This is a genomic window from Amedibacillus sp. YH-ame6 (genome assembly GCF_053848845.1).
Genome location: NZ_JBSPEZ010000017.1, coordinates 1 through 57,671 on the forward strand (window position 1 = coordinate 1; position 57,671 = coordinate 57,671).

Annotated in this window: 59 protein-coding genes, 1 tRNA gene, 1 other RNA gene and 1 pseudogene (1 of these 62 running past the window's edge); 51 read left to right on the plus strand and 11 right to left on the minus strand. The window is 34.9% G+C overall.

All coding sequences use genetic code 11. The features are described from left to right. The first annotated feature begins 277 nt into the window (after nucleotides 1-277). From rimO to ACWG0P_RS11140, 4 genes are all read left to right on the plus strand, one after another. Complete coding sequence (rimO, locus tag ACWG0P_RS11125) at nucleotides 278-1,579, plus strand: 30S ribosomal protein S12 methylthiotransferase RimO (protein WP_455801783.1); 1,302 nt, start codon at nucleotides 278-280, stop codon at nucleotides 1,577-1,579. Further along, complete coding sequence (locus ACWG0P_RS11130) at nucleotides 1,573-2,049, plus strand: DNA-deoxyinosine glycosylase (RefSeq protein WP_455801784.1); 477 nt, start codon at nucleotides 1,573-1,575, stop codon at nucleotides 2,047-2,049. The genes rimO and ACWG0P_RS11130 overlap by 7 nt, the downstream gene beginning before the upstream one ends. Before the next feature lie 123 nt (nucleotides 2,050-2,172). Continuing rightward, the gene (locus ACWG0P_RS11135) at nucleotides 2,173-2,664 is read left to right on the plus strand and encodes a GNAT family N-acetyltransferase (RefSeq protein WP_455801785.1); all 492 of its coding nucleotides are present in this window, start codon (nucleotides 2,173-2,175) and stop codon (nucleotides 2,662-2,664) included. 90 nt (nucleotides 2,665-2,754) lie between these two features. Next, a complete protein-coding gene (locus ACWG0P_RS11140; RefSeq protein ID WP_455801786.1) occupies nucleotides 2,755-3,783 on the plus strand; it encodes a GH25 family lysozyme in 1,029 nt (342 codons plus the stop codon). Nucleotides 3,784-4,172: 389 nt separating this feature from the next. On the opposite strand, the gene ACWG0P_RS11145 is transcribed toward ACWG0P_RS11140, so the two are convergent. Next, nucleotides 4,173-4,248: transfer RNA gene (locus ACWG0P_RS11145), tRNA-Lys, on the minus strand. An 86-nt stretch (nucleotides 4,249-4,334) separates the two neighbouring features. On the opposite strand from ACWG0P_RS11145, the gene ACWG0P_RS11150 reads away from it, so the two are divergent. The 9 genes and pseudogenes from ACWG0P_RS11150 to ACWG0P_RS11190 all read left to right on the plus strand — a co-directional run bounded on the left by ACWG0P_RS11150 (nucleotide 4,335) and on the right by ACWG0P_RS11190 (nucleotide 10,636). Then, nucleotides 4,335-5,561 carry a DUF6348 family protein gene (locus ACWG0P_RS11150; RefSeq protein WP_455801833.1) on the plus strand — a complete coding sequence of 409 codons (1,227 nt, stop codon included), beginning with the start codon at nucleotides 4,335-4,337 and terminating at the stop codon, nucleotides 5,559-5,561. A gap of 188 nt (nucleotides 5,562-5,749) precedes the next feature. Continuing rightward, the gene (gene infC / locus ACWG0P_RS11155; RefSeq protein WP_455789625.1) at nucleotides 5,750-6,301 is read left to right on the plus strand and encodes a translation initiation factor IF-3; all 552 of its coding nucleotides are present in this window, start codon (nucleotides 5,750-5,752) and stop codon (nucleotides 6,299-6,301) included. Between the two features lie 28 nt (nucleotides 6,302-6,329). Beyond that, nucleotides 6,330-6,524, plus strand: a complete 195-nt coding sequence (gene rpmI, locus ACWG0P_RS11160) for a 50S ribosomal protein L35 (RefSeq protein WP_455789490.1) — start codon at nucleotides 6,330-6,332, stop codon at nucleotides 6,522-6,524. Nucleotides 6,525-6,538: 14 nt separating this feature from the next. Then, nucleotides 6,539-6,892 (plus strand): annotated as a pseudogene (gene rplT, locus ACWG0P_RS11165) (50S ribosomal protein L20); the annotation flags it as partial. Next, nucleotides 6,887-7,090 carry a Rho termination factor N-terminal domain-containing protein gene (locus ACWG0P_RS11170; protein ID WP_455789624.1) on the plus strand — a complete coding sequence of 68 codons (204 nt, stop codon included), beginning with the start codon at nucleotides 6,887-6,889 and terminating at the stop codon, nucleotides 7,088-7,090. The pseudogene rplT and the gene ACWG0P_RS11170, both read left to right, overlap by 6 nt. 85 nt (nucleotides 7,091-7,175) lie before the next feature. Next, nucleotides 7,176-7,613 carry a MarR family winged helix-turn-helix transcriptional regulator gene (locus tag ACWG0P_RS11175; protein WP_455789489.1) on the plus strand — a complete coding sequence of 146 codons (438 nt, stop codon included), beginning with the start codon at nucleotides 7,176-7,178 and terminating at the stop codon, nucleotides 7,611-7,613. A gap of 185 nt (nucleotides 7,614-7,798) precedes the next feature. After that, the gene (locus tag ACWG0P_RS11180; protein ID WP_455801787.1) at nucleotides 7,799-9,223 is read left to right on the plus strand and encodes an FAD-dependent oxidoreductase; all 1,425 of its coding nucleotides are present in this window, start codon (nucleotides 7,799-7,801) and stop codon (nucleotides 9,221-9,223) included. Next, a complete protein-coding gene (locus ACWG0P_RS11185; protein WP_455801788.1) occupies nucleotides 9,223-10,473 on the plus strand; it encodes an NAD(P)/FAD-dependent oxidoreductase in 1,251 nt (416 codons plus the stop codon). Before ACWG0P_RS11180 ends, ACWG0P_RS11185 begins: the two co-directional genes overlap by 1 nt. Next, entirely contained in the window at nucleotides 10,463-10,636 is a 174-nt protein-coding gene (locus tag ACWG0P_RS11190; RefSeq protein ID WP_455801789.1) for a hypothetical protein, read from the plus strand. Before ACWG0P_RS11185 ends, ACWG0P_RS11190 begins: the two co-directional genes overlap by 11 nt. Before the next feature lie 63 nt (nucleotides 10,637-10,699). On the opposite strand, the gene ACWG0P_RS11195 is transcribed toward ACWG0P_RS11190, so the two are convergent. Further along, nucleotides 10,700-11,806, minus strand: a complete 1,107-nt coding sequence (locus ACWG0P_RS11195) for an IS110 family RNA-guided transposase (protein WP_455801790.1) — start codon at nucleotides 11,804-11,806, stop codon at nucleotides 10,700-10,702. A gap of 300 nt (nucleotides 11,807-12,106) precedes the next feature. Between ACWG0P_RS11195 and ACWG0P_RS11200 the strand changes: the two genes are divergently transcribed. From ACWG0P_RS11200 to sigK, 6 genes are all read left to right on the plus strand, one after another. Further along, the gene (locus tag ACWG0P_RS11200) at nucleotides 12,107-12,424 is read left to right on the plus strand and encodes an anti-sigma factor antagonist (RefSeq protein ID WP_455791072.1); all 318 of its coding nucleotides are present in this window, start codon (nucleotides 12,107-12,109) and stop codon (nucleotides 12,422-12,424) included. Continuing rightward, nucleotides 12,421-12,852: an anti-sigma F factor gene (spoIIAB, locus tag ACWG0P_RS11205; protein ID WP_455801791.1), complete on the plus strand. Its 432-nt coding sequence runs from the start codon at nucleotides 12,421-12,423 to the stop codon at nucleotides 12,850-12,852. Before ACWG0P_RS11200 ends, spoIIAB begins: the two co-directional genes overlap by 4 nt. Beyond that, nucleotides 12,833-13,558, plus strand: coding sequence for a sigma-70 family RNA polymerase sigma factor (locus ACWG0P_RS11210; protein ID WP_455791075.1), 726 nt, complete (start codon nucleotides 12,833-12,835; stop codon nucleotides 13,556-13,558). Before spoIIAB ends, ACWG0P_RS11210 begins: the two co-directional genes overlap by 20 nt. 143 nt (nucleotides 13,559-13,701) lie before the next feature. Further along, on the plus strand, nucleotides 13,702-14,343 hold the full coding sequence (locus ACWG0P_RS11215) for a GNAT family N-acetyltransferase (RefSeq protein ID WP_455801792.1): 642 nt from the start codon (nucleotides 13,702-13,704) through the stop codon (nucleotides 14,341-14,343). Beyond that, complete coding sequence (locus ACWG0P_RS11220; RefSeq protein ID WP_455801793.1) at nucleotides 14,340-15,386, plus strand: hypothetical protein; 1,047 nt, start codon at nucleotides 14,340-14,342, stop codon at nucleotides 15,384-15,386. Before ACWG0P_RS11215 ends, ACWG0P_RS11220 begins: the two co-directional genes overlap by 4 nt. 70 nt (nucleotides 15,387-15,456) lie before the next feature. Then, nucleotides 15,457-16,170: an RNA polymerase sporulation sigma factor SigK gene (gene sigK / locus ACWG0P_RS11225; RefSeq protein ID WP_455791079.1), complete on the plus strand. Its 714-nt coding sequence runs from the start codon at nucleotides 15,457-15,459 to the stop codon at nucleotides 16,168-16,170. An 11-nt stretch (nucleotides 16,171-16,181) separates the two neighbouring features. On the opposite strand, the gene ACWG0P_RS11230 is transcribed toward sigK, so the two are convergent. The 4 genes from ACWG0P_RS11230 to ACWG0P_RS11245 form a co-directional block, all read right to left on the minus strand. After that, nucleotides 16,182-16,631 (minus strand): GNAT family N-acetyltransferase, encoded by a 450-nt coding sequence (locus tag ACWG0P_RS11230; protein ID WP_455801794.1) that lies wholly within the window; start codon nucleotides 16,629-16,631, stop codon nucleotides 16,182-16,184. A 1-nt stretch (nucleotide 16,632) separates the two neighbouring features. Continuing rightward, nucleotides 16,633-17,673, minus strand: a complete 1,041-nt coding sequence (locus ACWG0P_RS11235; protein ID WP_455801795.1) for a M42 family metallopeptidase — start codon at nucleotides 17,671-17,673, stop codon at nucleotides 16,633-16,635. 46 nt (nucleotides 17,674-17,719) lie between these two features. Further along, nucleotides 17,720-18,946 carry an MFS transporter gene (locus ACWG0P_RS11240; RefSeq protein ID WP_455801796.1) on the minus strand — a complete coding sequence of 409 codons (1,227 nt, stop codon included), beginning with the start codon at nucleotides 18,944-18,946 and terminating at the stop codon, nucleotides 17,720-17,722. Nucleotides 18,947-19,018: 72 nt separating this feature from the next. Next, nucleotides 19,019-19,663, minus strand: coding sequence for a TetR/AcrR family transcriptional regulator (locus tag ACWG0P_RS11245; RefSeq protein ID WP_455801797.1), 645 nt, complete (start codon nucleotides 19,661-19,663; stop codon nucleotides 19,019-19,021). Nucleotides 19,664-19,832: 169 nt separating this feature from the next. Between ACWG0P_RS11245 and ACWG0P_RS11250 the strand changes: the two genes are divergently transcribed. Genes ACWG0P_RS11250 through ACWG0P_RS11280 form a run of 7 tightly spaced genes read left to right on the plus strand, consistent with a single transcriptional unit; the run spans nucleotide 19,833 to nucleotide 24,480 of the window. Next, a complete protein-coding gene (locus ACWG0P_RS11250; protein ID WP_455801798.1) occupies nucleotides 19,833-20,357 on the plus strand; it encodes a YqeG family HAD IIIA-type phosphatase in 525 nt (174 codons plus the stop codon). Then, nucleotides 20,350-21,429 carry a ribosome biogenesis GTPase YqeH gene (yqeH, locus tag ACWG0P_RS11255; RefSeq protein ID WP_455791089.1) on the plus strand — a complete coding sequence of 360 codons (1,080 nt, stop codon included), beginning with the start codon at nucleotides 20,350-20,352 and terminating at the stop codon, nucleotides 21,427-21,429. The genes ACWG0P_RS11250 and yqeH overlap by 8 nt, the downstream gene beginning before the upstream one ends. 1 nt (nucleotide 21,430) lies before the next feature. After that, nucleotides 21,431-21,715: a YhbY family RNA-binding protein gene (locus tag ACWG0P_RS11260; protein WP_455791091.1), complete on the plus strand. Its 285-nt coding sequence runs from the start codon at nucleotides 21,431-21,433 to the stop codon at nucleotides 21,713-21,715. Nucleotide 21,716: 1 nt separating this feature from the next. Further along, the gene (gene nadD / locus ACWG0P_RS11265; RefSeq protein ID WP_455801799.1) at nucleotides 21,717-22,748 is read left to right on the plus strand and encodes a nicotinate (nicotinamide) nucleotide adenylyltransferase; all 1,032 of its coding nucleotides are present in this window, start codon (nucleotides 21,717-21,719) and stop codon (nucleotides 22,746-22,748) included. A 6-nt stretch (nucleotides 22,749-22,754) separates the two neighbouring features. Further along, the gene (gene rsfS / locus ACWG0P_RS11270; RefSeq protein WP_455791094.1) at nucleotides 22,755-23,093 is read left to right on the plus strand and encodes a ribosome silencing factor; all 339 of its coding nucleotides are present in this window, start codon (nucleotides 22,755-22,757) and stop codon (nucleotides 23,091-23,093) included. Next, entirely contained in the window at nucleotides 23,090-23,800 is a 711-nt protein-coding gene (locus ACWG0P_RS11275; protein ID WP_455801800.1) for a class I SAM-dependent DNA methyltransferase, read from the plus strand. The genes rsfS and ACWG0P_RS11275 overlap by 4 nt, the downstream gene beginning before the upstream one ends. Continuing rightward, nucleotides 23,797-24,480, plus strand: coding sequence for a 5'-methylthioadenosine/adenosylhomocysteine nucleosidase (locus ACWG0P_RS11280; protein WP_455801801.1), 684 nt, complete (start codon nucleotides 23,797-23,799; stop codon nucleotides 24,478-24,480). Before ACWG0P_RS11275 ends, ACWG0P_RS11280 begins: the two co-directional genes overlap by 4 nt. 41 nt (nucleotides 24,481-24,521) lie before the next feature. Here the strand turns inward: ACWG0P_RS11280 and ACWG0P_RS11285 are convergent, their stop codons facing one another. Then, complete coding sequence (locus ACWG0P_RS11285; protein WP_455801802.1) at nucleotides 24,522-25,076, minus strand: TetR/AcrR family transcriptional regulator; 555 nt, start codon at nucleotides 25,074-25,076, stop codon at nucleotides 24,522-24,524. Nucleotides 25,077-25,230: 154 nt separating this feature from the next. Between ACWG0P_RS11285 and ACWG0P_RS11290 the strand changes: the two genes are divergently transcribed. The 8 genes from ACWG0P_RS11290 (at nucleotide 25,231) to nth (ending at nucleotide 30,964) form a co-directional block, all read left to right on the plus strand. Then, nucleotides 25,231-25,695 (plus strand): pyridoxamine 5'-phosphate oxidase family protein, encoded by a 465-nt coding sequence (locus ACWG0P_RS11290; RefSeq protein ID WP_455801803.1) that lies wholly within the window; start codon nucleotides 25,231-25,233, stop codon nucleotides 25,693-25,695. Next, entirely contained in the window at nucleotides 25,695-26,441 is a 747-nt protein-coding gene (locus ACWG0P_RS11295; RefSeq protein ID WP_455801804.1) for a DNA/RNA nuclease SfsA, read from the plus strand. The genes ACWG0P_RS11290 and ACWG0P_RS11295 overlap by 1 nt, the downstream gene beginning before the upstream one ends. A gap of 423 nt (nucleotides 26,442-26,864) precedes the next feature. Then, nucleotides 26,865-27,587, plus strand: a complete 723-nt coding sequence (locus ACWG0P_RS11300; protein ID WP_455801805.1) for an ABC transporter ATP-binding protein — start codon at nucleotides 26,865-26,867, stop codon at nucleotides 27,585-27,587. After that, on the plus strand, nucleotides 27,584-28,321 hold the full coding sequence (locus ACWG0P_RS11305; protein WP_455801806.1) for an ABC transporter permease: 738 nt from the start codon (nucleotides 27,584-27,586) through the stop codon (nucleotides 28,319-28,321). The genes ACWG0P_RS11300 and ACWG0P_RS11305 overlap by 4 nt, the downstream gene beginning before the upstream one ends. 10 nt (nucleotides 28,322-28,331) lie before the next feature. Beyond that, nucleotides 28,332-29,195: a MerR family transcriptional regulator gene (locus tag ACWG0P_RS11310; protein ID WP_455801807.1), complete on the plus strand. Its 864-nt coding sequence runs from the start codon at nucleotides 28,332-28,334 to the stop codon at nucleotides 29,193-29,195. A gap of 115 nt (nucleotides 29,196-29,310) precedes the next feature. Continuing rightward, nucleotides 29,311-29,769: a hypothetical protein gene (locus ACWG0P_RS11315; protein ID WP_455801808.1), complete on the plus strand. Its 459-nt coding sequence runs from the start codon at nucleotides 29,311-29,313 to the stop codon at nucleotides 29,767-29,769. After that, nucleotides 29,769-30,305, plus strand: a complete 537-nt coding sequence (locus ACWG0P_RS11320) for a DnaD domain-containing protein (RefSeq protein WP_455801809.1) — start codon at nucleotides 29,769-29,771, stop codon at nucleotides 30,303-30,305. The genes ACWG0P_RS11315 and ACWG0P_RS11320 overlap by 1 nt, the downstream gene beginning before the upstream one ends. After that, nucleotides 30,305-30,964, plus strand: coding sequence for an endonuclease III (gene nth, locus ACWG0P_RS11325; RefSeq protein WP_455801834.1), 660 nt, complete (start codon nucleotides 30,305-30,307; stop codon nucleotides 30,962-30,964). Before ACWG0P_RS11320 ends, nth begins: the two co-directional genes overlap by 1 nt. A gap of 13 nt (nucleotides 30,965-30,977) precedes the next feature. Here the strand turns inward: nth and ACWG0P_RS11330 are convergent, their stop codons facing one another. The 3 genes from ACWG0P_RS11330 to ACWG0P_RS11340 form a co-directional block, all read right to left on the minus strand. Then, a complete protein-coding gene (locus tag ACWG0P_RS11330; RefSeq protein ID WP_455801810.1) occupies nucleotides 30,978-33,740 on the minus strand; it encodes a transglycosylase domain-containing protein in 2,763 nt (920 codons plus the stop codon). Next, nucleotides 33,737-34,336, minus strand: coding sequence for a Holliday junction resolvase RecU (recU, locus tag ACWG0P_RS11335; RefSeq protein ID WP_455801811.1), 600 nt, complete (start codon nucleotides 34,334-34,336; stop codon nucleotides 33,737-33,739). The genes ACWG0P_RS11330 and recU overlap by 4 nt, the downstream gene beginning before the upstream one ends. 86 nt (nucleotides 34,337-34,422) lie before the next feature. Beyond that, nucleotides 34,423-37,038: a transglycosylase domain-containing protein gene (locus tag ACWG0P_RS11340; protein WP_455801812.1), complete on the minus strand. Its 2,616-nt coding sequence runs from the start codon at nucleotides 37,036-37,038 to the stop codon at nucleotides 34,423-34,425. 195 nt (nucleotides 37,039-37,233) lie between these two features. Here ACWG0P_RS11340 and ACWG0P_RS11345 point away from each other — a divergent pair, with 195 nt between their 5' ends. Then, a complete protein-coding gene (locus tag ACWG0P_RS11345) occupies nucleotides 37,234-37,548 on the plus strand; it encodes a DivIVA domain-containing protein (RefSeq protein ID WP_455801813.1) in 315 nt (104 codons plus the stop codon). Nucleotides 37,549-37,555: 7 nt separating this feature from the next. Further along, an RNA gene (rnpB, locus tag ACWG0P_RS11350) (RNase P RNA component class B) lies at nucleotides 37,556-37,894 on the plus strand. A gap of 66 nt (nucleotides 37,895-37,960) precedes the next feature. Here rnpB and ACWG0P_RS11355 read toward each other — a convergent pair. Beyond that, on the minus strand, nucleotides 37,961-38,629 hold the full coding sequence (locus tag ACWG0P_RS11355) for a bactofilin family protein (protein ID WP_455801814.1): 669 nt from the start codon (nucleotides 38,627-38,629) through the stop codon (nucleotides 37,961-37,963). A gap of 153 nt (nucleotides 38,630-38,782) precedes the next feature. On the opposite strand from ACWG0P_RS11355, the gene ACWG0P_RS11360 reads away from it, so the two are divergent. The 15 genes from ACWG0P_RS11360 to ACWG0P_RS11430 form a co-directional block, all read left to right on the plus strand. Beyond that, nucleotides 38,783-39,514, plus strand: coding sequence for a LytR/AlgR family response regulator transcription factor (locus ACWG0P_RS11360; RefSeq protein WP_455801815.1), 732 nt, complete (start codon nucleotides 38,783-38,785; stop codon nucleotides 39,512-39,514). Continuing rightward, a complete protein-coding gene (locus ACWG0P_RS11365; RefSeq protein WP_455801816.1) occupies nucleotides 39,511-40,788 on the plus strand; it encodes an ATP-binding protein in 1,278 nt (425 codons plus the stop codon). The genes ACWG0P_RS11360 and ACWG0P_RS11365 overlap by 4 nt, the downstream gene beginning before the upstream one ends. Nucleotides 40,789-40,919: 131 nt before the next feature. Further along, nucleotides 40,920-41,876, plus strand: coding sequence for a helix-turn-helix domain-containing protein (locus ACWG0P_RS11370; RefSeq protein ID WP_455801817.1), 957 nt, complete (start codon nucleotides 40,920-40,922; stop codon nucleotides 41,874-41,876). After that, the gene (pgsA, locus tag ACWG0P_RS11375; RefSeq protein ID WP_455801818.1) at nucleotides 41,876-42,463 is read left to right on the plus strand and encodes a CDP-diacylglycerol--glycerol-3-phosphate 3-phosphatidyltransferase; all 588 of its coding nucleotides are present in this window, start codon (nucleotides 41,876-41,878) and stop codon (nucleotides 42,461-42,463) included. The genes ACWG0P_RS11370 and pgsA overlap by 1 nt, the downstream gene beginning before the upstream one ends. Beyond that, entirely contained in the window at nucleotides 42,463-42,927 is a 465-nt protein-coding gene (locus tag ACWG0P_RS11380; protein ID WP_455801819.1) for a CinA family protein, read from the plus strand. The genes pgsA and ACWG0P_RS11380 overlap by 1 nt, the downstream gene beginning before the upstream one ends. Nucleotides 42,928-42,944: 17 nt before the next feature. Continuing rightward, on the plus strand, nucleotides 42,945-43,973 hold the full coding sequence (gene recA, locus ACWG0P_RS11385) for a recombinase RecA (protein WP_455801820.1): 1,029 nt from the start codon (nucleotides 42,945-42,947) through the stop codon (nucleotides 43,971-43,973). Nucleotides 43,974-44,127: 154 nt separating this feature from the next. Beyond that, a complete protein-coding gene (gene rny, locus ACWG0P_RS11390; RefSeq protein ID WP_455791872.1) occupies nucleotides 44,128-45,681 on the plus strand; it encodes a ribonuclease Y in 1,554 nt (517 codons plus the stop codon). Between the two features lies 1 nt (nucleotide 45,682). Beyond that, nucleotides 45,683-46,462 carry a TIGR00282 family metallophosphoesterase gene (locus tag ACWG0P_RS11395; protein WP_455801821.1) on the plus strand — a complete coding sequence of 260 codons (780 nt, stop codon included), beginning with the start codon at nucleotides 45,683-45,685 and terminating at the stop codon, nucleotides 46,460-46,462. A 179-nt stretch (nucleotides 46,463-46,641) separates the two neighbouring features. Next, nucleotides 46,642-48,684, plus strand: coding sequence for a phosphodiester glycosidase family protein (locus ACWG0P_RS11400; protein WP_455801822.1), 2,043 nt, complete (start codon nucleotides 46,642-46,644; stop codon nucleotides 48,682-48,684). Between the two features lie 12 nt (nucleotides 48,685-48,696). Next, entirely contained in the window at nucleotides 48,697-50,856 is a 2,160-nt protein-coding gene (locus ACWG0P_RS11405) for a PIG-L deacetylase family protein (RefSeq protein ID WP_455801823.1), read from the plus strand. Between the two features lie 83 nt (nucleotides 50,857-50,939). Further along, the gene (locus ACWG0P_RS11410; RefSeq protein ID WP_455791864.1) at nucleotides 50,940-51,140 is read left to right on the plus strand and encodes a 4Fe-4S binding protein; all 201 of its coding nucleotides are present in this window, start codon (nucleotides 50,940-50,942) and stop codon (nucleotides 51,138-51,140) included. Between the two features lie 74 nt (nucleotides 51,141-51,214). Then, the gene (gene miaB / locus ACWG0P_RS11415; protein WP_455801824.1) at nucleotides 51,215-52,654 is read left to right on the plus strand and encodes a tRNA (N6-isopentenyl adenosine(37)-C2)-methylthiotransferase MiaB; all 1,440 of its coding nucleotides are present in this window, start codon (nucleotides 51,215-51,217) and stop codon (nucleotides 52,652-52,654) included. A gap of 176 nt (nucleotides 52,655-52,830) precedes the next feature. After that, complete coding sequence (locus tag ACWG0P_RS11420) at nucleotides 52,831-54,489, plus strand: ribonuclease J (RefSeq protein ID WP_455791863.1); 1,659 nt, start codon at nucleotides 52,831-52,833, stop codon at nucleotides 54,487-54,489. A 26-nt stretch (nucleotides 54,490-54,515) separates the two neighbouring features. After that, on the plus strand, nucleotides 54,516-56,927 hold the full coding sequence (locus tag ACWG0P_RS11425) for a DNA translocase FtsK (RefSeq protein ID WP_455801825.1): 2,412 nt from the start codon (nucleotides 54,516-54,518) through the stop codon (nucleotides 56,925-56,927). Next, nucleotides 56,920-57,671, plus strand: partial view of a YjjI family glycine radical enzyme gene (locus ACWG0P_RS11430; protein ID WP_455801826.1) — the 5' end (the start) only. It continues 757 nt past the right edge of the window; 752 of the gene's 1,509 nt are visible here — the first part of the coding sequence; the start codon lies at nucleotides 56,920-56,922; the stop codon falls past the right edge of the window. Before ACWG0P_RS11425 ends, ACWG0P_RS11430 begins: the two co-directional genes overlap by 8 nt.

Sequence of the window (57,671 nt, forward strand, 5' to 3'; positions counted from 1 at the left end):
AGAAGAGAGGTAGCATTGACTGTCATCTAAGCTATTCGACTTAAATTGATGAATCAATTATAAGTGTACAGGCTCAAAGTCCTACTTATTTGTGCTTGAAAAGATGACGGCAACTTATAATTACTCAGGATATTCTTGAGTAAGAATTACCTACTCACCTCCACGTGCTCTGTAGTATACTACCTCTCTTATATGGTAGCATAACAGCACTTGGAATTGTAGTAGTTTCATAAAATATTTGTGCCCGCGTGCGAAGCGCGGAGGAATGGAGGAAATTATGAAAATAGGATTTATATCATTAGGATGTAGTAAAAACCTAGTGGACAGTGAAAAAATGATGGGCATGATTACGAGTGGACAACATGAATTGGTTGCCAATGCACAAGAAGCAGAGGCGATTATTATCAATACATGCGGATTTATCAATTCTGCAAAAGAAGAAGCAATTAACACAATCTTTAAAATGGCAGAATATAAACAGCAAAATTGTAAGAAGTTAATTGTGGTAGGGTGTTTAGCGCAGCGCTATAAAGATACTCTACAACAAGAGATACCTGAAATTGATGCGGTGATTAGTATTAAAGAGTACCCTCATCTTCATGAGATATTAGGGGAATTGTTAAATGGAAAAGATTTGATTAGCTATGATAAATGCGAACGCAAAGTTTCTTCAAAACCTTGGAGTGCATACTTAAAGATAGCAGAAGGATGTAGCAATCGTTGTACCTATTGTGCAATTCCTTTGATTCGTGGAGGGAATGTAAGCTTTCCTATGGAACAATTGGTCGTAGAGGCAAAAGAACTTGCGAAGCGTGGTGTAAAAGAACTTGTTTTAATTGCACAAGATACTACAAAGTATGGTGTGGATTTGTATGAGAAACGCTCCTTGTTAGATCTTTTACAGAAGGTACATGAAATCGAAGGATTTCATTGGATTCGTATATTATATATGTATCCAGATGAAATTGATGAAGAGTTGATAGAGGGAATGGCGAAATTACCAAAAGTGTTACCATATTTCGATATTCCTATGCAACATGCGAACAATCGTATGTTGGAAGCAATGAATCGTAGAGGTAGTAAGGAAGAGGTACTATCCCTTGTGAAAAAGATTCGTGCTACATTTGCACAAGCGACACTGCGTACAACGTTTATTATTGGGTTCCCAACAGAAACGAAAGAAGACTTTGATGAATTGATGGGATTTGTAGAAGATGTACATTGGGATCGTATGGGCGCATTTACGTATTCGCCAGAAGAAGATACACCTGCTTTTGAAATGAAACAAGATGTGAGTGAAGAAGAAAAAGAAACACGTCTTGCGCATTTGATGAAACGTCAAGAAGAAATATCTTATGAAAATCAAAAAGCAATGATTGGAAAAACAATCGAAGTATTGGTTGAAGATCAAGAGGGATTGACTGGAATGTATCGCGGAAGAGGTGCTAGTAGTGCACCAGATGAAGTCGATGGGATTGTTATGTTTAAAAGTGAACGCTACATACCATTTGGTAGCTTTGTAAATGTAAACATAACAAGCGCTCTTCCTCATGATCTCATAGGAGAAGAAGTTTGTTAAAAGGGTTAGATCCAATTTTGTCAAAGGAGCCGAAAGCGTTAATTCTAGGCTCTATGCCAAGTGTAACCTCACTTGATAAACAAGAATACTATGGATTTAAACATAATCGCTTTTGGAACATCATGCATGTATGTTATGATATGCCGATAGATTCCTATGAAGAAAAGAAGAACATCATCCAAACACAACATTTGATATTATGGGATGTGATTGGTAGTTGTGAGCGAGAGGGGAGTTTAGATAGCGCCATTCGAAATGTTGTTGTAAACGATATCGAAGCACTGTTAAAACAATATCCACAAATCACAACAGTTCTATGTAATGGGAAGAAGAGTTATGATTTGTATCAGAAATATTTTTCTCACTTACAAGTTTCTTGTATATATGTACCAAGTACAAGCAATGCCAATCGAAGTTTAAAAGAAGAAGCATTGATTCAAAAATGGGTAGACGCCCTACATAACCTATAAAACGATAAGGGAAGTTCTTGGAAAAGGACTTCTTTTTGCATATTTATTTTTAATTGATTCTATATTTTCGTAGACATTTTCGAAGTCTCGTCCTATAATAAAAAGAAAATATGGAGGTACTTTATGGAAATTATCATGTGTAAAACGGATGAACAATTAAAAGAACTTGCGCAAAAGGCGAATGAAATTTGGCATGAATATTTTATCAATATAATTACACTAGAACAAATTGAATATATGGTGGAGAAGTTTCAAAGCTATAAAGCAATTAAGCATGCGATAGAAGAGGAAGACTATACCTATTTTCTAGCGTATGAAGAGCAAACCTTAATTGGATATTGTGGTGTAAAGTTAGAGGAAGAGCGTTTGTTCTTGAGTAAACTATATTTACAAAAAGAAAGTCGTGGAAAAGGATTATCTTCTGCGATGTTAAAACAAGCCATTGCTTTTGCGAAAGAACATCACAAAAAAGCAATCTATTTAACTTGTAATAAATACAATACTCACAGTTTAGATGTATATAAAGCAAAGAACTTCTATGTTGTAGATTCTGTAGAAAGCGATATTGGCAATGGCTTTATCATGGATGATTATATTCTTCAATTAGATTTATAGAGCACGTAGGTGCTTTTTTTCTTTCACGTACACAAATACATATACCATATTGCGATCACCACGTAGTATGTGAGGGAAGGAGGAATATGTATGCCAATACGAGGGATTGATGTATCTGAACACAATGGTGTTATCAATTGGGAGAATATGAAAGCACAGGGTTTGTCTTTTGTGATCATTCGTTCTAGTTGGGGACACTTTGTAGAAGATAAACAATTTCGACGCAATGTGAAGGAATGTGATCGCTTAAGGATTCCTTATGGATTGTATCACTATTCTTATGTAAGTAATAAAGAGGAAATGAAAGTAGAAGCAGATGGATTTATTGGGCTGTGCAAGTCATGTAAACCATTGTATCCATGTTATATTGATATGGAAGATGCGGATGGATGGAAAGCGAGTTTGAATGTTCGTAATGAAATGAATGTAGAGACTTGTTACTACACCTGTGATGCTTTGGAACAAGCAGGATTCTATGCAGGGATTTATGCGAATCTTGATTGGTTAACCAATCGTATAAATTCAAGTAGATTGGATCGCTTTGATAAATGGGTTGCACAATGGGCAATTACTAATAGCTATTCATTACCTTATGGAATGTGGCAGTATACAAGTGATGGTTCTATACCAGGCCATAATGGACGATTGGATATGGATTACGCCTATTATGATTATCCAGTGATTATCAAGGAACAAGGATTAAATGGGTATGGAACTCCAACCGTAGATCCTACACCACCAACTCCATCCCCAACCCCTAAATATGCTGTAGGAACACCAGTTACTTACACTGGATTATGGACACAGAGCAATGGAGGGAATTGGTATCCCAAATCCGCTCTAGCAATCAAAGAAGGTGTCATTACCAAAGTAATCGTTGGGGCAGAGCATCCATATCTTATCAATCATGGAACTGGATGGGCAAATGATCAAGTCATTGATGATGAGAAGAGTGTACCAGGAGGAAGTGGCGATATAGTTTATATTGTAAAACCAGGAGATACATTGAGTGGTATTGCGGCAAATTATGGAACCACGTATCAAGCATTAGCACAATACAATGGAATCGCAAATCCAAGCCTAATCTATAGCGGGCAACAAATAAGGATTCCAAGATAAAAAAAGCGTTCCTGTTTCTGCTCATTGAAATGGGAACGTTTTACTATGTTCGCTTTTTTTGTGGTTCTGTGTTATACTATAAAAACTGAAATATTGAATTCGTAAACGTATTATCTCATATAATTATATGTATTATGAACACCGATAGGTGTATTTCATGTGTGGAAAGGAGAGTGAAATATGAAGAAAGATACACAAAAACAGAAATGTATGTGCAGTATAGAACATAAATACTGCGATAAAGCTTATTGTAAACATTGGAGAGACATCATGAAACAGATGATTTTAAATAGATAAGCAATACGAGCATCACTCTTATCCTAGAGGATGCTTTTTTAGAAGAAAAAAACCTTCGAATAAGAATTTCTATTCAAAGGTTATTTTTTTCATGGTGACCTCTCAGGGAATCGAACCCTGGACCCACTGATTAAGAGTCAGTTGCTCTGCCAGCTGAGCTAAGAAGTCATATCTTTTTACTTGCTAGGTTATTATATCAAATATATAAAAAAAAACAAGACAATTTTATAAAAAAAGCCAATCATTTGGAATATGTGATGTTGTGGTTTGCGAGTGGAAACCTAGAAAGAAAAGGAGAAATGTTGTATAATAAAACATATCGTATGGAGAGGAAGATGCTTGTGTTATTTCGAAAAAATAAACAACGTAACGATGAGGAATCGTTAGAGAATAATGATATTTTGGCATTGACTTCACTTGTACCCCTTTGCAATGGACAGGTTCGTAAGGATGCTTTTATCATAGAAGACTATGATATCTATGTATATGCAGATGTCGCTTCTTTACAAGACAATGTTGCTCAGATTGTATATCAACTTCATCATGAATGGTTACAAGAACCTATTGTAGAATCTGTTGCGGCAAGTGGAGATACGTTGGTGGATGCTATACATAATGCTGCACAAAGTTTCTATGAACATATATTAGCCCTTTATTTAGAAGCGTTAACACCAGGTACTATTATGCATAAGGAACGTGTTGTTCAAGATGAATATGCGCTTTATCGAAGCGAAATCAATGGTGTGGGACGACGTGAAGGCGTCTTAGAAGGTGACTTCTGGGATATGTTAAGAGAAGATTTGTTGGGGTATGTTCGCAATGATAAAGTGTATTGGATTCGCACTTTTGCCTCAAAGAATAAAGATAATGTTATTTGCGAAGTGAAAATCAATGGGAAAGAGATTAGTGCACTGAGTGAGAAAATGATTGCGTATGCAGAAGAGTGGAATTGTTTGGATGCATACCATACAGAAAAACAAGGGATTTTATTAATGAAAGTAGATGAACAAGCACAGCCATTTATAGAAGAAGTTGTGAATATAAAACAAGTGATACTACAAGCAATCCATAGTTTTGATAAGTGCAAATCAGTGGAAGAATATAAAGCTATTCGGAAGCAATTGTTGAAACAATGTAATGATGAATCCCTAGCGTATGAAATATTTTCTATGATTCCTGAATTCTATTGTATATATGCTTATGCAAAGGTGGAGTTTAAAGATGCAGTTTATTTGGTGCGAAAAGGGGAAGAAACAAAAGAATTTCATAAAGATCAGGTCTCTAGTTATGAATTGGTAAAAGATTGTGTGTTTGAACATTTAAACAATGAGATGTTATCACGAGATGTGATTGAAAACGTGCTTCAGTATAGTGCAAATGCAAAGGCAATTCAGCAAGCATTAGCACAAGGAAATCAAATGGAAGAATTGTTGTTGCCAGGAATTGGGATACGTATTCCTTCCAATTATAAACTTAAATAAAAAAAGATTGACGAGTGTATAAAGGTGTGTTATCATTAACAAGCAGAAAAGTTAGTGGAAAGTTAGAAGCACCCCTTCTCACCTGATGTCTTAAGGCATAGGTAAAAGCTACATCATATCGTAAAGAAATTATGAGTATGGTTATTGAGCGGGTGCATAATGTGTACCCGCTTTTCTTATGGCAGCAAATGGAGGTGTCTATTATAAATAAGAAAGTTATTCCTAACAATGTAAACGACGACTTAGTCAATGAAAAAATCAAGTTTAAAGAAGTTATGGTTATTGACGCAAACGGAGATAAGCTTGGTGTTAAGATGCGTCGTGAAGCTTTAGAAATTGCATACAATCAAGAACTTGATTTGTTATGTGTTGCGCCTAAAGCGATTCCACCTGTATGTAAGGTGCTTGATTATGGAAAGTATCGTTTTGAGCAACAGAAAAAGGCAAAAGAAGCGAAACGTAATCAGCAGGTTACGGAGGTGAAGCCAATTCGTTTATCACCAGTTATTGATAAACACGACTTTGATACAAAAATGCGTCATGCACGTAAATGGATCGAAGACGGAATGAAGGTTAAAGTAGATATGCGTTTTAGAGGACGTTTAATTACAAGACTTGAAGTTGGTAAAAAAATTATGAATAGCTTCACTGAAGAAATAGCAGATATTGCGAACGTTGAGAAGAGACCTCTTCTTGAAGGTAATACAATGTCTTGCGTATTGGCACCAAAGAAAAAATAGTTAACATTAATAAGAGGAGGTACTACTAATGCCAAAAATGAAATCACATAGTGGACTAGCAAAACGTGTTAAAAAGACTGGTTCAGGAAAATTAAAAAGAAGTCATGCTTATACTTCTCACCGTTTCCATGGGAAAACAACAAAACAGAAACGTCACTTAAGAAAGTCTAGCACTGTACATGATACAGATTTCAAACGTATCAAACAGATGTTAGTGAAATAGAGGAGGAATAAACAATGCCAAGAGTTAAAGGTGGATATACAACACGTCAGAGAAGAAAAAAAGTATTAAAATTAGCAAAAGGTTATTTTGGAGCTAAACATATTTTATATAAAACTGCTCATGAGCAAGTTATGCATTCATTCAAATATGCATACAATGACCGTAAAGATTTAAAACGTAATATGCGTAAATTGTGGATTGCACGTATCAACGCTGCAGCTAGAATGAACGATATTTCATATTCTAAATTAATGCATGGTTTAAAATTAGCGAACGTTACAATCAACCGTAAAATGTTAGCTGAAATTGCAATTCATGATGCTGCAGGATTCACTGCAATCGTTGAAACTGCAAAAAAAGCAATCGCTAATCCTAAAGCTGTAGCTGCAGTAGAAGCTCCAGTTGCTAAGGAAGAAGTAAAAGCTGAAAAAGCAGTAGCAAAAACTGAAACAACAGATTTAGCTTCTTTAAAAGTTGCTGAATTACGCGATCTTGCAAAAGAAAAAAATGTAGAAGGTTTTTCTACAATGAAAAAAGCTGAATTAATTGAAGCATTAAGCAAATAATTCAAACATATGAAAAGCACCTTACAGGTGCTTTTTCTTGAAGATAAGACAATATAGAAATATCCTTAGTAAAGGAGGAGAAAACATGTTGAATACACGTCATACATTAAATGAGCTTTTAGTAGATTTATTTAACCATATCTTATTGATAGAAGAAAAAAATCTACGTGATCATGGTGTAACATTATCTATGACAGAAGTACATATTCTAGAAAATATAGAAAAAAGCGAATCAAAAATGATGTCAGCAATTGCGAAACGTTTGATGGTAACACAAGGAACGTTGACAGTTTCTACTTCAAAGCTAGTAAAAAAAGGATATGTAGAACGCTTAAAGGATGAAAAAGATAAACGTATCGTACGTTTACAACTTACGGATAAAGCAAATCATGTACTTGAAGAACATAGTCGTTTTCATGATGAGATGATTGAGAAGTTGTTAAATGAACTTGAACTTGATAAAGAACAAGAACTTATACAATCCCTCCGTAATATAATGGAATTCTTTAAATCAAAATATTAGATCCTGACTTTGGTTTGGATCTTTTTTATGTTGAATTTTGTAAAATGCGAAAGTTTGACTGTTCAATTCATGGAGTAGATGCTATAATAAATTCATAAAAGTTAATAGTTGATAGAGAAAACGAGTATCAGATGAGGAAATCATTTTTTGGTATCTCGTTTTTTTGTGTTGTTAGGAGGATAAATATGAAAGAGATTATGGTTATTGGATCGGGCATTATAGGAAGTTTTATAGCCCATGAGTTGTCGCAGTTTGATGTGCACGTTACGATTGTTGAAAAACATCACGATATTTGTGAAGAAGTGAGTGCCGCAAATAGTGCTATTGTACATGCAGGATATGATCCAGAAGAAGGAACACTAAAGGGAAAATTGAACAAAAGAGGAGCGGATATGTATCCATCCATTTGTAAACAGCTTCATGTAGATTATGTAAAATGTGGTGCGATTGTTGCGGCTTGTGGAGAAGAGGAAGAAAAAGAATTGGAAACGTTGTATCAAAGAGCAGTACGAAGAAATATCGATGTAACCTATTTGACTCGTCAAGAGATTTTACAACGTGAGCCTAATATTTCAGAAGCGGTGACAAAAGCAATGGATGTTCCAAGTACAGCAGTGATTACACCATGGGAAGTGTGCAATGCTTTGTTGGATGAATGCTTGTTAAATGCTTGTGATATCAAACTAGGTGAAGAAGTCATAGATGTAAAGAAAGAAGACAATGTGATATGTGTTACGACTACAAAAGGAACCTATCAAGTGGATATGTTGATCAATGCTGCGGGTATTGGTGCACAAAGAGTGATGGAGATGATCGAAGAAAATCCATTGTTTCATATTACACCAAAGAGAGGGCAATATTTCATATTATCCAAACGAGCAAAGGGATTTGTAAATGAAATTATATATCCAGTACCTACAAAAGTAGGAAAAGGGGTTTTGGCAATTCCTACTGTTCATGGAAATACTTTATTAGGTCCTAATAGTGAATTAGAAATGGATGAAGATACTTCTACAACAAGTGAAGGACTAGCAAGTGTAAAAGAAAAACTATCAAAGACATTAACGAATGTTCCTTATCAAGAAGTAATTCATACGTATAGTGGACTTCGTCCAACAGGAAATGATAATGATTTCTTTTGTGAGTATTCAAAAGCTAGCAAACAGATTATTCATTGTGCATGCATTGATTCACCAGGCCTTGCGAGTGCACCAGCCATTGGAGAATATGTGGTGAATGAATTCGTTCTTCCTGCCATGAATTTAAAACGTAAAGCAAAGTATCAGCATCGTATGGTACAAGAACGCATGCAGGATAAATCTCTTACTGAGAAACAAGTACTTATTAAACATAATAAAGCATTTGGACATATCATTTGTCGTTGTGAAGAAATTAGTGAACAGGAAGTTGTGGATTGTATACATCGTCCTTGTGGCGCACGTAGCATCAAAGGAGTTAAGAAACGTGTGCGCCCAGGCATGGGGAAATGTCAGGGTGGATTTTGTGAAATAGAAGTCGCAAGAATATTAGCTAGAGAATTAAATATTCCATTAGAGGAAGTCCCATATGATGGTGAAACTTACTTTGAAGTAAGCAAGGGGGTAAGATAATGAAACGATACGATATGGTAGTCATTGGTGGGGGTAGTGCAGGTATGAGCGCTGCATTAAAGGCAAGAGAAATGGGGATTGAAGATATTTTAATTTTAGAACGCAGTGAAGAATTGGGTGGTATCTTACAACAATGTATTCATAATGGATTTGGTTTGCAAGTATTTAAAGAAGAATTAAGTGGACCGATGTATGCGCAACGTTATATGGAACAAGTAGAAAAAGAAGGTATTGCCTATAAAATTAATACGACTGTTTTAGAAGTACACGAAGATCGAGAAGTATTATATGTAAATGATGAAGAAGGATATGTGTGGGTACAAGCAAAGAGTATTGTATTTGCGAGTGGATGTTATGAAAGAAATCGTGGAGCAATACAAATTCCAGGAAAGCGTCTTCCAGGAGTATATACAGCAGGAAGTGCGCAACGTTATTTAAACCTTGAAAATATTCGTGTAGGAAAGAAAGTGTTTATACTTGGAAGTGGTGATATTGGTTTGATCATGGCAAGAAGAATGACACTAGAGGGAGCAAATGTAGTTGGTGTTGCGGAAATCATGCCTTATAGCAATGGTTTAACAAGGAATATCGTACAGTGTTTAAAGGATTACGATATACCTTTATATCTATCTCATACAGTGGTGGATATTCAAGGGAAAGATCATGTGGAACGTATTGTAATTGCAGAAGTTGATGAACAAAAACGTCCTATGAAAGGAACAGAGAAAACCTTTGAAGTAGATACCTTATTATTATCCATTGGATTGATTCCAGAGAATGAACTTGGAGTAAGTGCAGGAATTACATTAGACGCAAGAACCAAAGGTGCGGTTGTAAATGAATACTTTGAAACCAATATTCCTCATGTTTATGCATGTGGAAATGCTTTGCATGTGCATGATATCGTGGATTATGTAAGTATGGAGGCAAGTGAAGCAGGAGAGAGTGCCGCCAATGATATCCTTCATCAAGTACGAGGAAGTCGTGATATTCGTTGTATCGCAAAACAAGGTGTATCTTATGTAATGCCTCAATATGTATCATCCACGCCTCAAAAAGATATCACAATTTGTTTTCGACCAACACTTCCTTGTAAGCATGTAGAGGTAGTTATAAAAGATGGAGAACGCATTATTAAAACGATTAAGAAAAGATACTTATTGCCAGCAGAAATGGAACGTATCAAAGTGAAGAAAGAAGATTTAGGAACGTTAACCCAAGAAGTAAGCGTGGAGGTGAATGAAGTGTGAAACAAAAAGTGATGATAGTATAAAAAAAGACAAACCTAAAAAGAAGTTAGTGAAAAATTTAAAGCATTTATCAAAACTCAAGAACAAGGTGGAAGTTGAACAGAAGATATATCATACCCTGATTGTTGAAGAAATTGTAATGCAATATCTGGTGTTAAATTGAATGATTGAAATGGCTTAGGGTTCTGAAAAGATTCAATATCAGAGGGATTAAATGTTTCTCCAGTTAGTAGCATGTGGTAAATTGAAACAAGCAACATTCTAGCAATTGCAATAATTGCTTTCTTATGACCACGACGTTTTTGATTCTACTATATTTTAATCCAAAATAAGATTCTTTATCTTTGGTAGCGGCTAAAGCACATTGAACAAGTAACGGTTTCAGATACTGTCCAGCTTTAGAAATACGAACGGATTTCTTCTTTTTGGCGCTCTCATTATTTGCAGGAGCAAGACCAGCCCAACAAGCAAGTTGTTTGTCAGATTCAAACTGATGCATGTCAATTCCAATTTCGGAAATGACAACGATAGCAGATAGCATCCCAAAGCCCTTAAGCTTGGCTATTTGAGTGCATTGATCCATCATAGGAAGGACGCGTTTGACCATTTCTAATTCACAAGAAAGAATATGTGCAGATAGTTCTTCCATATGATGCATGGATTCTGTCATTTTGAAGCGCTGATCTGTTTCGATTTTTGAACCAAGTAGAGAATCCAGGATTTTGTCTTTATTTTTACAAGAACCATGAATCAGTTTTAGAATCTTAGCATCATTAATAACGTCGGAAGATAAAACTTCCTGCATGATGGCTGTAGCGGTTTTTCCAAATGGATCACTGACTACACTAGCTAAACCAACGTTTGAAACAGTCATGCAGTTTTGATACCGATTACGTTCGCTAGAGCGCATACAAATCAGTTTATATCGGTATCGACAAATTTCTCTCAAAGCTCTGATTTCTTTGGGAGGAATAAAAGAAAACTTGATGAGATCGTGTTTGAATAAATCACAAATCCATTTTGAATCCTTCTTGTCAGTTTTCTTACCTTTGATAGCTTTAACATATTTGGGGTGTGTAAGGAAGACGTTGATTTCATCTTCTAAAATGTTGAAAATAGGAATCCAATACTTGCCTGTAGATTCCATACAAACGTCAAAGCAATCATAGGATTTAAGCCAATTCTTCAAGCGAAGCAAATCAAAATTTAGGGTTGAGAAATCTTCTTGGATGTATTTGGTAATACGAGAGTCTAAATCAGTAATACCAATGGTGGCAACAATAAGATTTTTGTGGACATCCATACCACAGCAAATAGGACGAACAATCTTCATAAAAAAACTCTCCTTTCATTGAAAGAAGAGAGGTAGCATTGACTGTCATCTAAGCTATTCGACTTAAATTGATGAATCAATTATAAGTGTACAGGCTCAAAGTCCTACTTATTTGTGCTTGAAAAGATGACGGCAACTTATAATTATTCAGGATATTCTTGAGTAAGAATTACCTACTCACCTCCACGTGCTCTGTAGTATACTACCTCTCTTATATGGTAGCATAACAGCACTTGGAATTGTAGTAGTTTCATAAAATATTTGTGCCCGCGTGCGAAGCGCGGAGGAATGGAGGAAATTATGAAACATCAATATTCTAATGGAATCTTATATTTTTATTTTTATGGAGATTTCGATAACCTGAGCGTATGTAATCTCAAACAAATATGCATTGATTTAATTGAGAAATATAAGCCAGAAAAAGTAATGATGGATTTTGAAGAAGTTACGTTTATCGATAGTACAGGTATTGGATTTGTTTTAGCACGTTATAAACAACTACTGAAGATGAACAGTGAACTTGTTTTATGTAATCTATCAAAGAGCAATCAGGTATTGTTTCAGATGTCTGGTGTGTTTCAGATTATGAAACATGAGAGGAATGGGGTTAAATTATGAACGAGATGAAATTGGAATTTTTAAGTAGATTAGAGAATGAATCGTTTGCTAGAACGAGTGTTGTTGCATTTTTAATGCCATTGAATTTACCGATGGATTGCGTAATGGAGTTAAAGACAATGTTAGCGGAAGCAGTTGTTAACGCTATGATTCATGGGTATGAAAAAGAAGAAGGTATGGTAAAACTACATGTGTTTTATGATGAAGAATGTATACATATGGAAGTACGTGATGAAGGTTGTGGTATTGAGGATATCGAACAAGTGATGGAACCAATGTACACAAGCAAAGCACATTTAGAAAGAAGTGGAATGGGAATGACAATTATGCAAGCATTCGCAGATCAATTTCATGTGACATCACAAAAGGGGAGCGGGACATTAGTAGAGATCACGAAAAGAATTCCAAATGGAAACGCAAGCGACTAATGAAGAATTGATCACAAAGATCAAAACAGGGGATGAAGAGGCAAAGAGCCAGTTTGTAAAACAAAATAGTGCACTTGTGTATTCTATTGTGAAACGATTTTCAAAACAAAGGGTGACACAAGATGATCTATTTCAAATTGGTTGCGTGGGGTTAATGAAAGCATTGAATAATTTTGACACTAGTTATCAAGTGAAATTTTCTACATATGCAGTTCCTATTATTATGGGCGAAATTAAACGATTCTTTCGAGATGATGGAAGTATTCGTATTTCTAGATCTTTAAAAGAAGGATACCTACAAATGATTAAGACAAAAGAGGTTTTAATGCAAAAACTTAATCGAGACCCTACGTATCAAGAGATAGCAAATGCTTTGCAGATGGATGTGAGTGATGTTATCTTAGCATTTGAAGCCAATCAGTTCATATACTCATTGGATGAAACAATATATGAAAACGATGGTTCTCCAATTCTTTTAGAAGATAAAATTAGCAATCAAAATGAAGAAGACATTGTGATGATGGTTTCTTTACGTGATGAAGTATCACGCTTAGAACAAAGAGAACAATTGTTGTTGCATTATCGTTATGATTTGGCTATGAAACAAGAGGATATTGCGATTAAACTGCATATTTCACAAGTACAAGTATCAAGATTAGAAAAGAAAATCTTAGAGAAATTAAAATCTCGTCTAGTTCCATCATAAGATATTAAGCACACCCAATAGACAATGTTATTCTTCCAAATGAGGTAGCATTGTCTTTTCTAGTTGGGATAGCAGTTGTAGTGACTTGTACTAGAAGAAGAATCTATGATATAATACATGACTGAAAAGAATGGAGTGTAAACATGGCACTAGCAGATTTATATTATTTGAGCGATCATGAAATAGATCGACTTTATAAAACCTTCGCTAAAGATTTCTACATGGACGATTTATACTGTACTTTATTTAAAGATGATAAAAAACGTGAATTATTTTTAAATAAATATTTCAAACATTACATACAACTTATACGACCATATTGTTATTTTGTTGCCAATGATAAGAAACAAGATTGTATTATGGTGGTATTTGATTCCGCATTAGAAAACAAACGATATTGCTTACGCGTAGTTTCATTGAACTTAAAGATGTTAATTGTTATTATTCGACTCTTTTCTTGGAGTGGGATACGTCATTTAATCTCTTGTTGGGATATGTTTACCTCACGATGGATTAAAGACTTCGTAAGGGAAGATTACTTACACTTAGACTTATTGTCAACACGTGAAGAAAAGCGCGGACAAGGGCTTGCGGGTACAATGCTAGAGCAAATTGTTGAAGAAGCAAGCTTGCGTCATTGTGATATCACGATGGAAACCCATCATAAAGAAAACTTAAAGCTATATGAACGATATGGTTTTATGTTGATGAGTACAATTTCTCATGAAAACGATGATGTTATACAATACAATTTATTGAACAGAAGGGAAAAGGAATCCAAATGAATTTAAAACATAGAGTACAAAACTTTTGGAAGTATTTTACACAAAACCAAAACGATTTAGAAACAGCTTTAAAAGAAAGTAATGCACAAGAAGTACAACGTATGTTGTTAGATTTTAATGAACACTTGAAAACCATAAGTGCTTGTAAAATGGAAATTGAAATGAGTGAAACTGGTTTTTATGAAATGACATTTGATACAGCAGGTAATAAAACTTCACAACTAGCGGCAGCTCTTCTAAAGAAAGATGCGCCCAAACAACTAAGTGAAGACTGGATTATCAATGCCTTTCGTCAACCTTTAAGTGAAAAAGCTTTGAACTCTGTATTGGAAATTCAAGGAAAACAATATACTGGGGCAGACTTCAAAGTGTATTATACAATCGATGATACATCAAAGACACTTCTACTAAAAGTATATTGTGAAGGATTAAAAGAATTAGAAGATGATAAGAAGAGTTCTATAACGGCCTATATGCTAGAACTATATCTAGGAGAATTAGAATTCGAAGCACGTATTTCTCATGTGGAAATTCTAGATGAAGAAAGTGATGAAGAAGATGTATGTTTACTTCCAAACTTATATGAAGATATCTGTGATATCATTGTAGAACGTGATTGGATGGAATATCATGATCCTTTGTCTATATATCTTGCCTATAAATTGGATGAAAAACCAGTGAGTGAAACGTTACGTAATGATCGTAAACTTATTATCACTACCAATCCACAATTACAAGAAGAATTGTTAAATAAACAATATGATACATGTAAGGACTTTGTAAATTTAGGTGGGGAATATGGCTTCTTATATTACGAAGTATTATACGATGATGAAAAAGAAGCACTTGTTCGTCAACAATTGGAAAAAGAGCTACATGATTTGTTGTATCCAATGTCAATTGCACGAACTATGGGTGGAGCTGTAGGGGAATACTATTCCTATATCGATGTTGCGATATTTGATATCGATGGATTTGAAATTGCATTAGAAAAAATCAATGAAAAGATGACATTTCCTGTGTATTATAAAGGATATCTATAAGACAGAGAAATAGTCTTTTTCTTTACTTCTAACTTTCTTTAAAATTTCATATAGTACAATAGGTGATAACATGTTTACAACCATATTCGAAGTACTCTCTAATGCGTTGTGTTATGTAGGATACATTCGTAGTAATTCCTTTGCACAACCACTCGATAAACAAGACGAAGAAAAATTTATTGAATTATTGTCTAAGAACGATGAAGAAGCTAGAAACAAATTGATTGAACACAACCTTCGTTTGGTTGCGCATATCGTAAAGAAATATGATTTCAAAAAGGAACAGACAGAAGATTTAATCAGTATTGGTACCATTGGATTGATTAAGGCAATTGATTCTTTTAAACCAGAAAAGGGACATAAACTTACCACGTACGCATCGAAGTGTATTGAAAACGAGATTTTAATGTACTTACGTAGTTCAAAGAATTACTTTCAAAATGTATCCTTAAATGAACCAATCGCGACAGATAAGGATGGAAGTGAGATTATGTTGATTGATGCCATATCTTCTCCTGAAACAACGAGCATCATAGATGATATGATGGTAGCAGATAACATTGAGAAACTAAAACGCTTCATTCATGTATTAGATAATCGAGAATTAGAAATCGTTACAAAGCGATTTGGCTTATATGGACAAGAGGAATTAACACAAAGAGAAATTGCAAAACAACTAAGAATCTCTCGTTCTTATGTTTCTCGCATAGAAAAAAGAGCCTTTATGAAAATCTATCGAGAATTTCAAAAGGAAGATAAGAAAAAGGATCGAAAGAAAAAATAAGACGCGTTGTCTTATTTTTTTAATTCGATCCTATACATACGTAAAGCACTACCATCCGCATCTTTTACCATGGTTAAAAAACTCCAACCACATTGTTCATAAAAGCTTGTATGAGAAGTAACAAGGTACAAGTGTGCTAGCCCCATGCTAGATGCATCTTTACATATATGTTGCAATAGTTGTTTTGCGATACCTTGTCTACGATAGCTTTCTTCCACCCATATGGCACATATATTAGGATGAAGGTCCTTACGGTCATGGAAGTCGTTCTCAATCAGTCCAGCACCAGCGATGATTTCATTATGATCATTTTCGATTATATACCAAGCGGGAATAGCAGAGGTAAATGATGCTTGGATACTCTTTTGATAGGCGATGAGTGGGTACTTCCATTTTTGATGAAACCAAAGAATGGCTTTCTCTGCTTTTTCAGGGTGATCCTTGACTTTTATAACATGCATTTTATTTGCTCAATATATAAGCCAATAATAAGTTAGAAGTTTCTACTACTGCATCAATGTGGCATCGCTCCATCCCATGCGATGCAAAACATCCCATTCCAAAAGCTGCGGCATAGACATTGTTTCCTGCACGAATCGCTGCACTTGCATCTGTACCATAATGGTAAAATACATCTACACTATATGCAATCTCGTTTTGTTTAGCTAGATGAATAAGTTTACTTGTAAGTTCACGATCATATGGGGTGTAATTGTCTTTCGCACAAATGGATACTTTGTACTCACTCCCTGTATGATCTGGTCCAATCAAACCTATATCTAAGGCAACATATTCTTCGACTTCAGGTGGTAAATATGCTCCACCATGTCCAATCTCTTCATATAATGGGAAAGCAAACAACGTAGTATATGCTGGTTTTATCTGTTGTTGCTTCATAAGTTCAAGCACTGCAAATACAGCACCAACTGCAGCCTTATCATCGATGAAACGTGATTTTATATAACCTTTTTCTGTATAGTGATAATCAGGGTCAATCGAAATAATATCTCCATGTTCAATTCCTAAATCACGTACTTGTTGTGCAGTAGTAACTGGTTCATCTAAGATGACCATCATATTTGCTTCTTCACGAACATCACTTCTTGCTTCATCAAATACATGTGTAGAATGTGCTTTGCATACCAGCAATCCAGTATAGAAACGATCATCCCTTGTATGAATGTGAACACTACATCCTTCACAGTTATTATAATTGACACCACCCAAATTTCTTAGTTCAAGAGTACCATTATCACAGATATGACGTACCATAAGACCTATTGTATCTAAGTGAGCTCCTACACAAATAGTTTTGCTAGTATCATTTCCTTCTACTTTTATATAAGCAGTTCGCTTACGATCATAACTTACTTCATAGCCATATTGGTGTGCTAATTCTTCAAATACTGGTTGAATTTGTTCATAATATCCAACAGGACTAGGTGTTTCAATTAACTTTCTTGTAACGTATTCAATCGTTTCTTTTTTGATATTTGTATTCATAAATAACCTCCAATAATATACTTATTGTATCATAATCAAAGGGGAATTATATATCTTTTAGTTTTCTTTTCGTTTGTAATGAAATGATGATTGATAAGATGCTTGCGATAAAGATAATGAAAAACTGTTGATCTGAAAATACTTCAAAAAAGTAACCGTAAAGGGATTGACCAATTGGATAAGAACACATCACAATCATTGTGACAAAGGAACTTACTTTTCCTAAGAGATGTTCAGGAGTTGCTTGTTGTAGATAGGTTTGTGCTAAAATATTAAATATAGCCGCAAATGCCATAGAAAGCACACTTGCAAATAAGACAAGAGCATAGCTCATATAGGCACTATCTTTAAAAAGTAATGCGACACCAATCAAAGAAACCGCGATACTTCCAAATAATAAAAATTTATAAGATTCTTTTATGGTTGTTTTTTTGAAGAAAACAGATAATGCAATACTACCAACGATAGAACCTATCGCAATACTTGCCTCTAACCAACCGTAGAAAATAGGAGGTAATTGTAAGGTGATATTGGATATAACTGGAAGACCAACCGTAAGTAGGCTTGATAAAACCATGTTTAACAATGCAAGAATAATCAATAAACCAAAGAGTGTAGGCTTTACTTTCATGATGAAATGCATACCTTCTTTTATATCTGATAAAGATGTTTTGATGACGTTTTCTTTACGTTCCATTCTTTGATAAGGTATTTTCATAATGCATTCAATGATTGCAGAGAAAAAGAAGCTCCCGGCCGCAATCCATAATAAATTGGGGAAAGGAATGAAGGAAAATAAAATTCCTCCTAGGATGGGTCCTAATAAGGTAGATAATGCGTTGATTTGCACAACCAATCCATTGGCAGTAACAAGTTCATTGCTCTCTACTAATAAGGGTACACTAGATTGCACAGATGGTTGATAACATGCTTGAATGATAGATAATAAAATCATTACTGTTGCGATGATAAAAATAGGGACATTTCCTTGTAAGGCAAATAGAGAGAATCCAAAAATAATCGCAGATGTAATAAAATCCAATACCAACATGATATGTTTACGAGACACACGATCCGCTAGAATTCCACCAATAGGGGACAACAAGATTGTTGGAAGAATAGAAATGGAGAGAATTGTCGCAAAGATTGCGGCGGAGCCACTCTCTTCAAGAATATACAAAGAAATAGAAAAACGTAGTATAGAATTACCAAATAGAGAAATGATTTGTCCTAAAATCATAAGTGAGAAATTGCGGTTTTTTAATAGTTTCATAATTGTTCCCTTTCTTATAATACCGAACGACGGTATGTATATTGGTTTAAATAAACTACCACTAGGGTAGTATTAAACAGCTTTTGCTAAGCGATCGAAGTATTCAAACGCTAATTGTTCTACATGATCATTGATAACAGGTAGTCCAATGGCATCGGTGAAATATCTTAGATAATGAATCTTCGTTTTTAAATCTTCTGGGGAAAATCCAGTAATAGGGGAAAGTACCCAATAATTCACAAGCATCAAGACAACTTGAGCAAGACATTTTGCATCTTGTTTACGAATACTTCCATCAGCCATTCCTTCTTCAAGCATGCCCATAATCGCCAATGGATTCTCAGTTAAGTTATTTTTCATATCCATCATAAAGAACTTAGGATCTTTCCAAATGTTAATGGTGAGTACATCCATATCTGCTTTGCTTTGGTTAGAAAGTTGCAATACAAAGATTTCACGAATTTTTTCTAATCCTGTTAAATCATCTCGTTCTTTAATATTGCCAAACATAGCATGATCGTTATAGTAATGATTTCCTAGAGCTAATAAAATTTCTTCTTTGCTTTTGAAGTGATGATATATAGCACCTTTGGACATACCTAGATCATGTACAATATCTTGAATGGTTGTTTGTTCATATCCTTTTTCTGAAAATAGTCGAAGACTTGTGTCCAGTATTTTCTTAATCGTTTGTTCTGGATATTTATTTCTTGCCATGGCGCCTCCATTACATACATACGTTCGGTATGTATGAAATATAACATAGTAAAATAGCGTTGTAAAGGAAAGAATATAGGAAAGTTGTAAATAATTAACGCGCACCAAAGCTTTTACTACACGGGGATAGAAAAATATGGTACAATGATGCTTGAAAAAAGGAGATTTTATGCTAAAATTATTTACCCCTAACTATTATATACATAACTATCGCGCATTGCGTGTACAATATCTTTTAGATCATGGTATTCAAGTGTTGCTATGCGATATCGACAATACATTAGTACCACACGATGTTGCACAGCCAGATGAGGATGTTTTGAGATTCTTGAAAGCTATTCAAGAGGCAGGTATTCAGGTTATTTTTATAAGTAATAATGTAGAAGAGCGTGTGCATGTATTTGCGAAAGGATTGGATGTATTATGTTATCCATTCGCTATGAAGCCATTACCAAAGACCTACCGAAGAATCATAAAAGATATAAAGGTATCGAAACAACACATCGCGGTACTTGGAGATCAACTGATGACCGATGTGTTAGGTGCTAATATGATGGGGTTACATACGATTTTAACAGCGCAGGCTGTAGAACGAGATTTATCATTTACAAAAGTCAACCGAATTGCGGAAAATATAGTGTTTAAATTATTGAAAGTAACGAAGAAGTTGACGAAGGGAGAATTTGATGAGTAAAATCTGTAAAGGTTGTGGAGTTGTATTACAAAATCATGATGAACAAGCCATTGGGTATACACCTAAGATGGAAGCTGACTATTGTAAACGTTGTTTTCGTATTCGCCATTACGATGATGTTGTAATTTCTATGAAACAAGGAATTGATAGTGATGCAGTACTAACAAAGGTACAAGAAAAAGATGCCTTAATTCTTTGGGTTGTAGACTTATTCGATTTTGAAGCAAATATATTACCAGGCATTAATCGCCATTTGATGGGAAAAGATATTATCATGGTCGCAACGAAGCGAGATTTATTGCCAGTTACGATTGGAAATGAAAAACTATCAAAATTCATTATGGCACGTTTAAAGGATTTAGATATTAAAGTAAAAGGAATTGTAATTTGTGGAGACTTGGTAAAACATGCCACAAAAGAATACAACGATTCCATTGATGAAGTAGAATATGCAATGGAATACTATCGCAATGGACGTGATGTGGTTGTCATGGGAATGGCAAATGCTGGAAAGAGCACCTTGTTAAATGCGATGTGTGATACACAGGATTTAACTACCTCAAGACATCCAGGAACAACCTTGGATTTCAATGAAATAGAGCATCATGACTTTGTGATTTATGATACACCAGGTTTAACTAGAATGGATTCTTTACTCACACACATCGATGACAAGCTATTAAAAACGTTAATTCCTTTAAAACCATTAAAGGCAAGAGGATATCAGTTTTATGAATCCCAAACCTTATCCCTAGGAGGGTTAGTGCGTTTGGATTTGATTGGTTGTGAGCAAGTGAGCTGTGTTGCGTATTTTAGTGATCGATTAAAATTGCACCGTAGTAAAGCAGAAAAAGCAAATCAATTGTGGAGTGAACATTTAGGTGAATTATTATCACCAGCTCTAGATGAGAATTATACAGACATGCGTACTTTTGAATTACATCATGTACGTGATAAGGTTGATGTTGTCATCCATGGTTTGGGATGGTTTTGTATTAGTGGAAATGTAGAAACATGTAAAGTGTTTGTGCCAAAAAATGGCAATGTAACATTTAGAAAGGCTATGATATAAGATGTTAACAGGAAAACAAAAGAGTTATTTGCGCGGAATTGCGCAAACAAGAAATGCATTATTTCAAATGGGTAAGGATGCATTATCAGAAAATTTAGTGAAAACTATTTCTGATTCCTTAGAAGCTCATGAACTAGTAAAGGTTTCTTTATTAAAAACATGTGGTATTAGTGCAAATGAGGCAGCAATCGAAGTAAGTGCTGCAACACATAGTGAAATTGTACAAATTATCGGTAGAACTTTTGTGTTGTATCGTAAGAGTAAAAAGAACAAATTGGAGTTGTAATATGCGAATTGCGGTATTAGGAGGAAGTTTTGATCCGATTCATGTAGGGCATTTACAAATAGCGAAAACAGCGCTAAAAAAGCTTTCTATTGATGAGGTTTGGTTTATGCCTACAAAAGAAACACCTCTAAAAGAAGGACAATGTGCAAGTTTTCAAGATCGAGCAATGATGGTGAAACTTGCTATTCAGCCATACCGTCATATGCGCTTATGTACGCTAGAAAATGAATGGGAAGATCGTTCGTATACAATACGTACGGTAAAAGAACTACAAAGACGATATCCTATGCATACTTTTTGTTGGTTGATTGGAGATGATCAAGGACAACACTTTGATGCATGGAAAGATAGTGAAGAATTGAAGAAAAGAATTCCTTTCTTTGTCTTTTCTAGGATAGAAGAGAAGTACACACTTCCACAAGGGTTAACACGTGTTCCCATGGATTTGGTAAGGGTTTCTAGTACCCAACTACGTGCAGGACATCAACTATATAGAATCCCTAAAAGTGTCTTACGATATATTGGAAAAAAAGGTTTATATATAGAAGATATGATCCAAGATAAAATGAATGAAAAGCGATATGTACACAGTGTTTCAGTCGCAAACTTATGTGTACAATTAGCGAAAGCTCATCAACTAGATACACGCGTTGCGTATCTTATGGGAATTGCACATGATGTTTGTAAACAACTACCACTAGCGCAAGCGAGTATTTGGATGAAAACACATCTTCCACAAAACATGGAAGAAGCAAGTTCCATTTGGCATGGCTATATTGGTGCGGATTATATACGCAAACATTTTTATATGGATGACCGCCGTATTTGTGAAGCAATTTATCATCATGTGAAAGGACGTAATCGTACAGATTACGATCGTATCTTATATATCGCAGATAAGTTAGATCCAAGCCGTGGGTATGATTCCAGTAAACAAATTGAAATAAGTATGAAATGTTTAAAAGAGGGATTTACAGTAGTAAAACAAGAACAACAAACCTATCTGAAAAAAGAAGGAATTATAAAGGAGTAATTATACATGAGTGATTTATTAAATATTGTACAAAAAGCAATCGATGAAAAGAAAGGGGAACATGTCCTTAAATTTGACTTTCGTTCCATCAATCCATTCATCGATGATTCTATTATTTGTAGTGCATCGAATATTCGTCAAGTACACGCAATTGCGCAAAATATCAAAGATCGTGTTCGTGAACATGGATATGATATTCGTTCCATGGAAGGGAACAGTGAATCTCGTTGGGTATTGGTAGATATTGATACAATTATCGTACATGTCTTCTTACAAGAAGAACGTGAACATTTCCAACTAGAGAAGTTATATGCAGATCTTCCTAGTGTGGACTTTACTTTATGATGTATCAAGAGTTAGCCCATTTCTATGATGCTTTAGTAAAAGATGATGAGGCAACTGCAGATTGGTTATCACTTATTAAACGCTATGTAACAAGTGGACGTATACTAGAACTTGCTTGTGGAAGTGGAGAAATCACCATTGCACTAGCAAAAGAAGGATATCAAGTAGATGCCAGTGATTTATCTGCGGATATGATTCAAGTAGCACAAGAAAAAGAGCACAGTGAGTTGGTGAACTGGTCTGTCATGGACATGTGTCACTTTAATGTGGAAAGCCAATACAATGGCATTCTTTGTTTGTGCGATAGTTTTAACTATGTATTAAAAGAGCAACAAGTAGAACAATTGTTTCAAGATGTGTGGGATCATTTACAGGATGAAGGAATCTTTATCATGGATATGCATTCTTTAGATCGTTTGGAAGAATTCGAAGAAGAATATAACGAAGTTGGGCATATGGGAGATTGTGATGTACAGTGGACCATCATGAGTGAAGAAGATCGTATTTATCAAAACTTTGCCTTTTATCATAGTGATGGCACCATGACTTTGGAACAACATATACAAAGAGTATATGATCCAGTGTATATTAAAGAATTGTTAGAGAAACAAGGATTTGATGTGGCAATCTTTACAGATTTCAAACAACCTGGAATTTGTACTGGAGAAAAACAATTCTTCATATGTAGAAAAGAGGTAAGCAAATGATCGCAATCATTGCAGCTATGGATATAGAAGTAGAAGCGATTACTTCTATTATGAGTAATGTAGAACAAATCGAAAAATCTGGAGTTTCATTCTTTAAGGGGACAATACATGAACGTCCACTTCTTGTGATGAAAAGTGGTGTTGGTAAAGTGAATGCAAGTATGTCCACAACTATCCTATTGGAACGCTTCTCTATTGATCGTGTTGTGAACATTGGTACTGCTGGTGGACTTAACCCTACACAAAATATTTTGGACGCTGTTATTAGTGATGATGTTGTACAACATGACTTTGATACAAGTCCAGTAGATGGCAAAGAGGGCATTGGACTACGTTTTACAGCGGATAAAGATGTAGCAGATGTATGTGAACGTTCCCTGCATGCCTTGGGCGTCACTGTTCATCGTGGATTGGTTGCGAGTGGTGATCAATTTATTGCACGCGTAGATCAATTAGATAAATTAGCGGAAAACTTTCCTGAAGCAATATGCGCTGAAATGGAAGCTGGAGCAATTGCGCAAGTATGCGCTCATTATCAAGTCCCATTTGTTGTATTGCGTTCTTTATCGGATATCACCCATAAAGAAAACTCTCATATGGACTTTTGTGAATATGCAAAACAAGCTTCTAAAAGAAGTGCAGATTTCACTCGTGAGTTCATGAAGTTAAGTGCTTTATAAGATACGTTCATACGTGTCTTTTTTTTACGGATTCGTTATATTTATTGTCGTTTTTCTATGTTCAAATTAGGTTGGAATCCATTGTTTAGTGTTTCTGAAGATAATTTCACCATTTCTGATGGTGTTTCTTGCATATCTCTATAAAACCAAAATAATAAATGATTGTAAATACCACCTACATGATACGCTAGTTTATATCTTTCAGTAAGTGATACACTTTCATCTGTGTTTTCATAATTAAAGTATTTATGAAAAACTTCTAATAGTGGATAGGTTAAATTGTTTTTATAAAGTATTAATAGTTCACTTTTATGGGTGTAGAAACAATCAAAAATCGAGGAAAGATACTCCTCTAAAGTAAAGATGTTTTTATTCTGATAAATTTCTTCATATTCTATCATTAATTTTTCGAAAAAATAATGAATTATAGCGACTTTAGATGAAAAATTACGATAGTAAGTAGACCGATTCACACCTGCTCTTTCTGTAATGTGACTTATTGACAACGCATCAAATTTCTTTGTGTTTAATAATTGAAAAAGAGCTTCTACAATATAAGACTTCATCATTTCGGTAGTGGTATCTTTTCTTCTCATGTAAAGCAACACATCTCCCTTCTTTGTTGCAGTTAAGCGCTAGCTTCTTGATATGCATAATTTTATTTGCTAAAATTAAGCAACACTTGTTTCTTTATTATATTTCAAAACATTTATAAAGGTCAAGTTTAATAATGAAATGGAGGAAAAAAGAATGTTTCGTGAATTAAGACGTCAAGACAGGTCATTGAGTACAGAACAATCATTAGAGATTTTGAAAAATCAAAAATTTGGTATTCTTTCTTTATTTGGAGAAGATGGTTATCCATACGGACTACCAATCCATTATGTTATGATAAAAGATTCATTGTTTTTTCATTGTAGCTTAGAGAATGGACATAAGGTGGAAGCAATCAGAAAAAATTCAAAGATCAGTTTTACAGTGGTAGAAACTGAAAATGGAGTAAAGGCTAAAAGCGTCATAATATTTGGAAATGCAACAGAAGTAGTAAATAAACGTCAGTTTATTTTAGAAAAGATAGTTGAAAAATTCGTTCCAGAATTGGCATGGAGAGACGCAAAAACTGGTATTCCGTACGCACTAGAAAGTATATCTACATTCGAAATTAACTATTCACATATCAGTGGTAAATGGATAGATAAACCAGAGGGAAAATAATGTATCTTTTTAACGAACCATTGCAAGAAGGATTGATTCTAAAAAGAAGTAGTCGTTTTACGATGTACGTTTTATTAGATGGGAAACTAATAAAATGTCATTGCCCTACTACTGGTCGAATTGGAGATATTGATACTAAGAATATAGCTTGTCTAATTTCTGTGAGTAAAGACAAGAAAAGAAAATTACCTTATACTGTTGAAGCAATTTCTTGTGATGAAATAGATAAAAATGAAAAAAATTGGATTGGTATAAATCAAATTTTATCAAATAAGCTAGTTGAGCATTTTTTACGTCAGCACGAACTAGATAAGATGATTTCTGAATTTTCGGATATAAGTAGAGAAGTGAAATTGGGGACTTCCAAATTAGATTTTTTCGCAGGATTTACATATATCGAGGTTAAGACTCCACTTACTACGTTACATGTTAAATACGGAAAGCATATAAAGGTTAAAGCGATAACACCATTTTCATCTACGGAAAGGTTTACAAAACATATCAATGAACTTGCTGGCTCGCTTGAAAATCATAAACGAGGCATTTTACTAACGGTTTATCAATATGAAGTTACACAGAAGAAAAAGCATCAAAAAAGCACTCATTATGAAGAAGTAAGATATGCTATGAATGTTGCTAAAAATAAAGGAATAGAAACTTGGGATATACAGTTTCGATTTACGCCAAAGGGTGTCACATTATGCATGTATGAAAATACGACAACAAAAAATCCTGTTAATGGATGAATAATGTAGTTATTATCAAGATTGATTAGTGATTCTTTCATGTGTTTTCTTTCATAAATCTCCAAAAACGACTAAGTTGCAGATGATTGTACTTAGTCGTTTTTATTATCTGTTAAAAAAAGGCAAATAATGATGTGATTTGCTTTTGCATGATAAATAGATCAATCGCATTTTCACTAAGGTTTTGTCTTATTCTGATTAGGCTTTCATAGATGTGGTTAAGAAAATTTTTTTCTTATGGATGATAGTATATCTTTGTTGTTGTAAGCATAATGCAACCCTTCCACACGGTTTAGATTGATGAGGTATTCTTTTTTATGTTTTGGTGGTTTTGCTTTGTGTACTTTTATACAAATATTTGTTTTCTTCTTGACTCTCCTCTTACAGGAGGATTTAACATACTTTTGTAAGGAGGTATTTATCATGGAACAATGTATTGTCGCAAAAGATATTACGAAGGTGTATGGAGGAAGAAAGGTTGTGGATTCTCTTAGTTTTGAAGTACATAAAGGAGAGGTGTTTGGTTTATTAGGTCATAATGGAGCAGGTAAGAGTACAACCATAGATTGTTTGTTAGGACTTACAAAGATGGAAGAAGGAAGTTGTAGCTTGTTGGGGATGGATCCAAGGAAGGAAAGAAAAGTCTTGTTTGAACGCGTTGGTGTACAACTACAGAATTCACACTATCCAAACAATATAAAGGTAAAAGAGGTATGTGAAGAAATGGCATCGTTGTATAAAAACGCTATGAAGTATGAAACTTTATTAGAAAAGTTTCATTTAGCAAGCTTTGAAAATCAAAAAGTAGACGCATTGTCCGGAGGGGAGCGACAACGTTTAGCGGTGGTAGTTGCCTTATTGTCAAATCCAGAAATGATATTCTTAGATGAACTTACGACAGGATTGGATGTGGCCGTAAGAAGGGAAGTATGGCAGGTTTTACACGATTTAAAAGAAAAGGGAATGACCATTTTTTTGACATCCCATTACATGGAAGAAGTGGAGAATTTATGTGATCGTGTACTTATTTTGAGAGATGGTAAAAAAGTGGTGGGGGGAAGTGTACAAGAAATCGTTGAGCATAGTCCATATGAAAATTTGGAAGATGCTTACTTATGGTATACAAAAAAGGAGGAAAACAAATGAAAAGTTTTATGACGATGTTGAAGATTGAGACGAAAGTTGCGCTGCGTTGTCCAGATGGGTTGATTTTTGGTGTAGGGATGCCCATTGGAATCTTATTGTTGATTGCGGTGATTGGTGGAGATTGTTTTGTAGGAAACTCTAAGATTACCTTTATGCAGAGTGCGTTTGCATCTTTATTAACGGTAGGGATATGTGCGACTGCGTTTATGGGATTGCCTCTTACCGTTGCGGATTTACGTGATAAGAAGATACTGAAGCATTTCTTTGTTACACCAGCAAGTCCATTACGCATTTTGCTTGTACAAGTTATTATATGTGTTGTAATTGCGATACTATCCGCAATTCTTGTGAGCCTATGCGCAGTGTTTGGGTTTCAGTATGAAATGCTAGGGAATGTCTTTGTGTTTATAGGTGCGTATATATTGGTCATGTGTTCTATGTTTGCATTGGGGATGATGATTGCTAGTCTTTGTAAGACAGTGAAAATTGCGAATGTAGTAACTACCTTTGTATATTTTCCGATGGTGTTTTTATCTGGAGCTACCATTCCATTTGAACTCTTTCCTAAGGCTTTACAAAACGTTGCTAGTGTATTGCCACTCACACACGGAATTAAGTTGTTAAAAGAAGTGTCGTTAGGGAATCTTGAACAACTGTGGTTATCTGTAGGAATCTTACTTATATTTACAGTTGTGGGTGTTATCCTTTCTGTAGTATCATTTAAATGGGAATAGGTGATTTATGATGGAAAATATAATTTGTAAAAAAGAAGAGTTGAAACTTTATAAAATTGGGATGTTTGCCCAAATGAATCGTGTGAGTATTAAGACACTTCGTTATTATGATGATATTGGGTTACTAAAGGCTGAAAAGGTAGATGAAATAAATGGATATCGGTATTATTCTTCTTCACAGATGCCAATCTTACATAAAATCTTGGCATTGCGTGATATGAATTTTTCTATCGAAGAAATACAACTCGTTTTTCAAGGGAAGTCAGAAGAACAATTGTTGAGTCGTAAGAAACAAGAATTACTAGTAGAATTATCGAATATAACGAAGAAGATTGCGGGTATTGAAAGTTATTTAATGTCGGATTATGTAAAAAGCAATTATCATGTTGTGATGAAATCTTTGCCAAGGGTTAGCATTGCATATATGAAACTTCATTTGAACAGTTATGAAGAATTGTTTTATAAGATGCCGGATATGGGGGCATTGATGGAAAAAGCAGGTTGTGAATGTTTGAATCCAGGCTATTGTTTCACTATATATTTTGATGGAGAATATCGTGAATCGAATATCAATGCACAAATATGTGAAGAAGTTACAAGTGTTAAAGAGAATCAAGGAGAACTGTATTTCGAAGAACTTGAGGAAGTAGAACTAGCAGCTTGTGTACTTCATAAAGGCTCTTATCAAGGTTTGCCTAAAGCATATGCTGCAGTTGTTCGATTTATAGAGGAAAGTGGATATGAGATTTGTGGATATCAAAGGGAATCTTATATCGATGGAGTTTGGAATCAAGAGGATGAAAAAGATTGGCTTACAGAAATACAATTTCCAGTACGTAAGATGAAAACAATGGATGATTTTGAAGGAGCGTAGAAGCCTACGCTTTTTCTTTTGAAGGGATGTAAAAAACATTGCTTTTCTTTGCCAAGGAGTAAAGACAAACGATTAGAAATCATGTATAATAAGAACATTGAGTAGGAGTGATACGATGAAGTTAAATTGGAAGTCCATTGGAATAACAAGCGTATTGATTGTGATTTTATGTGGGGTAATCATTGTGGAAATTTCTTTATTTATCAGTGGTCCTGCTAGAAAATACGAAGGTCAAATTGATGATGAAATGGCACGTATACAAGAAAAATATAAAAATATAAAGAATATGAATCGTCATGTGTTTTATTATACTACATATGTTGGTGAAGATACAAAAACAATCGTATGGTTCAATGTGAAGGGAAAGACGATTGTGAATCGCAAGAAAAATACCCTGAAGATAGAAGAAGCAAAACAAGTTGCGCAAAGTACATATGGAGCAAAAGAAGTTGAGGTAACATTAGGATATGGTTATGATAATCCAGTCTATGTCATTCAAAGTGATGTTGGTAGCATCCTGCTTGATTATGATACCTTAAAAGAAGTATATTATTTAAAAGAGGGTGATGTATAATGGAAAAATGGTGGAAAGAAAAATGGGTCGATCGTAGAAGTTGGATATTGGATCATTTGGAAGAGTTAAGTTTAAATAGTAATGAAGTTATGTGTGTATTATTGATTGATTTTATGAATGAACATAAAATAGCAATACGACATGGAATTCTTGCACAGAAATTAAAAGTTGATGGAGATAGCATTGATGAGATATTGACCCAGTTGAGCGCGAAAGGGTATTTGCAAATTGAATACCAAAACGGACACATTCATTTTGACATTGATGGAATATTTGAGGATGATCGTAAGAAGTCTTCTTCGTTTGACTATTCTTTGTTTGATTTGTTTGAGACTGAATTTGGAAGAACGTTGTCTCAAATTGAAGTACAACGTTTAGCTGATTGGTTGAATGCATATGATCAAAAGATGATTGGGTATGCTCTTCGTGAAGCATTGACATATGATCATAAAAGTTTTGATTATATCGAAAGAATTCTGGTGGAATGGAAGAAGAAGAATCTAACCGCTGAGGATTATGAAGAAGGTAAACGATGATGACAACTGATGAGATACTGGATATCCTTGAGGAAATGTACCCAAATGCTCATTGCGAATTGTTGCATAGAAATCCATTTGAATTGTTAGTGGCTGTGGTCCTATCTGCACAAACCACAGATGAAGCAGTAAATAAAGTGACGCCTGGTTTGTTTGAACGCTTTCCTACACCACAGGCAATGTCGGAAGCGAATCTTTCAGATATTGAAAATTGTATACGTAGGATTGGGTTGTATCGTAACAAAGCAAAGTCGATTCAAAATTTAAGTATATCGTTATTGGAACATTTCAATGGGGAAGTTCCTAGTAAGCATAAGGAATTAACATCTTTAGCAGGAGTAGGGCCAAAAACAGCAAATGTTGTACAGAGTGTATGTTTTGATATACCTGCGATTGCAGTGGATACACATGTAGACCGCATTTCTAAGCGTTTAGGGCTTGCAAAGGTATCGGATAGTGTAGAAGTTGTAGAGGTTAAGTTGAAGCGTAAGATAAAGCGTGAGAGGTGGAATAGAGCACATCATCTATTTATCTTCTTTGGAAGGTACTTTTGTACTGCAAAAAATCCAAATTGTTCACAATGTCCATTTGTTTCTTTTTGTAAAAAGAATGCATTGGATAGTTATAAAAATAGCAAGAAAAAAGCCGAGTCTAGATAGACTTGGCTTTTTGTTAGAATGCGTTCATTGCATTTTTCAAAGCAGCTGCTTGTGCATTTACATCTGCTTGTGTTGCGTTCGCATTGTTCAGCGTTGCTGTTGCTGCATCAATGGCGGCTTTAAGTGGAGCGTAATTTGGATTATCTGGAGTGATGGAATTAAGTTTTGCCGTTGCTGTTGCAATGGTGTTGCTTAAATCGGTTTTATCAACAACAGGTGCTGGCGTCACCAAAGCGTTAATTGCATTTTGAATTTCCGCAATTTTTGCATCGAGTTCTGCTTGTGTTACTTTCTCTTTGTTAAGGGTTCCTTTTGCATTGTCTACGACACTCTTTAAATGGTTATAACTTTCAGGTGTATAAAGACTAGCATTTAAACTAGCGGCATGATTGATAGCATCAATCAAGGTGTTTTTGTTAACATTTGGTACAAGTGCATCGTATGCACCTTGTAATTCACTCATTGCATTCTTTATGTCTTCGTCATCTGCAAGATCTTTATCAAGTAATTTTTTTACCTTTTCAAGGATTGATTTTAATTTTGCATAACTATCAGCAGTGTATCCATCAGCAGCAAGATCTTTGACCTTATCATATAATGCTTGTAAACCATCCATTGCAGATTTGGAATTTTGAATTGTCATAGGGTTATTTTTTGCTGCATCACGTAGCCATTCATCTTTGATCATACCGCCACCATAACTACTGATTCCTCCAGGGTTTGTAATAAACTGAGGATTTTTACTAATTTTATCTAACATGTATTTGTTAATCCAACCAGGAATATTTTTGAAGAGTAAATCTGTGCTTGGATAATAACCAAGTTCTTGGTATTGTGAATCATATCCTGTCCATGTGGCAATAACATACTCACTTGTATAATTGATCATCCACTCATCCTTCATGGCTGTTTCTGGTATTCCATATTGTAAACCATCACTTGCCCAGTCACTTGTACCTGTTTTTCCATATACAGGGTAAGCTCCAAAGCCTAAACGTCCCATTAAGTTCCAACCTTTATGTTCTCCATTGACCGCTTTATATAATAAATCACTCATCATATAGGCTGCTTGTGGAGATAATGGTTGTGTTTGTTTTTTCTCGAAATCAATAGCTGGTGTTTTTCCATCTTTGAATTCAATGCGTGTTACTAAACGGGGTTCATTGTAAGTACCACCATTGGCAAGTGCAGCATATGCCGCTGCCATCTGTTGTGGTGAGGTAGAAATAGAACCACCTAGAGAATAACGAAGGTTAAAGGCTTCCACATCTCTTTCTTCAAACCCAAGTTTTCTTAAATAATCTTGCATATGTTCGATCCCATTCATATCAATGGAAGCTTTTAATGTTTGTACTGCCGATGTATTTAAAGATTGTGCAATCGTACGTTCCATAGATACTTTACCATAGAATTGTTGATCAGAGTTTCGTACAGGGGTACCATCTAAATCCATAGGTTTATCATTAAAGACACGAGAAGTACAAAATCCAGTGTAATCAAGCGCGTATGCATAATCAATCAATGGTTTGATGCTAGAACCAGGCAGACGTTCTACAAGGTTACTACGATTACGATAGAATTCTTCAACATAGTCGCTTCTTCCAGGACAGAATGCTTCTATTCCACCTGTTTTAGCATTTATGACAGAAAACCCTATTTGCAAGTAGTCATCATATAAATCTACAACTTTTCCATCTGCAATTTCATTTGCGGCTAGTTGAGCTTCTCTATTCAAGTTGGTATACACTATCATTGGAGTTGTTGCAGGGTCATATTTTTTGCCAGTATATTGATAAACCTCTTGGGCTGCTGCATCCATATACTTCTTGAATGGATCTTCAGTTCCATTATCTTTTCCAACAACCTGTAAAGCTAATTTTGTCGATTTTGCTAAATCATGTTCTTCTTGTGTAATGAACCCATGACGCAACATCATAGCAAGAGTTTCGTCGCGGCGTTGTGCTGCAGCTGCATAGTAGTTTACTTTCGTTTTTGCGTCATATCCATTGTACGGATTGTATGTATTTGGAGCATTGATACAACCTGCCAAATAAGCAGCTTCAGATAAATTTAATTCTTCTACGCTTTTACCAAAGAAGTATTGCGCACCTTTTTCAATTCCTCGAGCTTGATCACCGAAGTTGATTCGATTCAAATAACTTTCCATGATCCAAGTTTTTGAAGTTTGTGATTCTAAACGCATACTCATATATATTTCTTGTAGTTTACGTTCTACTTTTTCAACAGAATTAAAGTGTTCTCCATTTTCTCGCATCTTATCCTCTTCTTTTTTCATAAAGAAGTTGTCGATTGCTTGCATGGTAAGAGTGGATCCACCTTGTGCAAAGCTTCCTGTTTTAAGGTTTGTAAGTGCTGAGGACATAAAGCGGGGAAGGTCAAATCCATTATGGGAAAAGAACCGTGAATCTTCGATTGCTAAAAATGCATCTACCACGACACCAGGTATTTGTTCATAGGAGACATTCTCTCTACTTTCCAAACCAAGTTCGCCGTATTCTTCTTTGTTTTGGTCAAGAAAACTAGAAGGTTCATCGTTTGACATTTGGCCAACTAAATCGCTCGCATTGGTTGTGGCAATGATATATCCAATTAAAGATATTCCACCCACTCCAACTAATAAAGCAAAAGCAAGAAAGACGATGACAACACGATCTAATATACTACGTTTTGTCTTTGCTTTTTTTCCTTTTTTTGTTGTTTTCTTTTCTTTTTTATCACCAGTCTTCTCTCTGGTTATTTTCTCTTTTAAATTCATCTTTCTTCCTCCTTGAAATACAGGTCATCCACATTATCCAAATAACGAAGCCTTGGCGACAAACCCTGCTGTATCAATAATCCAACCTCTTTCACATGAGTATATGAAATCGATTTTTTATTCCCATTTTCATACAATGTGATTAGAATATTAGCATCCACTAAATACGTTTCATCGTATGTTATAAAGCGAATGATAAAGAACCCTATACCTTTATGCTTAAGAACACGTTTTAAATGTGTTATCTGATGGGGATGAATGCTTTTGAAGGGAAAGGATGTTTTTGATTTCGTTTCCTTTGCTTCAAAATCGATTGCTCGTCCACGATATATTCCATTATAATCGGTAGTAGAAGGAACTTTATAATAGGCTTCCGTAATTTTAGCGGCATTTCGTGCTGGATAATCCACGGTTACTACTTGTATTGGAGTAGGCTTTTTGTGGATGAGAGCACGCTCTGTTTCCATATAAAACGTATTACTACTATTAAGGTCATGTTCTAAAGACATACCTCTTCCAGCGTATTCATTTGTATTGGATACGGTGTTTGCAATTACTGTTTTTCTGTTAGGATATCCTATCACATTTATCACCATGTATTATTATATACAATTTTTGCAATGATTTCCACTTTTCTGACAAAAATGCAAAAAGAGAAGCAGACCTTGCGGGCTGCTTCTCTTTATGGAGTCGGGGTTACTGGAGGAGTTGTTGGAGTTTCTGTACCAGGATTCTCGCTGTCTCCACCTGTATTTCCACCATTATTGTTGATTGGATTTTTAACACAATCATCGACGGCTGTATTGATTGCTACAATGGCAGCATCAATTTCTGCTTGTGTAGATTTATCATTAGAACTTACTGTGATTCCAGCGCTAATAGCAGCTTCTAAAGCTTTTACTTTATCAGCGTTATATTTTGTATAATCGATATACGTTTGTGAAGTGTTAATCAGTTCTTTTAGTTTAGTGAAGTCTACATCAGCTTCTTTTTTGACTAATGCGTTGATTGCATTTTGTAAAGCAGAAAGGGCTTTGCTTACTTCTTCTTGTGTAGCATCTTCATTATCTAAGACTTTCTTAGCTTCTTTAATTGCATCCTGTAATGCTTGGTAGCTTTCTTCTGTATAATCGTTTTTGTTCATCTTGTTTGCGGAATCAATCAATTCTTTTAACGGATCCGTATCGATATTGGTATTAATTTCAGTTTTAGGATTAATCTTTGCTGCATCTTTTAGATATTCCGTTTTGATATACCCGCCACCATACTCACTAACACCACTTGGTTTCGCTATTTTCTTGACGTTATCGGTTGTTGCTGTATCCAATAATTTCTTGTTGATATAACCGTTCACATTATTGAAGAGATAATCATTGATCTTTGTATTTGCACCTGCAATGGCATTGTCAAATCCTGTCCATGTCGCAACCGTATATTCACTTGTATAGTTGACCATCCATTCATCTTTCATCAGACCTTGATATTCCGCAATCGCATAATCGGAATCATAGTTTGTTGTTCCTGTCTTTCCATAGACTGGATAAGCACCAAATCCAAGGGATCCCATTAGGTTTTCACCCTTATATTTTCCGTTTACAGATTTATAAAGAAGATCGGAAATCATAAACGCTGCGGCTTCAGAAACCACTTGTTTCTTTTCTGCTTTTGTTTCTATTGTTGTACCAGTATCTTTTAGTACCACCTTACGTACCATATGGGGTTCGATATAATATCCACCATTTCCAAGTGCTGCATAAGCTGCCGCAAGTTGAGTAGGGGAGAACTGTAATGTAGAACCACCAATACCATATAGAATATTAAATGCTTCTGCAGTTGTATCACTCAAACCTAAATCTTTTAAATAAGAAATCATAGAGGAATCACCTTTTTCCTCAATGTAGGCTTGCATTGTTTGTAAAGCGATGGTATTCAAAGACATTGCTATGGCTTTTTCAAGGCTAACATCTCCGTTGAACTGACCACTTGCATTTCCAATACTTAAATTGCTATCTACTTTGAATTTTTCTTTATCAGACATTACACGGGATGTACACCAACCCAAATCGTCAAATGCTTTCACATAATCTAAAATTGGTTTTGATGTAGAACCGATTTGGAATGCGTCATTGAAGCGATTTTTGAAATCAGAAGCACTTGTTTCAGTGTCGCTTCTACCTCCGATAACTGCAACAATTTCTCCATTGGAATTATTTAGTAACGTGGTTCCCATTTGATAATATTTATTATCTGGTAAATTGCTGCCTTCTCCTGCAGATAAAGCATTTGCACTATCTTGTATAGTTACATCAATGGATGTATAAATTGCCATAGGAGTAGTGGCAGGGTCTTTCTTTGTTGTACGTGACACTTCTTGTTGTATTTCATATAATGCATTTTTATATTTATCATTTCCGGTTGTAGTCGAACCATCTTTCATTTGAAAGGCGAGTTCTGTACTTTTCGCAAGAGCACACTCGCTACTCGTTATAAATCCATGATATTCCATCATATCTAGTGTTTTATTACGACGATTGATAGCACGTGTGTAATAATCTCCACCATTGTATGGGTTGAAGTAATTTGGCGCGTTGATGACACCTGCAAGGAATGCACTTTCCGATAGATTTAACTGGGATACATCCTTATTAAAATAATATTGCGCACCTTTTTGAATACCACGAGAACTAGATCCAAAGTTAATCTCATTCAAATACTTCGTTAGAATTTCTTCTTTTGTCCAATCTGTTTCCAGTTTCATAGACAAATAAATCTCTTGGATTTTTTGTTCCACTTTTTCAATTGGGTTTAATTCTTTTGTATCACTTAAGGTTCCACTTTTATCTTCTACTTTTGCATTTTGTGTGTTATCAATCAATTGCATCGTTAAAGTAGAACCACCTTGAGCAAAACTACCAGAACGTAAATTTGTCAAAGCAGAGGATATGAAACGAGGTAAGTCAAATCCATTGTGTTTGTAATAACGAGAATCTTCAATGGATAAAAATGCATCAATAACGGATTGCGGTATTTGATTGTAGGTGACATTTTCTCTACTCACTCCACCAAATTCTCCGATTTTAGTAACGCCATCACTTGCATAAACGGGAGATGGTTCTTCATTTTTAATTTTGGCACTTGGATCATCAAATATTACCTTACCAACAATGGTAGATAACATGAAGAATCCAGATACACCAAATAATAATATACCTGCTATCATAACGATTAGAATACGATGAAATATATTCTTTTTAGGTTTTCTTTTTGGATTTGCTGCATTCATTTTCTTGTTTGCCATAATTTCCTCCTTATACTTTATTATACGTTTTTGAGAATCTATTTTTTCTCTTGTTAATCATAATCTAGTTTAAAGAATTTTACAAACGATTTCCATAAGATTAAGAAAATCGTTTGAATTTCACATATTCTATTCATTATCTTCTTGCAATTTGTTCGAAATTTTGAGAAACTAATAGATATGGAAGGTGATTGCATGGAGAAAAAATTTAAACTGAGCGTTGAAGATGTATTAAACAAACAGTTTAATATTGATTTTAAGGGATATTCTTCTTCAGAAGTAGATGAATTCTTAGATTTGGTAATATCGGATTATCAAGAGTATGAAGAAATGATTCGCGGTCTTGGTGAACGTTTGCAGGAATATGAACGTCATAATGCTGCATTGAAAGCCAAACTTGCTGAAGTTGAAGGAAAAGTTGAAGTAAATGGAGAAATGAGTGCTCAACAAGGAAACTTAGATATCTTGAAACGTCTTTCACGCTTAGAGAGCGAAGTATTCCGTAAATAATTTATAACATTACAGGCAGTCGCTGATTCTTAGGAATTAGAGGAAAGTCCATGCTCGCACGATCTGTGATGATCGTAGTGTTTGTGCTGAATGAAAAAATAAGTTCAGGCAGTGAAAACTGACGGCTGAAGAAAACCTAAGGTTTTAGGACTATGGTGAACTTCTTTAAAAGTGCCACAGAGACGAGCTTTATGAGAAATCATAAAGGTGGAACGGGTAAACCCCACAAGCGAGAAACCCAAATTTGGTAGGGGAATTCACTGATGCGAAACGAAGCAAAAGTGGAACGTCTTAGACGTAGATAAATGACTGTCACTCATTTTGAGTACAGAACATGGCTTATGTAATGTGATATAAAAAGTATGAGCGCAACATTGTTGCCCTCATACTTGTTTTTTTATTAATCATAGTTTTAATCGATAGATACGTTACCTTTGATTTTAGCACCTTTGATGATTTCAAAATCAGCTGCTAAAATATCACCATTGATTTCTCCAGTACTTTCTAAAACAACGGTACCAGATACATTGATATTGCCAATGATTTTACCTGCACAACGTAAAGAAGCAGCATGAACAAAACCATTTACAATACAACCTTGTGCAACTTCAACACTTCCTTGGCTAGTAATGTTACCATCCATCGTAGCGCTGTTTAACACTGCATTGGCACATTCCATATCACCTTGTAGTTTTCCGTTCAAAACAACTTTCTGTGTACAAGAAACCTGACCACATAGTTCACCTTCAAGTATCAAGTTATCTTCACTTATAATATTTCCTTCAATTTTAGTACCTTTTGTTAGCTTGCTAGTAGCAACTACTTTCACAGGTTCTTCATGTAATATAGCGACATCTTCTGTTTCTTCATCCTTCAATAATCCATCGATATCAAGGGAAGAACTCATGTTACCTCGTAAAGAATCGTTCATTATCTCATTCAATATTTCATTGTGTTGAGAATATTCTTCCACTATATAATCTTCGTTTGATGTTTCTATAGCATCATCTTCTACAAATGTACTTGAATCTTCATTAACTTTCTTTAAAAAGTTTTCTTTTTGCTTTTCATACCATTTCATTTTTCTCGTCCTCCCGATTAATATACTTAATTTTTAACATGATTTTATACAAAAAAAATACAATAAGCATGAACGGGACTTAAAACGGCATCAACGAAAATAAAACAAATTAAATTGTATGATATTATAAGAATTAATCAGGAGGGTGCAAGTATGATTCGAATAGCGTTATGTGATGATAATCTACAAGAATTAGATTCGTTAATGGCTTTGGTTGAAGAATATAAAAGCGAATGTAGCGAAGAAATATTTTGTAGACAATTTATAAGCTCTACAGAGTTATTGGATACACTAAAAAAAGAGGATTTTAATATAGTTTTTCTTGATATTTTGATGCCAGATATAGATGGTATTAAAATTGGTAAAGAAATCCGAACATTTGATCACAATATTAAAATTATTTATTTAACAACATCTCCTGAATTTGCTTTGGATAGTTATAGTGTAAATGCATTTTATTATATGCTTAAGCCAATCAAGAAAAAGCAGATGGCTTTGTTATTGGATCAAATCATTTTCACTTGTCATCAGCAAGATGAAAATAGTATAGTGATTCGTTATAAAGGAAATGTCACTTCTATTTCATTCTTTCAATTGGAAGGAATAGAGGCGGTTGGGAAGAAGGTTTGTCTTTATTTAAATGATGGTTCTGCACTGGAAGTGCTTGGACCATTAGCAAAATATGAAAAAATATTATTACGTCATAAAAAGTTTGTAAGAACTCATCGTTCCTTTATTGTGAACATGGATAAAGTAAAAATGATTGAAAACAGAATTATTATTACGAAGGCGAATCATCGTATTTGTATTTCGAAGGGGTTGTACAACACGTTTAAAGCACAATATATGAATTATCTCTTTGAGAAACGAGATTTCATTGTATGATTCTAGATGTTTTACTTCATTTTAGTATTATCACGATAGGAATTGCATTCTTAATAGTTATGTTACGAGTTGGTATTTCATCTGAAATGCCTTTACGGAAATATTTGGGAGTAGGCACTTTGGTCGCTATCTATCTGATGGTCCTTATTTTTGAAGTGCTTTTTGGAGATGAATTATATCGTAAATCTTATCCATTAACGGTACAACTTCCGTTGTTGATAGCATTTGTTTTATTATGTTCTTATCAAGTGAAAAAGGTTCTTTTTGCATTTGTGACTACACTTACCATGATGGGGTTTCCAGTTTTAATTATACGCAATTTATCTGTATATATGGAAGTGCCTGGGGTTTTACGTATCATCATCGTCTTGTTTTTGGGAGGTGTGTTAACGTATTGCACTAATCGATGGCTTGTAGAAGATGTACATTTTGTATTTGAAAATCATGATCGGATGTGGTGGCTTTATACTATCATTCCAGTAGTGTTTTGGATTGCAACATATACACAACAACAATATGTGTTGGATGTAAATTATACTTTGCAATTTCGTTATGTAAATATCGTTTTATGGCTTGTTGTTCAATTGAGTTATCTTCTAGTGTTTGCATTGTTTCGTACGCTTCATAATTTGCATAAAGAAGAAAGTAAGTTGCGAGAACTGGCCGTTCAACAGGAAAGTGTACAACAAGGTATCAAACAAATGTATTATGCAAATGAACAATCCAAAATTTTTCGTCATGATATGCGTCATCATTTTTTAGCGTTGAATGGGTACTTAAATGAAAATAAAGTAGAACAAGCTAAAATTTATATCACCAATATGATGAATGATATACATGATATTACTCCTACATATTATTGTGATTGTGAAATGTTAAATTTGGTGTTATCTTCCTTTGTTTCAGTAGCACAAAACAAAGGCATTACATTATCAATTAAGGCATTTATTGGAGAACTTGTACAAATGGAAGATAATGAATTGTGTGTGTTGATATCCAATGCTTTGGAGAATGCAATTCACGCGGTTGAAAAAATAGAAAATTCAGAAGACAAAATCATTTATGTACATATTTTAAATGAAGATGGAAATTTGAAAATAGAAGTGAACAATCCATTTATTGGTAAGGTAACGTTCAAAAACAGTTTGCCTGTGCGTAGTGAAAATGGGTATGGTTTTGGAGTGGTAAGCATTGTTTCTGTGGTAAATAAACATCACGGACTTTATGAGTTTTTTACAAGTAAAAATAGATTCTATTTGAAAATCGTTATTTAAAGATTGAAAATAAAAAAATCGATAGGTGTAAAGTGATTATGTAATTTACATAATTGCTTTTGCTTGTTATAATATAAATCATGGACTGACTATTGCCTTGTGCAATATATGACATATAGAAGAGGTGCTCTATGGAAAATATCGGAAAACGTTTAAAAGAAAAACGACTAGAGCTGGGGTTGACGGTAGAGGATGTAAGTTCTAAAACTCGTCTTACTCAGAAGCATATCAAAGCGCTGGAAGAGGGAAATCTTAAGTTTTTTCATGATGATCTTTCGTATTTGCGCTTTTTTGTAAAATCCTATTGCGAAGCAGTTGATATTGATTTCGAAGATATCAAAGACGAGTTGCGTGAAAGTGTAAATGATTATACGCAAACAATTTCTTTGTCTACACAACATGACCATGAAGAGATTGAAAAGAGCATCGCAAATTCTGAAAAATTAAGTAAAGTGCAAAGTGACGATGCTAAGAAAGCACATGTCCGGAAACATGCACACCCTCATATCAACGCGAAGAAAATCAAAAAGGTGGATTTTTCACTTGTATCTTTGGTTGCGGTAGTATCCGTAGTTGCAATTGTTATCATATTTGGTTTTGTGATGTATTTCAAATCTGTTGGAAGTACGGACACAAATAAAACGGATAAACAACCGATTGCAAATGAACAAAATAAAAATGGAGATAATAAGTACCCTACATCGGATGAAGAAGACAAGAAAAAAGACAATACTGAAGAAACAAAGGAAATGAGTGTAACAAAAAATGATGTAACGCACTATACCATTGATAATACGAAAGATGGAGATGATTTGAAATTTGAAGTTTACTTTGGTGGAAGCAACTCCGGTTTCAGTATGACTGTGGATGGTGTTGTGTTAAGTGATCCAGCAGCTAGAGTTTACAACTATCAAACAACAGCTACTGGAAATATAAAGGCAAAAAAAGGATCTAAGGTGCAAATATATATCGGTTGGGTATATGATACATCTATCAAAATCAACGGAAAGAATGTAAAAGTTGATGATACCATTGTTCGTAGTGGACAACAAGCAACGTTAGAGTTCACAATAACAGGTGAAGAATAATGAATCTTCCCAATAAACTATCCATGTTCCGTATTTTCTTAGTACCAATCATTGCCTGCATTGCTTTGTTTTATGAAGGACAAGCAATTACAATTTCGATGAATAATATAAGCGCAAATCTATCAACAGGGTCACTGTTGGTACTTGTGCTTTTTGCGGTTGCGTCTTTTACAGATTTTTTAGATGGTAATATCGCTAGAAAACGAGGCCTAGTTACTTCGTTTGGAAAGTTCATCGATCCGATTGCAGATAAATTATTAGTGAATACGATGTTTATTTTATTTGCTGTACAAGGTGTTATCCCTGTGTTTATTGCATTGGTGATGATTTGGAGAGATATGATGGTAGATGGCATGCGTATGAATGCGAGTGCATCTGGGAAAGTAGTAGCGGCAGGAATGCTTGGTAAAATAAAAACTGTATTGCAGATGTTTGCAATTATTGTATTACTTTTACAGAATATGCCGTTCGTATTCTTTCATATCCCTATGGATTCTATCTTGTTGTGGGGGGCACTTATTGTCTCATTAGCAAGTGGTATTCAGTATTTTTGGCAATTAAAAGATATTCTGATGGAGAGTATGTAATGGAAGAGTTGGTAGCACTGCTTACATCAAAAAAATTAACTATATCCAGTTGTGAGAGTTTGACAGCTGGTTTATTTGCATCTTCTATTGCCTCTGTTAGTGGTGCATCTGCTGTGCTTTATGGTGGTCTTATAACCTATCAAAATGAAATTAAAATCAATGTTGCCAATGTCGATGTATCCATTATTGAAGAATATGGTGTAATCAGTAAAGAGTGTGCGATTGAAATGGCAAAGTGTACGAAGAAGATTATGAAAAGTGATCTTTGTGTTTCCTTTACGGGGAATGCAGGACCTGCTACAATGGAAGGGAAAGTGGCTGGCTTAGTGTATTGCGCCATTGCTGGACCTTGTGGTATACAATCTTATGAATTTCATTTCCAAATGCAAAGAAATGAAGTTCGCGAACAAGTTGTGTGCGAAATGAGTAAAAATGTTATACAATATATACAATCAATGCATTAGAAAAAAAGGAGATTACAATGGAAAAAAATACAAATGAAAAAGCAATAAAAGAAAGAGAAGCACTGCTTGATGAAGCCATTAAGAAAATAGAAAAACAATATGGAAAAGGATCTATTATGAAATTAGGGGATCGTGGTGCAGTGGATATTGACGCCATTCCTTCTGGTTCCATTAAAGTAGATGAGGCACTTGGAATTGGTGGATATCCAAAAGGAAGAATCATTGAAATCTATGGTCCTGAATCATCAGGTAAGACAACATTAGCATTACACGCAATAGCGGAAGTTCAAAAACGTGGCGGGCGTGCTGCATTTATAGATGCGGAAAATGCAATTGATCCTAACTATGCTAGAAACCTTGGAGTAGATATCGATGAATTGATTTTATCACAACCTGATAGTGGAGAACAAGCACTTGAAATCACAGAAATGTTGATTAAGAGTGGAGCCATCGATTTGGTTGTAGTAGACTCTGTAGCGGCCCTTGTTCCACAAGCGGAACTGGATGGCGAAATGGGAGATTCTCAAGTTGGTTTACAAGCTCGTTTAATGTCAAAAGCGATGCGTAAATTGAGCGGAGTTATGAACCGCAGTGAATGTACGGCTATTTTTATTAATCAGTTACGCGAAAAAGTAGGTATCATGTTCGGGAATCCCGAAACGACACCAGGAGGTAGAGCGTTAAAGTTCTATTCTTCTGTGCGATTGGACATCCGTCGTAGCGAAGCTATTAAAAATGGTACGGACATCATTGGGAATAAAGTAAATGTAAAAGTAGTAAAAAACAAAGTGGCACCTCCATTTAAAACGGCAGCAATTGAAATTATGTATGGAGAAGGTATTTCTTATGCTGCAGAATTATTGGATATGTGCGTAGATTATGATATTGTGATGAAGAGTGGAGCTTGGTTCTCTTATAATGGAGAAAAAATTGGGCAAGGAAAAGAAGCAGCAAAAAACACAATCAAAGAAAATCCAGCACTAATGCAAGAATTAGCTACAAAATTGAAAGACAAGACATCTCCTAAGGTAATTGAGGAAGAGTAAGCAACTCTTCCTTTCTTTTTTTGTGGAAACACTTTCAAAAGATAACGAAATTTATGAAAAGTAGTTATTTTTGTTGTGAAAAATGTGAAATTTATGTACAATATACTGTAGAGAGAAAAAAACTCTCAAGAAAGACGAATGGAGGAATCTATGTATGAATAATACATTAGTCATCTTTTTGTCTGTATTGACAGGTCTTGCCTTTGGAATCATCATTATGATGGTAATTTCCAGAGCAGGTTTAAATAAAAATCAGCAAAAAGGCTCTTTAATGCTAAAAGAAGCAGAATCAAAAGCCGATTCTGTTGTAAAGCAGGCAGTATTAGATGGTCGTACGCAAGCTCATGAATTGAAACTTGCGGCAGAAAAAGAAATAAAAGAGCGTAAACAGGAAATTACCGATCAGGAAAATAAACTTTTACGACGTGAAGACAATTTGAATTTCCGTGATGAAACACTTACAAGCAAGGAAAAACAGATCGATTTAAAAAATGCACAATTAGCTGATAAAATGGCAATGCTAGATGAAAAAGATAGGGTATTACAGGCGAAGATAGATGTGCAAGTTGAAGAACTTGAACGTATCGCTGCAATGTCTACCAGTGAAGCAAAGGCGGAATTATTTGCAATCACTGAAAAAAGAATGGAAAAAGAGATCGTTTCTTATATTAAGGAACGTGAAGAAGAAGCAAAATCAACAGCAGATGAAGTGGCGAAGAACATCGTTGCTTTAAGTATCCAACGTATCTCTTCGGATGAAGCGGTGGATCGTACAGTATCTGTTGTATCCCTTCCTAGTGAAGAGATGAAGGGTAGAATCATTGGACGTGAAGGTCGTAATATCAAAGCAATCGAACAGGCAACTGGTGTCGATTTGATCATTGATGATACACCAGAAACAATCACCGTCTCTTGTTTTGATCCGATTCGTCGTGAAACAGCTAGACTGGCTTTAGAACAGCTGATAAAAGATGGACGTATTCAACCAGGACGTATTGAAGAAGTAGTAAATAAAATCAAAGCTGAAATGGAAACTAATATTATGAAGACAGGGGAAGACACTGTATTCAAATTAGGTATTGGTAAAATTGATCGTGAAATCATTCGTTTGATTGGACGTTTGAAGTATCGTTATTCATATGGACAAAATGCACTTCAACATAGTATGGAAGTTGCGCATTTAACAGGAATGATGGCAGCGGAGCTTGGATTGAACCAACAACTTGCAAAACGTGCAGGATTGTTACATGATATTGGAAAAGCATTAGATTTTGAAGTTGAAGGAAGTCATATTGAGCTTGGATATAAATTCTGTAAGAAACATGGGGAAAGAGATGTTGTGTTAAACGCAATTCAATCTCACCATGGAGAAGTAGAACCAGAATTCTTAATTTCTAACTTGGTCATTGCGGCTGATACAATCAGTGCTGCTCGTCCAGGGGCACGTTATGAGGCACTTCAAAACTATATCAATCGTTTAGAAGAATTAGAGAAGATTACAAAATCATTTGATGGTGTTGATTCTGCTTATGCAATTCAGGCAGGACGTGAAGTTCGCGTTATGGCAATTCCAGAAAAATTAGATGATGTTTCTTGTCATAAGTTAGCACGTGATATCAAAGATAAAATTGAAGCTGAATTAACATATCCAGGTCAAATTAAAGTAACGGTTATCCGAGAAACCAGAGCTTGTGAATTAGCGAAGTAATATGAAAATTCTCTTTATAGGTGATATCGTTGGATCTTCTGGAAGAGAAATCGTGCGAGAACAACTACCTTTACTAAAAGCACAATACAATTTGGATGTAGTTATTGCCAATGGTGAAAATGCAGCGCATGGAAAAGGAATTACACGTAAAATTTATCGTCAGTTATTAGACTATGGGATTGATGTTGTTACGATGGGGAATCATACATTTTCCAAGAATGATATATATCAATTCATTGATGAAGCTGATCAAATGGTTCGTCCTGCAAATATGGAACCTTTAGATTATGGACAACATACGGTTGTTATTCGTAAGGATGGCAAACGCATCGCTGTTAGCAATTTAAGTGGTGAAGTTTGGATGAATAACGTGGTAGATTCTCCCTTCTTCTGTATGGAAGATATCTTAGCAGATATTGATGCGGATGTTTACCTTGTTGATTTTCATGGTGAAGCTACTTCAGAAAAGATTGCATTTACGTATGCTTTTGCTGGTAGAGTACAGTGTGTTGTGGGAACACATACACATGTACAAACAGCAGATGAACGTATTGAGAACGGTACGGCGGCTATTACAGACTTAGGGATGTGTGGAGCGTATTGTAGTGTGTTGGGTAGAGATGTAGAAGAAATCGTCACACGTTTCACTACAGATGAAAAAACAAAGTTTCAAATTGCTACAGGACCTGCAATATTCTGTGGGGCAATTGTAACAATTGATGACCAAACAAACAAAGCAACAAATATTGAACGAATTCAAATTCGTCCTATAGAAATGTGAGAGAGTAGAATCTAGAATTCTGCTCTTTTTTTGTTTTTAAATGGAGTTGGAAAATTTTTCTTAAGAGAATCTTTAAGAAAATGTAAAAATAAGTGAATAAAAACAGAAAGTTCCCCTTGGAAAATTGCATTTCACTTCCATGAATGTTAAAATTATCCTTAGAGAATTGAGGGGATAAAATGAATGTAACTGCAGTGATTCCAACACTAAATCCTACACGGAAGATTTTGCAGACTGTTGAACAATTGTGCACAGCAGGGTTTGAGAGAATCATTGTTGTAAATGACGGAAGTGATGCTTCCTGTAATCCAATTTTTAATGTAATCAAAAGTAATCCTAAATGTGTTGTTTTAAGACACGTTGTAAATAAAGGAAAGGGGAGAGCATTAAAAAGTGCAATGTCTTATTTTGGGACAAAACCATTGGACCATGTTGGTATAATTACACTTGACGATGATGGTCAACATGCTATTCATGATGTTGTTCATTGTGCGCAAAAACTGATCGAACATCCAGATAGTTTGATATTGGGTGTACGTGATTTCAATTCTAAGAATGTTCCACCAAAAAGCAAAATAGGAAATAAAATTACCAATGGAATTTTTGGCTTTTTTTGTGGTATCAAAATTAGCGATACACAAACGGGACTTCGTGGAATTTCATTTCAACATATGAAATTGCTAATGAGTGTTCAAGGAGAACGCTTTGAATACGAAACAAATATGTTATTAAATACAAAAAAATTAAAGATTAAAATTGAAGAAGTTACTATTGAAACGATTTATATGGATCAAAATTCAAAATCACATTTTCATCCTATTCGAGATTCTATTAAAATATACCGGCAGATATTTAAATTTGTTTTTTCTTCTGCTTTATCATTTATAATCGATATTTCTTTGTTTACTCTTTTGATTGCTATCTTACCTTTTTCTGAGAAAAATCTAATCATATTCTTCGCGGTATTGATTTCACGTGCAATCTCATCTTTAGTTAATTTTTATACGAATAAGACGATGGTATTTAAATCTGGTGCTAATACAGCTTCTTCTATTGTTCGTTATTATATGTTATGTATCGCGCAAATCATTGTATCATCCTTATTGATTATGGTGATGTCTGCGCCATTACCTAAACTTACCGTGCTGGTGAAAATTCTTGTAGATACATTTTTATTCTTTATTAGCTATAAGATTCAAAGAAATTGGGTTTTTCAATCACAGGAGACAAAAAAAGAAAAAAGTACAATCGCTCGTATTCTTTCTAGAGTATTGGTGTCTATTTTATCTGTTGTACTAACATTATGCATTGTGTTGGTAGTACTAGTGACAATGTTGTTGAGAGGGCCTTCTACACAGATGTCGAATACGATGGTCAGTACACTTATGGAAACAAGTGCATTGAAATTTATCCCGAAGATATATTTCAGTGAAAAAGAAATTAAACAAATTACAGAAGGAAATGATAAAGAAGTAAAGGAGTATATAGCGAAAGTAAATAAAGAGAATATTAAAATCGATGGATCTGCGTCTTCATCACAAAAAGATGTTGTGATTGAAGATGTACAAGGAAGTACTTTTAGTGGCAAAATGGTAATTTTAAAAGATCCATCTCGTTTGCATTTATTTGCTTCAAATCCAAATACGGGCGGAAGTGGGAAGACAGTTCTTGAAGTTATGAAAGAAAATGAAGCATTAATAGGTGTGAATGGGGGAGCATTCTTGGATATCAATGGGAGTGGAGATGGAAGTACACCTTTAGGTACAGTGATTAAGGATCATAAGGTAATCACCGGATATTCCAGTCAGCATCCTGTGTTAATCGGATTAGACGATAGCAATCAATTGTTTGTTGGAGAATGTACTCCTGAAGAAGCAATCAATAAGGGGATTCGTGATGCCGTTAGTTTTGGGCCAGTTCTTGTGAAAAATGGAGAAGTTGTACCACAAGCTGGTTCAGGGGGAGGTTTTAATCCTCGTACCGCGATTGGACAAAGAAAAGATGGAGCTATTTTACTTCTTGTGATTGATGGACGTCAACCACATAGTTTAGGCGCAACATATAATGATCTTGCTGTATTGATGAAAAAGTATGAAGCAATCAATGCAGGAAACTTAGATGGAGGGTCTTCCTCTGTGTTATACCAAAAAGAAGAACGTATCAACTCGCTATCCTCTGCAGTTGGGGAACGACCAGTTCCAACAGCGTTTTATTACAAATAGGAGGTAGCAGTCATGAAGAGAAAAAAACGTATAAAACAACCAATGACATTTAAGAGAGGGTTGTTTTATGTAATCGCAACGCTAGCTTCTATTGGTATTCTACTAACCGTGGTGTTGGGTGTGTATTTATATACGTATGAACATAATCATCCCAAATATTTGGTAGATTCCATAGTGGAAGAATACAAAACGAAAGAATTAAATTTTATCTTGGATAAGAGTGAGAAGAGTCAACGAAAAGATTTGAAAAATGCATTACCAAAGGTGCTAAAAAAAGATAAGCTATTTGCTTATCAAAGTTTTGAAGATAAGGATAAAATCGAATACACAGTTGTAAATAACAATCAAAAATTATCTACTGTAGTTATTGAAAAATTAAAAGATAAAGCATGGTTTGGTATTCAAAAGCTGCGTGTGAAAAGCATTGAACATTATCCAACGTTTCCTTATCGTATTCACTACTTTGCGAATACAACTTTATCTGTAAATGGTGAGGATGTTTCGAAAAAAGGAAAAGAAACAAGCACTAGTACGCAATTTGCTTCGATTGGATATAATGAAATAAAGACTTATACGTATGCATATGATAGCTTTTCTGCTATTGAGAATATGAGCGCAACCTATCAAGGAAAGCCTTGTACAAAAATTGTGGATAGTACTGGTTTTGATATATCTTTTTATCCAAGTATTCCAGATACGATAGGTTCCAATATAAAAACTATGTTAACACAGTTCTCTAAGGAATATGCACGCTATACAACATTGCGTGGAATTGGCTCTGGAACGGTGTTACAACATGTGATGCCCAATTCAAATTTAGCACGTTTGATAACTTCTTATTCGAACACATGGGGAGAAGTTAGCGTAGCGGATACATTTGGTGAGATACGTATTGGTAATCCAATTCAATATTATGATTACATTTACTCTTATGACGTACATTTAACGTACTATATTACAGCAGATAATGGGGATAAGAAAGAGTTCCCAATGGATTATCGGATGTATGTTGCTAGTACAGGATATGGTTATCAGGTATTTGATATGGAACATATTTCAAAGGAAGAGGCAAAAAGTGAAGAGGGTAGTGTTGCTTCACGTATCTCTCCTTCTTTATCAATAGGTAATGCTACACTTAATAATGCATGTGTAGATAATAATCGTTCTACTGGGTACACCTTTAAAGGGAATGATACATTACGTATTCAAAGTGAACAAGAAATTGGTTACCTCTATATTACATGGGGGAGTAACGTGAATAGTTACGCAATGAAAGCCAATAAGAAAACTACCAAACAAGGAAGTGATGGCTTTCTTCATGAGTTAATCAAAGTAGATAAAAATACGAAAGAGATTGAACTTTCTAAGTTGGATGGAAATGATATGAAAGAAATCGTTGTCTATTCAAAAGGGGAACTTCCGAATGATGTGCAAGATTGGAGTAAACCTTATAAGAAGAGTGATATTTTAGCATTTCCAACGCATGCGGATGATGATACCTTATATCTAGGTGCACTGATTAGTGAGTATGCCGCAAAAGGGAAGAAGATTCAGCTTGCCTTTCTTACAAACTCCAATAGTGCTGCAAATACAACGGATGTAGATGTTCGGCAACATGAAATGTTGGATGGTATGTGGGAGATGGGATTACGTGCCTATCCAATTGTTGGGGAGTTTCCAGATATTGCATCTCGTGATTTAGCACATGCGAAATCTGTATATGATACAAAAGCTTTACAACAATTTCAAGTGGCCAATATTCGAAGATTTCAACCTGCTATTGTAATTGGACATGATGAAAATGGAGAATATGGTCATGGTGTACATATGTTAAATACGGACTTATTAAAAGATTCTATCCATTTGGCGAAGGATGCTAGTTATGACGAAACTTCTTATAAAGCTTATGGAACGCATGCACCAAAGAAGACGTATTTCCATTTGTATGGTAAAAACCAAATTATGCTTGATGTACATCAAAAGATGGATGCACTACAAGGGCGTTCACCATTTGAAGTAGCGACTTCCGCTTATGGAAAACATGAATCTCAACATCAGTATACATTAGCAGTTGAAGATTTTGGGGTTGGTGATTGTCGTTTGTTTGGTCTATATGAATCTTCTGTGGGTTATGAGACTACGACGAACAATCTTTTTGCGGGCATAGAATAAACGTAATTTAAAAAATTGTGAAAAAGTGGTCAAGTTTTGCGTGTTAACTACTTGCAGATGTGTTTCGTTATGTTATAATAGATGTGGTTGTAAAAAAGGAGGAATTTAGAATGCCAGTTAATGTTAATGCAGATACTTGTATCGGATGCGGTGCTTGTGTTGGAGTTTGTCCAGTAGGAGCTTTATCTATGGACGCAGATTCCAAATCAGTTTGTGATGAAGGAACTTGTATCGACTGTGGATCATGCCTTTCTGCATGTCCAGTTGAAGCAATCTCTCAGTAAACCAAGCAATGCTTGGTTTTTTTAAGTAAAAAATCATCCGTTTGGATGTTCTATAGATGTGAAGGAGTATGAATATGGTAAAAAAACAGCCAGGTTGGGCACTACCCAATTTGAAAGAAGCACAAAAAAGAACGACAAAAGAAGCCGTTATTGAAAAGTCACTTTTTCAATTACCAGTTGAAATGAAACAGATTGGTTTAGGGAAGAAGTACTATTTACGTACTTATGGATGTCAAGCCAATGAACGTGACAGTGAAACATTGGCAGGTATCTTAGAAGATATGATGTTTACTGCTTGTGAATCTCCTGAAGAAGCAGATTTTATTTTGATGAATACATGTGCGATTCGTAAAAATGCAGAAGATAAAGTATTAGGGGAATTAGGTTCTTTGAAACGCTTAAAGAAAAATAAACCAGACTTGATTTTTGGGATTTGTGGGTGCATGGCACAGGAAGAAGAAGTCATAGATACTATATTAGAAAAGTATCGCCATGTAAATCTTATCTTTGGAACACATAATATTCATCGTTTGCCAGAACTTTTACACAATGTAATGATGAGTGGAAAACGCAGTGTAGAAGTACTATCTAAAGAGGGAGATGTTATTGAAAATCTTCCGGTGAAGCGTTTTGGTAAACATAAAGCATGGGTGAATATCATGTATGGTTGTGATAAGTTTTGTACTTATTGTATCGTACCTTATACAAGAGGGAAAGAGCGCTCACGTGCCATGGAAGATATCCTAGAAGAATTAAGAGTTTTAAAAGAAGAAGGATTTAAAGAAGTTAGTTTATTAGGACAAAACGTAAATTCTTATGGGAAAGATGCTCATATAGAAGGTGGATTTGCGAAACTATTAGAAGAAAGTGCGAAGATTGGAATAGAACGTGTTCGTTTTGTGACTTCTCATCCATGGGACTTTACAGATGAAATGATTGATGTAATTGCAAAATACGATAACATCATGCCTTTTATTCATTTGCCTGTACAAAGTGGAGATAGCGATATCTTGAAAATCATGGGACGAAGATATACACGTGAACAATATTTAACACTCTTCCATAAAATCAAAGAGAAAATGCCAGATTGCGCATTTTCTACGGATATCATTGTAGGGTTTCCAAATGAAACAAGAGAACAGTTTGAAAACACGTTATCATTAGTGGATGAATGCCAATTTGATAATGCGTTTACCTTTATATACTCTCCAAGAGAGGGAACACCTGCTGCAGCTATGGCAGATAATGTAGAACTTGCGGAGAAGCAAGAGCGTTTAGCGATTTTGAATGAGCGTTGGAACGCTTATGCGAAAGTGAAGAATGAAGCATATTTAGGAAGAATTGTAAAAGTCTTAGTAGATGGTGTAAGTAAGAAAAATGAAAATATTCTTTGTGGATATACTGAAACAAACAAATTAGTAAATTTCAAAGCGAAAAATGCAAAGCAGGGTGATATTGTAAATGTAAAAATTATTGCTTGTAAAACATTTTCAATGGATGGAGAAGAGTGCTAAAGAAAGTGAGAAATCACTTTCTTTATTTTGGACAAAAATAAAAAAAATAACGCATTATCGTGTTATTTTATGCTTAGTAATGGTATAATATCAATAGTTTATCATGTGAATTGAGAACAAGTTACAAGCTTTCCGATACATAACATAATAACAATAAAGTTAATGGAGGTATAATTATGGATCAAGTACGCATTTTTGCGCTTGGCGGATTAGACGAAAACGGTAAAAATATGTATATCGTAGAAATCAATGAAGCCATATTTATTATTGAAGCGGGATTAAAATATCCCGATACTGGGCAATTGGGAGTGGAATTTATTATTCCAGATTTCTCATATCTAGTAGAAAACAAGGACCGCATTGCCGGTATCTTTATTACGCATGCTCATGACGATGTTGTGGCAGCGTTACCTTACCTTTTAAAACAGGTAAATGTACCAATTTACACAGGAAATTTAACAGCGAATATCGTTCATGATATGTTGAAAAAAGAAGGCATCAAGAATGCGAAAATTCATCGTATGAAAAGAACGAGCAAGCAAGTAATCAATGGAGTAAAAGTTAGAACTTTCCCTATGACACATGCTTTTCCAGATAACTTTGGATTAGCACTTGCAACAGATCAAGGATATATCGTATATACAGGTGAATTTATTATTGATTACGATATGTTACAAGATGAATACTTATGTGATATTAATGAATTGAGTGAAATCGGTAAAAAAGGAGTTCTATGTTTATTGAGTGAATCTCAATCAGCAGATAGAAGTGGACATACAGCTCCTAATCATCGCATTACCAATTTAGTAGAACCAATCTTTGAAAGCAGTCCAACAAGAATTCTAATTTCTTGTTATGCACAAAGTTTGTTCCGTATCATTGAAATTATTGAATTAGCAAAGAAATACAATCGTAAAATATTTTTCCATGATAAGGGAATGCGTGAATTGTTAAGACAATTAGAATTGGTGAAGTACTATAACGTTCCTAGAGAAATGGAACTTACTGAGAAGACATTTAAAGATGATATGGAAGATGTTGTGGTATTGATTAGTGGGGATGGAAAGAATTTGTTCCGTACGATGTCTAATATAGCAAATCATGAAGATAAATATGTATCTTTCCGTACAAGTGATGCCATTATTGTTGCTTCACCGATTGTTTCAGGTACCGAATTAGAAGCGAACAATATGGAAAATGATATTTACCGTGAAGGTGGCAAGATTTTTACATTAGATTCTAAAACAGTATTATCTATGCACCCAAGCAGTGAAGATCTTAAAATGATGTTATATTTGTTTAGACCAAGATATTACATTCCTATCAAAGGAGAATACCGTCATTTATTTACCAATGCGAATTTGGCAATGAAGATGGGATTGTCTGCAGATCGAATCTTGATATTAGATAATGGACAGGTTGCCTTGTTTAAAGATCGTATTTTAAAGTCTGTTGCAGAACGATTAGAACTAGAAGATACTTTGATTGATGGAAAAGAAAATTGGGATGTTACAGGTGTTGTGTTAAAGGACCGTGAGGTTTTATCAACAGATGGTGTTATGGTGATTGGTGTTGGGGTAAATTTCAAAAACAAAGAAATTATCAATGGACCAGACGTTCAAACTAGAGGTCTAATCTATTTGAAAGATGCGGACTATATTATTAAAGAAGTTGGAAATATCATGGAAACTTGCATTGCGAATGCTGTGAAAGAACATCGTTATGATAATTTAACGGTGCGTGCAGAAGCAAGAGATAAGATTACGAAGTATTTAGTGAAAGAGACAGGGAAACGCCCTATGGTTCTTCCTGTGATTTTAGAAATAAATCTGTAATACTGTATTGAGGAGTGGAGGAAGTCATGGCGAAAGCAAAGAAGAGGAAATCGCAAAAACAAAAACAAGCATTAGAAAATGAAGTGTTGGTATATATATACTCTCTCGTCTTGATTGCTCTATGTATCATAGGCGGTTTGAAAATAGGATTTATTGGAGAACTAACGACAAGTTTCATTCAATATATTTTTGGAAATTTATATGGTGTCATTTATGGTGTTGTAATTGTATTTTGTATATTGTTGATGATGAAGAAATCAATTCGTGATATACCAATTAAATATATCATCGGTATTATAGTGATTATGTTAGGTTGGTTAATTGCAATGTCAATTCCAAAGGATCAAACCTTAAAAGGAATGGATATCTTTTCGAAGTATTTAAGTGATTCAGTTTTGATTTTCAAGAGTGAAGTGGCCGCGAGGGGAGGGTTCATAGGAGCCTTCTTAGTATCCATTTGTACGTTCTTATTTGATTATATGGGGACATGGATTATTGTTGGTGTTTTGGTTTTGTTAGGTGCTATTTTGATGTTGAATGGAAAAGCATTCGAGTATGTTAAGAAAGGGTTTGCCTCTTTGAAACGTCCGCTTGCTTTGATGAAGGAAAATAGCGCAAAGCGAAGCGTTATACGCGCGGAGAAAAAAGAAGTAAAACAAGCACAACGAAATGCTGCTGAAGAAGAAAAATTAAAACAAGAACAAGAAACGATGTTTCAACGTATTGATTTAGATCAACGAGTGAAACCTGGGCAAGTGTCTTTCTTGGATATCGATGATGATTTTGATATTACAAGTGATGCTAGAACAACACAATATGAAAACATAGACAAACTTAAAAAAGATGAAGATGTAATTGTTGATGATGATTTGGAAATTGGATTTAAAACACCACCAACAAGTAATTCACAATCTATAAAAGCTGATGAAAATACACGTATCATAGAAGAAACAATTGGTCGTAAAGATACCTTTGTGTCTTCTTACATAGAAGATTATTCGAAGTATCGTTTACCACGTCAAACCTTATTGAATGATATAGGCAAGAAGAATCGTTCTGTAAGTAACATCAATGCGGCAAATGATTGTGGAAGACGTTTGATTGAAATTTTGGATCAATTTGGTGTAAAAGCATCGTTGATTGCGACACATATTGGACCTGCAGTTACAAAGTTTGAAGTGAAACCAGATTTAGGTGTGCGTGTAAATAAAATTAGTAATCTTCAATATGATATTAAGATGGCTTTGGCCGCAAAAGATATTCGTATCGAAGCACCTATTCCTGGAAAGTCAGCGGTTGGAATTGAAATTCCAAACGTAGAAAAAACCAATGTAACTATGAAGGAATTGATGAAAAGTATTCCTGAGAAGTATGATGATAGTAAGTTGTTGTTTGCATTAGGAAAAGACCTGATGGGAAATAGCGTATATGGAGAATTGAACAAGATGCCTCACTTATTGATTGCGGGAGCAACTGGTAGTGGAAAGTCTGTATGTGTGAACTCTATTATTACAAGTATCTTAATGCGTGCAAAACCAGATGAAGTAAAAATGTTGTTAGTGGATCCTAAAAAGGTGGAGTTTACACCTTTTAAAGAAATTCCACATTTGATTGGTCCAGTTATTACGGATGGAGAAGAAGCCAATCGTGCATTGAAAGTAATTGTTACTATGATGGATAATCGTTATGAATTATTCTCTATGGCAGGTGTACGTAATATAGCAGGATATAATACATATATTGAAAATCATCCAGAGGATGGGTTACAGAAACTTCCTTGGATTGTTGTAATTATTGATGAGTTAGCAGATTTGATGTTAGTAGCGGCGAAAGAAGTCGAAGCAAGTATTCAAAGGATTACACAGTTAGCACGTGCTGCTGGAATTCACTTGATTGTTGCTACACAACGACCAAGTGTTGATGTCATTACTGGAGTAATCAAAGCAAACATTCCATCACGTATTGCATTTGCGGTAAGTAGTGCGGTGGATTCAAGAACGATATTGGATCAAATGGGTGCGGAAAAACTACTAGGGTATGGAGATATGTTATATACACCAATTGGTGAAACTCATGCGACTCGTGTACAAGGTGTATTCGTGAGTGATGGGGAAGTACAAGATATTTGTGATTATGTATCCAAACAAGCAAAACCAAAATATGAAGATGCTTTCTTACGACTAGAAATGTTGGATGGAGGCGTTGGAATTGCAAGTAGTAGTGAGCAAGCTGGAGACCCATTGTATGATGAAGTAAAAGAGTTTATCATTTCTACTAGAAAAGCAAGTACATCCCTTATTCAACGTAAGTTTAGTATTGGGTATGCACGTGCTGCAAGACTGATTGATACCATGGAAGAAAATGGAATCATAGGTCCAGCTAGAGGAAGTAAACCTAGAGAAGTTTATATAAAGAATGAGGAGGAGTATTATGAGTAGAGTAAAAGACATTATTAGCGATCCTACACTAACCTACCAGCAAGAAGTGCTGGCATTGGCTCGCTTGGCAGAAAGTGATGATGATTCATTATATTTAGAACCGGATTTCATAAAGGCATTAGACGAAGAAGTTCTTTGCGATTTGAATGAAGGAAGAGCTCCTTATCGACCACGTTATATTTTGCCTGATTATCGTATATTGATGGAAAAAGGATGTTCATTCTTAGGACTACAACCTGCAACTGACATATGGGAAGCATGCAATAATCTATTGATTATGTATAAGCATGTTCCTAGTATTACGTCTTTCCCTGTATGGTTGGGTAATTTTTCTGAACTATTAGAACCATTCGATGTAGATGAAGAAACAACAAAGAAGGCTTTGCGTTTGTTCTTGTTACATATCGATAAAACATTAACAGATTCTTTTGTTCATGCGAATATTGGGCCTGTAGATAATCGTGTTTCTAGAATTATTTTAGAACTAACGAAGGAGATGCAATTGGCAATCCCTAATATTACATTACTTTATGATCCAAATCGTACAACTGATGATTTTGCGAAAGCATGTGTGGATTGTATGCTAGCAACATCAAAACCAAGCTTTGCCAATGATGTAATGTATCGTGGAGATGGCATTGGTGAATATGGAATTGCAAGTTGTTATAATGCGTTGAAAGTTGGAGGTGGAGGTTACACATTACCTCGTATCCGTTTGTTCAATGTAGCGACAAAATCGAAAGG

Bases quoted from the DNA above. Each gene is read 5' to 3' on its own strand.
- ACWG0P_RS11305 (WP_455801806.1), top strand. From the start codon at position 27,584: ATGAAAAGTTTTATGACGATGTTGAAGATTGAGACGAAAGTTGCGCTG.
- recU (WP_455801811.1), bottom strand. From the start codon at position 34,336: ATGGTGATAAATGTGATAGGATATCCTAACAGAAAAACAGTAATTGCA.
- ACWG0P_RS11280 (WP_455801801.1), top strand. From the start codon at position 23,797: ATGATCGCAATCATTGCAGCTATGGATATAGAAGTAGAAGCGATTACT.
- sigK (WP_455791079.1), top strand. From the start codon at position 15,457: ATGTTTACAACCATATTCGAAGTACTCTCTAATGCGTTGTGTTATGTA.
- ACWG0P_RS11295 (WP_455801804.1), top strand. From the start codon at position 25,695: ATGTATCTTTTTAACGAACCATTGCAAGAAGGATTGATTCTAAAAAGA.
- ACWG0P_RS11135 (WP_455801785.1), top strand. From the start codon at position 2,173: ATGGAAATTATCATGTGTAAAACGGATGAACAATTAAAAGAACTTGCG.
- ACWG0P_RS11300 (WP_455801805.1), top strand. From the start codon at position 26,865: ATGGAACAATGTATTGTCGCAAAAGATATTACGAAGGTGTATGGAGGA.
- ACWG0P_RS11220 (WP_455801793.1), top strand. From the start codon at position 14,340: ATGAATTTAAAACATAGAGTACAAAACTTTTGGAAGTATTTTACACAA.
- rimO (WP_455801783.1), top strand. From the start codon at position 278: ATGAAAATAGGATTTATATCATTAGGATGTAGTAAAAACCTAGTGGAC.
- ACWG0P_RS11340 (WP_455801812.1), bottom strand. From the start codon at position 37,038: ATGGCAAACAAGAAAATGAATGCAGCAAATCCAAAAAGAAAACCTAAA.
- ACWG0P_RS11330 (WP_455801810.1), bottom strand. From the start codon at position 33,740: ATGAATTTAAAAGAGAAAATAACCAGAGAGAAGACTGGTGATAAAAAA.
- ACWG0P_RS11285 (WP_455801802.1), bottom strand. From the start codon at position 25,076: ATGAGAAGAAAAGATACCACTACCGAAATGATGAAGTCTTATATTGTA.
- spoIIAB (WP_455801791.1), top strand. From the start codon at position 12,421: ATGAACGAGATGAAATTGGAATTTTTAAGTAGATTAGAGAATGAATCG.
- ACWG0P_RS11245 (WP_455801797.1), bottom strand. From the start codon at position 19,663: ATGGCAAGAAATAAATATCCAGAACAAACGATTAAGAAAATACTGGAC.
- ACWG0P_RS11210 (WP_455791075.1), top strand. From the start codon at position 12,833: ATGGAAACGCAAGCGACTAATGAAGAATTGATCACAAAGATCAAAACA.
- ACWG0P_RS11185 (WP_455801788.1), top strand. From the start codon at position 9,223: ATGAAACGATACGATATGGTAGTCATTGGTGGGGGTAGTGCAGGTATG.
- ACWG0P_RS11310 (WP_455801807.1), top strand. From the start codon at position 28,332: ATGGAAAATATAATTTGTAAAAAAGAAGAGTTGAAACTTTATAAAATT.
- ACWG0P_RS11345 (WP_455801813.1), top strand. From the start codon at position 37,234: ATGGAGAAAAAATTTAAACTGAGCGTTGAAGATGTATTAAACAAACAG.
- ACWG0P_RS11315 (WP_455801808.1), top strand. From the start codon at position 29,311: ATGAAGTTAAATTGGAAGTCCATTGGAATAACAAGCGTATTGATTGTG.
- ACWG0P_RS11200 (WP_455791072.1), top strand. From the start codon at position 12,107: ATGAAACATCAATATTCTAATGGAATCTTATATTTTTATTTTTATGGA.
- ACWG0P_RS11190 (WP_455801789.1), top strand. From the start codon at position 10,463: ATGAAGTGTGAAACAAAAAGTGATGATAGTATAAAAAAAGACAAACCT.
- ACWG0P_RS11275 (WP_455801800.1), top strand. From the start codon at position 23,090: ATGATGTATCAAGAGTTAGCCCATTTCTATGATGCTTTAGTAAAAGAT.
- infC (WP_455789625.1), top strand. From the start codon at position 5,750: ATGGAGGTGTCTATTATAAATAAGAAAGTTATTCCTAACAATGTAAAC.
- ACWG0P_RS11380 (WP_455801819.1), top strand. From the start codon at position 42,463: ATGGAAGAGTTGGTAGCACTGCTTACATCAAAAAAATTAACTATATCC.
- ACWG0P_RS11360 (WP_455801815.1), top strand. From the start codon at position 38,783: ATGATTCGAATAGCGTTATGTGATGATAATCTACAAGAATTAGATTCG.
- rny (WP_455791872.1), top strand. From the start codon at position 44,128: ATGAATAATACATTAGTCATCTTTTTGTCTGTATTGACAGGTCTTGCC.
- ACWG0P_RS11370 (WP_455801817.1), top strand. From the start codon at position 40,920: ATGGAAAATATCGGAAAACGTTTAAAAGAAAAACGACTAGAGCTGGGG.
- ACWG0P_RS11195 (WP_455801790.1), bottom strand. From the start codon at position 11,806: ATGAAGATTGTTCGTCCTATTTGCTGTGGTATGGATGTCCACAAAAAT.
- miaB (WP_455801824.1), top strand. From the start codon at position 51,215: ATGGTAAAAAAACAGCCAGGTTGGGCACTACCCAATTTGAAAGAAGCA.
- ACWG0P_RS11240 (WP_455801796.1), bottom strand. From the start codon at position 18,946: ATGAAACTATTAAAAAACCGCAATTTCTCACTTATGATTTTAGGACAA.
- ACWG0P_RS11140 (WP_455801786.1), top strand. From the start codon at position 2,755: ATGCCAATACGAGGGATTGATGTATCTGAACACAATGGTGTTATCAAT.
- ACWG0P_RS11230 (WP_455801794.1), bottom strand. From the start codon at position 16,631: ATGCATGTTATAAAAGTCAAGGATCACCCTGAAAAAGCAGAGAAAGCC.
- pgsA (WP_455801818.1), top strand. From the start codon at position 41,876: ATGAATCTTCCCAATAAACTATCCATGTTCCGTATTTTCTTAGTACCA.
- rpmI (WP_455789490.1), top strand. From the start codon at position 6,330: ATGCCAAAAATGAAATCACATAGTGGACTAGCAAAACGTGTTAAAAAG.
- ACWG0P_RS11260 (WP_455791091.1), top strand. From the start codon at position 21,431: ATGTTAACAGGAAAACAAAAGAGTTATTTGCGCGGAATTGCGCAAACA.
- rsfS (WP_455791094.1), top strand. From the start codon at position 22,755: ATGAGTGATTTATTAAATATTGTACAAAAAGCAATCGATGAAAAGAAA.
- yqeH (WP_455791089.1), top strand. From the start codon at position 20,350: ATGAGTAAAATCTGTAAAGGTTGTGGAGTTGTATTACAAAATCATGAT.
- ACWG0P_RS11215 (WP_455801792.1), top strand. From the start codon at position 13,702: ATGGCACTAGCAGATTTATATTATTTGAGCGATCATGAAATAGATCGA.
- ACWG0P_RS11235 (WP_455801795.1), bottom strand. From the start codon at position 17,673: ATGAATACAAATATCAAAAAAGAAACGATTGAATACGTTACAAGAAAG.
- ACWG0P_RS11405 (WP_455801823.1), top strand. From the start codon at position 48,697: ATGAAGAGAAAAAAACGTATAAAACAACCAATGACATTTAAGAGAGGG.
- ACWG0P_RS11320 (WP_455801809.1), top strand. From the start codon at position 29,769: ATGGAAAAATGGTGGAAAGAAAAATGGGTCGATCGTAGAAGTTGGATA.
- nth (WP_455801834.1), top strand. From the start codon at position 30,305: ATGACAACTGATGAGATACTGGATATCCTTGAGGAAATGTACCCAAAT.
- ACWG0P_RS11355 (WP_455801814.1), bottom strand. From the start codon at position 38,629: ATGAAATGGTATGAAAAGCAAAAAGAAAACTTTTTAAAGAAAGTTAAT.
- ACWG0P_RS11175 (WP_455789489.1), top strand. From the start codon at position 7,176: ATGTTGAATACACGTCATACATTAAATGAGCTTTTAGTAGATTTATTT.
- recA (WP_455801820.1), top strand. From the start codon at position 42,945: ATGGAAAAAAATACAAATGAAAAAGCAATAAAAGAAAGAGAAGCACTG.
- ACWG0P_RS11250 (WP_455801798.1), top strand. From the start codon at position 19,833: ATGCTAAAATTATTTACCCCTAACTATTATATACATAACTATCGCGCA.
- ACWG0P_RS11420 (WP_455791863.1), top strand. From the start codon at position 52,831: ATGGATCAAGTACGCATTTTTGCGCTTGGCGGATTAGACGAAAACGGT.
- ACWG0P_RS11365 (WP_455801816.1), top strand. From the start codon at position 39,511: ATGATTCTAGATGTTTTACTTCATTTTAGTATTATCACGATAGGAATT.
- ACWG0P_RS11425 (WP_455801825.1), top strand. From the start codon at position 54,516: ATGGCGAAAGCAAAGAAGAGGAAATCGCAAAAACAAAAACAAGCATTA.
- ACWG0P_RS11290 (WP_455801803.1), top strand. From the start codon at position 25,231: ATGTTTCGTGAATTAAGACGTCAAGACAGGTCATTGAGTACAGAACAA.
- ACWG0P_RS11395 (WP_455801821.1), top strand. From the start codon at position 45,683: ATGAAAATTCTCTTTATAGGTGATATCGTTGGATCTTCTGGAAGAGAA.
- ACWG0P_RS11180 (WP_455801787.1), top strand. From the start codon at position 7,799: ATGAAAGAGATTATGGTTATTGGATCGGGCATTATAGGAAGTTTTATA.
- ACWG0P_RS11400 (WP_455801822.1), top strand. From the start codon at position 46,642: ATGAATGTAACTGCAGTGATTCCAACACTAAATCCTACACGGAAGATT.
- nadD (WP_455801799.1), top strand. From the start codon at position 21,717: ATGCGAATTGCGGTATTAGGAGGAAGTTTTGATCCGATTCATGTAGGG.